We start from the raw sequence: 57,671 nt of genomic DNA, 5'->3' as shown, positions 1-57,671 counted from the left end.
ATTTTCGTTTCATCTATTGGTTCCTAGAATATATATTATGTAAACTAGAAAAAGAAATAAAATCGTTAGGGTCTCCCTTGCTCTTAGACCCTTGGAATGTCTATCACCTTTTGCTTTTTCTTTAAAGTGTATAGATTTGTTTTCAAGTGAGCTGGTTTTACTCTCGTGATTTTAATTTGGGGCTGTAAACAGAACTCTTAAAAATCGACTGAATGATGCTTTTAAAGTCAAATGTGAAATAGTACAAGCTATAGATTATATCTTACAAATGGTTAAAATGACCGCTCACTTAATCACAATCGCCTGAATACGCCAGTACGTATCATTTTATATGTAATCAAGTAACTCCTTATGGTTTATCCTAGAACTTTACAATTTTGTATCCCGAGTTTCAAGTGGCTATATTTGATGTAGAAGCGCAAAAAAAGGGAAAAAGAACAACTTCTTCCCCTCCATCCGCTTGTCATACAAACTTTCAAAATTACTAGTTGCAAGCTTTCACTCACTAAGGTATGTTTCCCAATCGTAGTCATGAATTCTATCAAATTCCCCAAACTCATTTCTTTCGTAAGCACATAGCGGTGATTCATTTATAAAAGCTAAAATTGAGTCATCAACATTTAAAGCAACTCCTAGAGCTACAATTTGAAAATTATTTGGATTACTAGTAAATTCATCTTCTTCGTATCCGCTAAAAATAACCCATCCTGAATCATTTGGTTCATTTGGTTTATCTTTTAACAGAAAATTAAACTCGTTTCTTTCTAAAACATCATTGCTAACTGTTACGAGGGTATTAAAGTAATAGTCCATCTTTGCAGCGTCATCGTCTTCATATTCAGTATCACAAATATGTTCAGTGCCAAAATGCAGGATTTGACCAAGTTTTAAGCCCTTTAAATGATAAGGTTCATTATCAAGCTTTCCAACAAAGTTCTCTTTGTTTCTATCCGTAATTTCCACCCACATTCTTTCTCCTTTGGAACCAGCTGTATCTGAATCACTAAAGAAAACTAACTTCACCAGGTCTCCCGCTTTTAATTTATCCGTCACCGCTTTTCTTGGCTTGTAAAATGTATAAGGAGATTCTTTGTTTCTTTCATAAACATTATCTAATTGCCAATATGTATTGCTATCCTCATGTTTTTTATTAGTAGAATGTTTTTTGAACCAACTTTTCATAAAATACATTACCTCTTTGATTTATATAATTTAAATTTCTTTAATTGGATACTGAGTTAAAATAGATTCTAACCCTTGAATAAACGCATCTGTGTAAGTCGAATTTTATGTTTTAATACTCTTTCGGGTTGATGATGGTGTAAACTTTTATGCTCTTTTCCTCAATCCCTATAAAATGAGCTTTTTGCCTTGTATCTAGTCCTCTAAGGGTTCCGCTTAACTTACCTATTTTTTTAGCACCACTGTCTTCTGCTTTCCAACTGTATAAAGTTCCTTCCTTGTTGTATGGGCTGTAAAAATAGCTATATTCTCCCTCTAATACTTATTGCTTGTGATCCATGTAACGTTTCAGGAGTTTGATGTGCAATAAAAGAATTCTTCTCGGGATTTACTTCAATTAACTCAAAATCTGTATATGGATATAACCAAAGTGTCGTATTTTTACCTCTGCAAATTGCATAACAATCTGCAATGGATGGAGCATCTGGTAAATGAGTGTGATATTGAAAAGTTGGGGAACCTGTATTATCAAATAATACTAACCCTTCTGTTGATATCCCTTCACCAAAAACGCCTTCGTCGAAATAGCTGCACCATATTCCTTCTTTACTAACCGCTACGTCTTGCACAGCATCTCCACAATAGAATGACCGTATGACTTCTCCATCGATATTCATAATAAACAAATTGTGCTTTTCTCCCTTAGTTCTAGGATTCATTATCAAAAAATGCTTATAATCAATCCATCTGACAAAAGGATAGTTTATTTTTAAACGTGGATAAAGAGTAGTACCGTTTACAGACAATTCGAATCTATTATGGCGTTTTTGAACTAAGACCAGTCCATATTCATCTTTGTAATCTGCATCAATGATATTTAAACAATTATCATCAGGTTCGATGGTAAAAATAGTCGTCTCTACAATTCTCAAAGCTAGTCACCCCTTATATTATAAGAAAGCGGAAAACAAACTTTAAAATTAGAAATGAATAAAACTTCCCGCTTGCTTTGATCTTATTTATTTTCACTTAGGTTTAGTGGGTATGTAAATCTACTTTTACTCAGCCCACTTTTCTTCACTATCTATCCACTTGTTCTTATGTAAATCAAAAGATTTTATATCATCATGGAAGTCTAAATAGACAGGCAATTCAAAGCTTTTACCACCCGCTTTATTCCAGCAGGAAACAAACCACCTTACAATAGTTTCTTCTTCAGCAGCAGCGATAGCTTCTTCATTTTGTTCATAAAACTCCCAAAAAGCGTCCGAGTTTTCAGCAGGAAGATCATAGTATTGAGTCTCGTCAAATAAAGGGTGACTACCTGCAAAGATCTTTCTATCACTTCCTTCATAAAAAACTTCATTCGCTTCATCATCCATAGAAAACATCATAATAGACAAATCAAACGGTTGCATAAAAATCTCAAAGTCCAGCAAATCAATTCCTTCATAATAATGAAAAGTCTGTATCTCTTTTATGTTTGCAATCAATACATGTTCATTTTTTTGAAGACTTTCTTTTAAGGAACTAATATAATCGTCAATTGTAAACATCGTATCCCCCTTGGTCGTTGTTTTTTTATGTTTCCAGCTATTAAAACGCTTATTAAGTTTCGGTTTTAACGTTTCATAATTTCCCCATGTGTCTTTCACTTCGTAAAGAGATTTCACATGAGGAAATACTTCTTCATAATCATCCAAATAAACACCGTCTTTAAAGTCAAAATAGGCTTTTGTAAAAGCATTACCCTCCTCATTTAACATATCACTTACAAATACACCATCCCAGTTCATGTATATTTCAGTTCCTGTCGTTTTCTTTTGTTTAAATTTGATGATTTCATTAGCAGCCGCTTCTTTAAATTCTTTGCTATATAAATGGTTCTCAATAATCCACCCCAGATACATTCCCGTATGTACAAAACCTTGTTCATCATCTAACCCTTCTGGAAAGTCTCCCTCATAATGCCATTTTGCTTTATCATACACCACTGTCATATTTTTCTTCTCTTTTTTTCCTTCTTTTATTACTTCAGGTTTAGCTGATTCACTTTGAATCATCGAATTCGATTTTTCTTCGCATCCTTGTAAAAATAAAAAAGTAAACATAAATAACGAAATACATTTTAATTTGTGCAAAAGTGCTCCTCCAAGTCTAATAAAATACTACTAATAGGAAAGTAGTAACAGCTTTCAATTTCATCTATATCGCTCCATTTTTCAGGAGATTCCTATATAATAAAATTATACCTTAAAAAAGAAGCCATTCCTTTTTAGGAACGCTTCTTTTAATAAACCTTTTTTCTTTCTATTAGTAACCATCTACCGTAACATCAGTAATGGACCCATCACTAGGACTTACTTGATACCACCCTTGTGTAGCTGTATGTTCCTCTCCTGTATCTTCATTATCCACAACATTTTCATAAACATGGATAATATAGTTTCCTGAGTCGTCAAGGTGATCATATGTTACAAAGAAAGGTGAATCTTCAGATATGCCTTGCTGATCACGAACTAGCTGGATAGCTTGCTCTTTGGAAACTGTTTGTTCCGCTGTTTCCTCTTCCTCAAGGGCTTCTGTATCTTCTTCTTGCTCTGGTTCTGATTCCGATTCTGTTTGCGCCTCATCTTCTAAAGAAGCTTCAGCATCAGCTTCTTCCTCATCTACTTTTGCCTGAGCCTCCTCTTCCTCCTGCTGTTTCTTCTCTTCTTCTGCTAAACGTTCTTCCTCCGCTTTACGATCTGCTTCTGCCTGAGCTTCAGCTTCTGCATCAGCTTTGGCCTGCGCCTCTTCTTCTTTTTGTCGGTCTTCTTCTAGCTGCGCATAGTAATCATCTAATTCCTTTTCCATTTGCTGCTGTTCAAGGTCTGATAATTGCTTTTGTTGTTCTTGTATTTGGTTTTGAAGCAAAGCAATTTGTTCTTCTGAAGCATTATCAACAAAATTGATGTTTTCTACATAATCACCACTGGCGTCAAAATTAACTTCCATCATACAAAAAACATTTTGCTCTTGATTAATGCCGTAGTAAATATACTGATTGTCACCTACTTGGATATACTGATAACCATTCATTACGTTTAATAAGTAATCGCGATCAGCTTCTTTAGAATTAACTGCTTTTTTAATTGTTGATGCTTTTGTTTGTAATGTATTCGGCGATGATTCTTTTACAGCCGTTTTATTGCCATTTTCTTTCGTATGAACCGCTGTTGATTTCTCTGTAGGCTCTTCTTTTTGCGATACAGTTTCACTGGACTCCTCGCTACAGGCTGCTAGCAATATAGCTAATAATGGAATACCAAAAGCAACTTTCAACATTTTCATAGACTATTATCCCCTTTTTTTCTCTTTTTTTAGGTTTTACATAATTCTAAAGAACTATAAAACCTTAGGGGTTATTATACCAAAATTAAGAAAATATAAGAATATTTTCTTTCGTTATTTATGGAATTTTTTGAAAAAATTATCTTTTTATACATAAAAAAACACAAAGCCATATACCTTTTTCAGAACACGGCTTTGTGTTTTCGTAACAAATGTTAATGATGAAATCCGTTGTCGTATTTCGTGTCTTTAAGAACAGGTCTATCCAACGAGTTAAGAAATTCAACGGCTTGTTTGAAATTAACCATAAATAAATGAGCAAGGTCTCTTGAAAATCCATTTCTAACAACAATGCGCATGATTGTTATTTCTTCCATATCTGCAGGCAGCGGATAAGCAGGCACTTGCCATCCATACGTACGCAGTTGTCTAGACAAATCATAAAGCGTCCAGTTTGGTGTATATCCTTCTTTCAGTTTCCAAGCAAGAACCGGGATATCTGAACCATCAGCAAGAATTTCGAATGCTTCCATTTCTCCAATTTCTTTGCTAAGAAACAGCGCGTTTTCTTGGGAGGTTTTTTGCACGGCATAATAGCCGTCTTTACCTAAACGCAAGAAATTGTAGTACTGCAAAAGAACTTGTGCTCCTGGTCTAGAGAAGTTGAGCGCAAAAGTTGGCATGTTGCCTCCTAAATAAGAAACGCGGAAAATAAGATCTTCAGGCAAGTCTTCTTTTTCTCTCCAAATCACCCATCCTAAGCCAGGGTAAACTAAACCATACTTGTGTCCTGAGACGTTAATGGACTTTACTCGCGGTAAACGGAAATCCCAAATAAGGTCTGGTTGAAGAAATGGAGCGATAAAACCTCCAGAAGCAGCATCTACATGGATAGGAATATCTAACCCTGTTTTTTCCTGTAACTCATCTAATGCTTTGGCGATAGCAGCAATTGGTTCGTAAACTCCTGTATACGTCACTCCAAGAATCGGTACGACACCAATTGTATTTTCGTCAACTGCATTAATGACGCCTTCTGGATCTAAATAGGGATGATCTGCATTAATGTTCACATAACGAGGCTCTACGTCCCAATAGTTTGCGAACTTCTCCCACACCACTTGAACGGATGAACTAAATACAATGTTCGGCCGTTCTGTTGATAGACCTTTGCTTTTACGCAGTTTTTGCCAGCGTCTTTTTAACGCTAGTCCACCAAGCATACAAGCTTCAGATGAACCTGTAGTAGAAACGCCCATCGTTGTATCAGGATTAGGTGAATTCCACAAATCCGCTAAAATACGTACACATCTCTCTTCAATAGCCGCTGTCTGCGGATACTCATCTTTATCGATCATATTCTTATCAAAAGACTCTCCGTACAAACGCTTTGCATCAGGCTCCATCCAAGTAGTAACAAACGTAGCTAAATTTAAACGGGCATTTCCGTCTAAAGCAATTTCATCATGAATGATTTGATAAGCTGTTTCTGGAAGCATACCTTGATCACCGATACGCAGCCTTGGAATCGTCACTTCTCCTTGTCGAGAAAAAAGCGGATTAACAGGAAATTCATCAGGTAAATTTTTTTGTTCACGATGCGGATGCCATTGAGGCATAAAGTATCATCTCCTTATGTATATCTAACAAATTGCTTTACGTTCACCTGGTGTTATAACAAGCAGGTCTCCTTTACACATTATGAGCTTTGAAGACTATTTTCATTCTTTCCATTATCCGTAGCACGTAAGGACGAACTTTATTTAATAATACCCATGAAAATGGTATTACCAAACTCAAAAGGTGTAAAATATGGTAATATATTGTAAAAAGGGGTTTTTAAATGGAGAAACAAGGGATTATCTTGCAAGACAAGTTTTTCGAGTTAGGTGAATCTCCTATTTATAATGAATCACAAGACGTTATTGGAAATGTCTCATATAAGTTATCTATTGCTAATAAATTTGAGATTTTAAAGGACGAAGAAATTATATTTACAGGTAAATCTAAAATGTTTGCCCTTATGCCGAAGCTGATTATTTCTGATCACCACGGAAATGAAGTTGGCATGATTCAGCGAAAATTTACTTTTTTAAAAAAGAAATATCTTTATATCAGAAACGATGGCGATACATATGAAATTACGGGGAATATAACAGATCGCAAATTCGACGTTTTGCGTTCCGGCGTTCCTATTATTCAAGTCCGCACACTCTCTTCTTTTCTGTCATTACGTCCCCACACGTTTGCTTTAGAATTTCTCGAACCTGATCTTGATAAGTGGGAAGGAATTGCGGTTGTACAAGGCGTAAGGATGATGGTGAAAGACGAAAACAGCAGTACAGCTACTGCTCCGGCTCAATAGTGGTTATGTGATATAAAAAAAACGAACAAACTTTATATTGAAGTTTGTTCGTTTTTTAATTAATGGTCGAATACTAATGTACCGATGACATGGTAGCCAATTGGTACAAGAAACAAGATGATATTTAAAATAATCGCCCATAGACAGAGCTTGTCTTTTTTTATAAAAAAACCAATAATTGCAGGAACAATCATGAGCGGAACTAAAAAAATAGGAGCTACAATAGGCAGACCTTGAAGTTTTTCAGCAAAAATTAGTCCTGTAAAAAAGTTAAGGATCAATAAAGTATTAATAATGACATATAAAAGTGAAATTCCTCCGAGAATCCCTCCTATTACCCCGCTTTTAGTTGTTTTAACAGTAGCATCCACGTTTCTGTCACCTCTTTTTTAGAAATATAAGTAAACTATACTATAATGTGGTTTTTATTGTAAAGATATGAAGAAAATAACTAATGAAAACCCATTACGAAAAAGCACTGTAGCAATCGCTACAGTGCTTTTATAAACAGTGCATTTTTTCTTCTGCTTCTTTCCAAGGAACCGTATAGCCCTGTCCTTTTGCGCAAAAGACGGACGATGAACTGTATTCGGGATCCGCCTCTTTATTGTAGCCGATTTGTTCAATCACTTCTGCTTCATTATGACAGCGTTCATACCCTCCGAATAATAGAGACATCGCTCCTTTTCCATGCGTAAAAGATGCTAGTGTCGAACCGTAGTTCATAAAAGTAGCAACAGGAACTTTTCCTGTAATAATCGCTTTGTTTTCGGTTGTTACAGGAGAATCAAAACGACCTTGTGCGCTTTGAACATCAGCTAATACCCTCCCCATTTGATCAATATCCACTTTAATTTTGAAATCATAATACGGTTCTAGCACAATATTTTCTGCTTTTTCTAACCCTTGTCGCAGTGCACGGTACGTTGCTTCTCTAAAATCTCCTCCGCTTGTATGCTTGTTGTGAGCTCGTCCGGTACATAATGTCACTTTTATATCAGTAATAGGTGAACCCGTTAACAAACCATGATGCGGCTTTTCAAATATATGCTGACGGACTAGATTTTGATACCCCGCGGATAAATCGTCGGCGTGACAAGCATTTTCAAAAGTAATTCCGCTGTTTCGTTCCGCTGCTTCTATTTTCAAATGAACTTCTGCATAGTGTTTTAACGGTTCAAAATGCCCGTAGCCCATCACTGTATTTTGAATAGATTCTTTGTACAAAATTTCTGGTTCTTCAAACTGTACGTTTATATTAAAACGTTCTTTTATCAGTTTTTCGAGGACTTCTAGCTGAATTGCTCCCATCACATGAATATGAAGCTCTTGAGTCCTTTCTTCCCACGTCACATGTAAAGAAGGGTCTTCAGCATCTAATAATTGAAAAAGTTTAATTCCTTCTTTTGGATGAACAGAAGACTCAAAAACAACTTTTGATTTTAACGTAGGCAAAAGTTCGTAGGAGCGGCTTTCTTTTAATGTTCCAAGACCATCTCCAATCGATGCTGAAGACAACCCTGTAACCGCAAAAAGTTCGCCAGCTGAACCTTCATTTACGTTTTTAAATGTACTTCCGTTATAAGCACGAATTTGAGTGATTTTTTCTTCGTATAGCTCTCCGTTTTTTTCATAAGCCACTTCATCACGCACCTGCATTGTCCCGCTTAGAGCTTTGATAAACGTGATGCGCATGCCGTTTTCATCGTGCCGAATTTTATATACACGACCTGAAAATGCTTCTTCCTTTGCGTAGCGAGTTTCTGTTAGCAAATCGAGCTTCTCTAAAAAACTTTCAATGCCGATATCTTGTAAAGCTGAACCACTCGCAGACGGGAAAAGCTGATTGGTTTGAATAAGCTTTTGCATAGCTGCTTTCCAATAAGCTTGATCATTCTTGCCTTCCATAAATGCATCTAAAAGCTCTTCATCTTTTTCAGCTATAAATTCAATAAGTTCCTCACTTAACGAGCTATCTATAAGCTCTGACGTTATGTCAAAAACATCGGGGGTTAAGTTATGTTTAATATCGTTTATAACACGTTCAGGATCTGCTCCTACACGATCGATTTTATTGATGAAAAAGAATACGGGCACACGATGTTTTTGAAGCAGCTGCCAAACGGTTTCTGTATGGCCTTCGACTCCTTCTACTGCACTTAAGATAACAATCGCATAGTCCATCACTTGAATAGAACGTTCCATTTCAGGTGAGAAATCGACGTGGCCCGGCGTATCAATTAAATAGTAAGTAGAACCGTTATATGAAAAAGTTCCTTGATCGGCAAATACCGTAATTCCTCGTTCTTTTTCAATCGTATGGGTATCAAGAAAGGAGTCTTTGTGGTCAACTCTTCCTCGCTGTTTAATACTTTTGGTATGATAAAGAAGCTGTTCGGAAAACGTTGTCTTTCCTGCATCGACATGCGCTGCAATACCGATCGTTTTGCTAGATTGTTTCATTGTTGAATACCACCTTACTGCTGTATGTATCGCTGTTACTTTCTATTTTATAATAATCGTAAGAAAAAGTGGACGACAAAGGCCTAGAACTGCTCACATCAAAAAAGAATGCGTGATCAAACATCGCATTCCCTTTTTGTACGGCGTTTAGTATCTTTTTTGCCTTTCACTATAAAAATAGCTGCTATAAGGCACCCAATTCCAGATAAATGCATGATGTTATTACCTGTCGCGCCTAGACTGTTACTGGTCAACCCAACTAAAATGCTGCCAAATATAATCAATAAAACAGCAAACATGAACTTCAATTTTTTCACTCTCCTTTAATACGCTATTAAATATGATTTGCATACGGATCATATAAACCAGTGATTAATAATAGACCTGCTGATAAAATCAATGTTCCTGCGATTAACAAACCGTTGCTACATACCTTTTTTCTCTTTTTGCGTAAAAACATTCCTGATATAAGAAATAGTAGTGCAACAGATAGCAGAATCAATCCTATACCAATATTCACTCTTTCTTTCTCTCCCTTGCGAATGTATTCATTGCCATCTAGTTAACCATAATATTATTATGAAAATAAAAAAAACGAACTTGAACATTTACCGAACCTTAATTGTTTTATATGTTATCATACATAAATTGTTAAAAGTATATTTTTTCACCTTTCATTATCAAAAAAGCAGCCTCTTTACTAAGAGGCTGCTTTTTTTTATGACAACTGATAAAACCGCTTAAGAAGCTTTTTTTAATTGTTCTTTTTGTTTCTGTTGATAAGAAGAAAAATAAATAAGACCTACAAATACAGCTCCTCCTATCATATTTCCGATAAAGGTAGGGACAATATTTGCAATAAAGTCAATCCATGTAAAATGACCTGCAAAAATAGCGGCGGGAATAATAAACATATTGGCTACAACGTGCTGAAAGCCAATCGCAACAAATGCCATAATCGGAAACCAAATCCCAAGAATTTTCCCCGTAACATCGTCAGCGCCGTATGAAAGCCAAATAGCTAAACATACAAGCCAGTTGCAGCCTACAGCAGAAATAAGCGTTTTAAAAAACGAATCATCAATTTTAGCTTGAGCAATTGCTACCGTTTTATCTAAAAAAGGCCCTGTTTCTGTTAAACCTACAATATGTCCAAAGAAATATGCAATAAATGCGGCACCTAAAAAGTTAGCAAGCGTGACCCAAAACCAGTTATGAAGTAAGTGACGAAGTGAAATTTTTCTTGCATACAGGGCAATGGAAACAGACATCATATTCCCTGTAATAAGTTCCGCTCCCCCAAGTACGACCAGCATAAGACCTACAGGAAAGACGGCCCCTCCTAAAAGATTCGATAAACTTCCCCATTCAGCTGGTAAATTACCAATCACACGCACATCTAGTAAAAAACCAAGCGCAATAAACGCGCCTCCTAAAAACCCAAGCATGAGAATGGAAGAAAGAGATAGCTTCGTTTTTGAAATCCCCGCTTCTAAAGCGATGTTTAACATTTTATCCGGCTTGTGAAATGCCATAAAACTCCTCCTTAACTAAAAAAGGCAGCACTCAAAAACACCTTTTACACAAGGTTTTTGAATGCTGCCTAATAATCCTGCACTTTCTTTACAGTATATCAGTCATCATTATCTATAATAAAATCAAATAAAAAACAAGCAGATCCTACTTCTCTTTCATTTAATTAAATTATGTATTTTACGTTGTTCTACTGAATATTGGTTTTAAACACAAACACAGAAACAGCGATATCTTCTTCTACTTTGATATCAGAAAATAAGTACTCCAGCTTAGCTCCTAACAAGTCTTCAAGTCCTTCTGGAGGAGATGAAGCATAAAGGTTTTGAATAAGCTTCGTTCTTGCCATATGTACTGTCTCTTTACCTTCGGTTGTTCTCGCGATAAATTGTTCAGCTGGCGTTAAGTTGCCGTACAAAGTTGAAATAGCCATATTTTGAACAAATACAGTATGAATTCGTTCTGGACCTTTTCCAAAAAGTTTTTTGCGCAGCTTTCGGATAATATCATTAAAATCATGTATTTTCTTAGACACTGGTGTATGCCTCCGCTTATCTCGAGTATGTTTATCCTGCTTATTCAAGTTTTCAACTAAGAATAAGTTACATTATACATGACGACGTTTACATTGTATACAATGTATCTGCTTTATCCTCATTAATCCAAGCAATCGCAAAACCATTACGAAATGATAAAAAAAATCCTTCACTTATTAAAGTGAAGGATTACCTTTATATCTCTACTTAAAGGTTACAAATGGATTCTCAGTTATCAAAGAAATAACTAAGAACTTTTGACAAAATAGCATGTCAAAATAGTCAAGTGGTATGTTTGTACCAGTAGTTAATGCTATCACGTTAAAGTCATGGAATCCAATTAGTTTACTTTCATAATACTTTATTTAATTTAAATATTCTTTTTTGATAGGAAACCCTTAATCTTCATCACGATCTGCTCTAAATTCATCATCAGATAATGAATTTAGTTGGTGGCTAAGCTTTTCGTAGTTATCTTGTTTCTGATTTTGTTGTACATCATTAGATATAGGAGCTTCACTAGAAACAGTAGATTTTTTTCTCGTCTCTTCGCCTCCGCTAACTCTAAACCCAACATTGTTATCTGTGTTATCTGTCATTGGATTCACCTCTTTAACTGTTATTATGGAGAAGTGCTCTGAAAAAATAACAGGAAACAAAAGGGATTCCCACTTAGCTAATAGCGGTCTAAGCTTCCTTACTTACACCAATCGTATTTAAATAAGGAAATGACCTGCTTTAACCCCATAGGCAATACCAACAAAAAAACTTGCTATACCTAGTGTTTGACTTTTACATACATACTTTATAGTTAAGCCTGGAATCAGACCCCATATAATGATGAAAATAGCGAACGATACTATAATAGAAGACCATGCATCTTGCCCTGATATACTTATACCTTGCATAAACGTTTCTCCTTTCAGTACTTATATCGGGAGAACATAAATTTTTTATAGTATCTTATAATACGAACTAAAAAATTCAAGTGACCTGTCCATATATGCTTTTACAGCGAATGGTGGCGTTCAACGTTCAAGCTCGACTGTTTTTGGTTTTTTCCATATTAATACCCCTGCCGCTACGTACATAAACGAAGTGATGTAAAAAAGGCTGCCGATTGTCAGAAAATCAATGATATACCCTGTTGCAATCACGGCTAAAGCTGCCCATATAGAGGTCCATAAATGATAGTGTCCTACTTGTTTTCCCGTATGAGCACGATCTGTCTGCCTAGATAAAGCTATTTTTTCTGCTGTTTTTTGAAGAGCTCCAAGTAGCCCCATTATAACTTGAATGATATACACCTGCGTAATAGTTGATAGAACGGGAATCACAAGCATAACAACCGCCATCCCAAACGTATATAAAATGAGCAAGCGCTTTTCTCCTACTCTGTCACTCCATGAACCGATTAAAGGGTGACTCAAAGCTGCGGTTAAAGCGAAAATTCCGTAAGCTAAGCCAAATTGTGAATAACTATCGCCAAGATTTCGAAGCAGTAACAGGTAAAAAGGAAAAACAATACTACTTGCGGTAATCATCAGGCTTTGTGAGTGTAAGAGTTGTTTGTACGTCATTTTCCATACTCCTTATAAAATAAATTAACGAACGTTTCCTTTGGATCATATTTTCTTTTTAAATTAAAAAAGGCGGTTGTATGAGGGTAAGCCTCTTCTAATTGCTTCTTGCTTGGGTAGCCGTAGTAAGGCAAGTAATAGCTTCCCTGATGCTGCAGCGTTACATCCACCATTTTTCTGACAACTCTTTGTGTATCAGCCATGCCTTGATGGTCTTTTTTCTGGTTAATAAGGAAAACGAGAGCAAACATATCGTCTTTTGCATAAGACATGACGGCTTTATTGTCTTTTTCTACATAGCGAACAGTAATGTTCAGTAAATTTAATTTCTCTGTTGCTAACACTTCGCGTAAATCATCGATGTAAGAAGCAAATTCATCCACCGGAACGAAGTATTCCTGTAAAACTTCCGTCCGGCTAACACTTTCGTATTCCATAAAATCACTTTCAGAACGCATAACATTATTTCTTGTTTCAAGCCGTCCATTTTGTTTTAAGAAATAAGCCTTTTGTGTTTCCCACAGCATATCTTTTCCCCAGTCACTGTACCGAGACAGTCCTAGCATAAATTTAGGAAGCGCCACTATTTTCTCTGTTTTGAGCGGTTCGTTTACAGTAGAAGTATTTTGAGAAGATAAACGGTAGTTTGTGACGTACATATCTGTTAGCAATTGATTAGGAGAAACAGAAATACGCGCCATATGCATACGAACGTCAGGGTTATGCTGTACGTAGTTTTTAAAATACGCTGTATACTGTCTATAATCTAAGCGGATAATTTCATCTTCGTACCATTCATCGTCCGTCAAACGAAGCGTCACATCTAAAATGACTCCAAATAACCCGTAGCCTCCGTTTACTAAAGAAAACAGCTCAGGGTGTTTTGTCCTGCTAATTTCGATAATAGACCCGTCGGCCTGCAGGAGACGCATAGACTTGACCGTATCCATTAAAGAACCGTATCGAATATCTCTGCCGTGTACGTTCACGCTAATAGAACCTCCAACGGTAAAAATATTTTGTGATTGCATAACCTGAAGAGCAAGACCGTCTTTATGTATATATTGCTGAATATCATTCCACGTTGTCCCGCTTTGAACCGTAATTTCCTTTTGACGTGGCTTGTAATCTACAATTTTATTGTACTGCTTCATATCAAGTAAAATAGCATTCGGATAATACGTCTGCCCTCCTTGACTGTGCTGCATGCCTGAAATCGCTATTTTTTCATGATGCTGTGAAGCGGTTTTCACCCAATCTTTTAGCTGTTTTTCAGTTGTTCCATGCTTTATTTCTTTGACTTTTGTAGGAAGAAGCCGAGCAACATCTTTCGTTACAGGACGGCTTTGCTGCTGTTTATAAATATGATAGGAGGCATATGAACCTACTAGATAAAAAGATAAAAAAGTTCCTAACAACACGTTTTTCTTCATCACAAACTGTAAGCTCCTTTCTTTATTTCTGTGAAATTACACCATATTAAAAGTGAAATAACACTACAAAAGTGTAATTTTACACTTCGTTATAGTTCATTTTGAGAAAGTATATGAAAAAAACTTGTAATTTAATGTATGTTAACCTTATTGAAACAAAAAAAGAAAAGACCTAATGTCTTTTCTTTTTTGTTTCTTTATTTTTCAGCTTCGTATGCAACTAAAGCTACTCTTTTTCCTAACGTTTGTTGAAACTGCTCTTCTAGCTGTTTCAGCTTCGCATGCATATCATCGTTAATTGAAGCTGGCTCAAAGGTCATTTTTGTTTGCTCCATCATACTGTCACCTCTTTCATATGTGTATGTTCTACTTTTTCCAATATAAAAGAGGTCTATGACGATTTGACGAAAGTTTACAAATTAAATTTGCTAATGAGCGCTGTTAATTGTTCTGCCATTTGAGACAGAGATTGTGCGGAAACGGCAATTTCCTCCATTGAAGCCAGCTGTTCTTCAGTTGATGCGGCCACTTCTTCAGATGTAGCTGCATTTCCTTTAGCAAGGATCGCCATTTCACCTGCTGTACGAGCCACTTCTTCAACCGCTGCTGAAATTTGCTGAGCAGTCGCAGCCACTTCTTCTACTTGCGGAGTCGTTTCATTCATGCTGCTTAGAATTTGTTCGAATTTTTGAATAGCCGTTTGTGATATTGTTCGTCCTTCTTCAACTTTGTTTGTAACTTGCTCCATTGTATGTACAGATTCCTGAGTATCTTGTTGAATAGCTTGAATAAGCTCAGAAATTTGAGACGCGGACACTTGTGATTGTTCTGCCAGCTTTCTCACTTCCGCTGCTACAACGGAAAATCCTTTTCCATGTTCTCCAGCTCGTGCCGCTTCGATTGCAGCATTTAAGGCTAGTAAATTTGTTTGAGCAGCAATGCCGCTGATTACTTCTAAAATGGTTCCAACTTCTTTTGAACGTTGAAACAAAGTACGAATTGTTGTATTAGACAGCTCGACGGATTGAGAAATGGATTCCATTTGTTCGACCGTTTCTCTCACGGCTTTTCCCCCTTCTACAGCTTCAGACGTTGTGTGATTTGATAGCTGAGAAACAATTTCTGTACGCTTGGCAATGGTAGAAACTCCTTGAACAATCTCATCTAAAGAAGCTGCATTTTGGTCAATAACAGCCGTTTGTTTTTCCGCGCTAGAAGCCACTTCTTGTATCGCAACTGATACTTGTTCAGTCGCAGCGCTCGTTTGCTGTGAGCTGGCCGTTAGCTCTTCTGATGAAGAAGCCACTTGTTCTGCACTCATTTCAACATTTTGAATTAATGTGCGAAGATTGTTTTGCATCTGACTAAAAGCATACCCTAACTCGCCGATTTCATCCTTTGAATTGACGGTAATCGCTGTTGTCAGATCTCCTTCACTAACGCTCAGAGCCTGATTCTTAAGCTGTTTGAGCGGTTTAATAATCGATTGCAACACAACAAAAATGGTAAGACTCCCGATTATCAGACAAGCTACAATAATAAATAGTGTTTTGTAAAAGATAGGCTGTGCAGCTTCACTAACTTCTGATGAATACATAGTGCCTGCAACTTTCCAGCTTGTTGTTTTATTTGTCGTAAAGACCATCTTTTTTTCATCCCCGTTAAAGGTATATTCAAAAGACCCAGAGCTCTTTGCATAAAGCTTGTCAAAAAGAGAATCTGTCGCTTTTGTACCTGCTTTTTCCGTAGGGTGAACAATATATTTTCTTTCTCCATCTAAAAGAAATGGATATCCTTTTTCTCCGATTTTTACTTTGCTGACAGCTTTATTGATGCGGCTAATATCTAAATTTAAAGCAATAACCCCTGTGCCATCCGCCGTTGTTTTCGCTACAGTAATAACGGTCTGACCTGTAGAGGCTGATGGATAAGGTTCAGTGACAACTGTTTTTCCTTTGTTTTGCATGGCTAGCTTGTACCAATCTCGTTTTCTGGGATCATAGCCTGCTTGTAGCACTTTTTTAGGCGATTGAATAAACTTCCCCTGCTGATTTCCTGTAAAAATGCTGACGGCTTCTGGATGAAGCGAAGCATATAAGTTAAAATCTTTGCTTAAAGTAGCCATATCTTTTTCATTGTAGCGCTCGTTGTTTACCACTGATGCAAAAAACTCTACATCATGAATTTTTGGTCCAATGGTATCGTCAATCACTGAATTAATGGACTGTACATTTTGCTGTGCTGTGTTAATAATTTGGTTTTCAATTTCATGTTTCGCTGTTATGTAAGCTGATACCCCTATCGTAACAGATGGCACTAATAAGATCGCTGCAAATGCTAGCCCCAGCTTTGTCTTAAAGTTATTAAGGGACCTTTTTTTTCTTACTCTCTCCATGCTATGTAGCCTCTCTCTCCGTAGTTAAAAGTGATCGTGCACTTTCTTTCTATCGGCAAGACTTCATATTCCTTTAGTCATCGAGTGTATACATAATTAACAATGGGTGTGAAAAGATAAGAGTACGATAAAAAAAGTAGGTGATTTTAATGGAAGAAAGTAAAAACAGCAAGTCTTTTTCAATGTTTGAAACAGAAAAGGTTCAGCGCGGGGAAGAAAAAGATATTTTTAATATCTATAAAGAAGGAGTAAAAATTGCGGAAGTACGAGGAACGGATCCTCAAACTCAGCAGGTTATTCCGATGCATGACTTAAATGATTACGAAGAAAATAAGCTTCACGAATATATTGCTCATTTAGACCATACAACGTAAAAATGCTAAAACAAGAGTCCTCTCTTGTTTTAGTCTTTAGAATCATAAAAAACATGTTCAAAACGCAGCGTATTTTTTTGTATGTACAGAAGTCCAAACGAAAATTGCTTTTCCCGCCGCTTGTCAGTAGCGGAACCTGGATTAAATAACGTAATATCACCAATTTGTTTATGAAGAGGAATGTGAGAATGACCAAAAATTACTGCGTCGACTTGTTCATGTTCAAATGCCAAAAGTGCACGTTTTTCAGTCGTTTTTCCTTTGCCATGACCGTGGGTTACGCCAATCGTAACGTCGTCAAACGGAAGAAGTAATGAAGATGGAAGTACTTGCTGAAGCTCTTCACTGTCTACATTTCCAATTACCCCATGTACAGGAGCAAACACACGCAGGTCATTGTAGACATCTATCGTTTGAAAATCCCCCGTATGAATAATAGCATCAGCTGTTTTCAGTTCGGCTAAGAGTCTTTTCGGAAAATGTTTCGCTCTTTTTGGAATATGAGTGTCACCTAAAATAACAATCTTCATTTATGATACGCTCCTTTTTCATTCAATATGGTGTAGTGTAGCGTATTGCGTTGGAATGAAGCAACTCTATACGGAGCGTCAGGCAAAAAATTTCTCTTTTTCGTTTAAGTTTGCGAAAATACGTTACATACCAAGTTACAGAATGGAGTTTTGAAAATGGAAGTAAAAATTAATCGAAACGCAGCAAAAGTGTTAAAAAATGCATTGGCTAGCCCAGAAGGTCAAGGAAAAATGATTCGTGTATATGTAACTATCGACCACGGTGATCACGCGCATTATGATTGGAAATTCGATAAGCCGACTGAACATGATGAAATCGTAAAAACAGATAAAGATATCGATATCGTTTTAGATAAACGCGAGAAATTTTTAGAAGGCGTATGGATTCAATATTTCCACGTTCCAGAGCCTGAATTTGTGATTAGCAGCCTTCACCACGCGCATCACCATCATTAATATAAAAAACACACCTTGTTTTATAGGTGTGTTTTTTCGTTTGTGTGACAAGCAAAAATTTTATTGATAAGAAGAAGAGATAAAATTTTGTTGAAGCAATAAAAATGAGCTATAGTGGAATTACGGATGAAAGAAAAGAGGTTAGCGTATGAAAGTAAGTGTGTTAGTAAGGTCTATTTTAGTTGTTATTTTATATAATTTATTCGTTTTGTACATCGGATGGAACGCTTGGATGTGGCTTCACACAATGTTTGAAGTGGAAAACAAATGGATTCTTACGGTAATCGTTGTCTTTTTTGCTTATTCCTTTATCATCAGTCGTGCGTTTCAACAAGTGAGCATATTTAAAATTGTGGGATCGTACTGGTTAGGATTTATTCAATATTCGGTGCTTTTGCTTCCTATAAGTAATCTAGCCGTATATATTCTTACTCTTCTAGGCGCTTCGCTTTCTACAGCTATCGATTCAATTGGATTTTTCATAATTGCCGCTTTTTTATTCATTTTTGCTTACGGTACGTATAATGCTTACAGTCCTGTGGTAAGAAAATATACGATTTCGCTTGCTAAAAAGACGAATCGGAAAAACCTTCGCATTGCTGTAGCATCTGATATGCACTTTGGCACATTGTCCGGCAAAAAACATTTGCAGCGGTTAATCACTCATGTACAAAAGATACAGCCGGATCTTATTTTACTTCCTGGAGATATTATTGACGATGATCCCCACGTATTCTTTAAGAAAGAAATGGATTCTATGATGAAGCAGCTCAAAGCGCCTTTAGGCACGTATGGAATTTTGGGAAACCATGAGTATTACGGCGGGAAGATCCCTCAGTTTGTGGAAAGAATGAAAGAAATGAACATCCCTATTTTAATGGATGAAGTGTTAAACATAGGTGATAGCTTGTATTTAATAGGCAGAAAAGACAAGACGGACAAAAACCGATACAGCTTTTTCGATTTAGCGAGTGAAACGGATCGTTCTCTTCCTGTCATTGCAATGGATCATCAGCCGCTTTCCTTAAAAGAAGCGGAACAAGCAGGAGTGGATTTACTTCTATGCGGCCATACTCACAGAGGACAAATGGCACCTAATCATTTGATCACAAAGCGGTTATTTGAAATTGATTGGGGCTACAAGCAAAATAACCAACTGCATACCATTGTCTCTTCAGGATTTGGCTTTTGGGGTCCTCCGCTTCGAATCGGAAGCCGATCGGAAATTATTCAAATTGATATTTCGTTTACAAAATAGAGAAAGCCCTAGGGCTTTCTCTATTTTAATGTACACAGCAGCTTCGGAAGCTCTGCATAAATGGCGACTACTTCATCTACTTTCATTCGAACGAGCCCGCTTGAAGACGGGGCAACAAAGTCCATTATTCCTGATACCATCGATTTCTCTTGTTTACCCCACTTTACTTGCTTTCGTCCGCTGTACTGCTGATAGACACCTTTTCCAACAAAACAAACGATTTTAGGCGTATATGTAGCTATTTTTTCCTTTAAGATTTCTCTGCCTTCTGCATATTCTTCTTTTGTAATCTCATCAGCTGCCTTTGTAGGACGCTCTACAATATTTGTTAAACCGTACCCCAGCTGGAGCAGCGAGTGATCTTCCTCCGGATGATATTTACGATCTGTCAAACCTGCTTTGTGAAGAATCGTCCAGAAGCGATTGGTTGGATTCGCAAAATGATGACCCGTTTCACCTGAACGGATGCTTGGATTAAAACCGACAAATAAAATATCTAAGTTGGGTTGTATATGATCAAAAATAGAATTCATAGTCATACGCTCCTTACAATATAAAAAGAAAACATCCAGATGGGATGTTTTCTTTTTACTATACCCTATTAAATACGAACTACGCGTCCGTTGAATTTTTGTTTCCAGTAGCCGCTGCTCATGTTTGCAATTGCAACACCTGTTGAGCTTTGAGCACCGATGAACTTGCCGCCTCCTACATAAATGCCAACGTGACCGTCTTTTTTATATGTATCGAAGAAAACAAGATCGCCAGGCTGCATTTGACTAGAAGACACTTGTGTTCCCGCATGCTTTAACGTCTCTGTACTTACAGATCCAAGAGGTCCAAGGTTAACGCCTACTTGAGAATATGCCCAGTGTACAAATGACGAGCAGTCAAATAAACCGCGGCTAATATCAGACTGGCTGCGTCCTCCGCCAAATACGTAAGCAGAGTTTCCAATCCAGCGGTTTCCTACTGTTACAACATTGCTAGCTTTTGGAGCCGGAGCGCTTGTAGGTGCCACATCATTGCTGCTTGCTTTTGGTGCTTCTGCCTTAGCAGAAGATGAATCGGCTTGTTCAGCTGGCGCAGCCGCTGCTTTTTGAGCTTGCTCAGCTGCTTTCTTAGCTGCCTCTTTAGCCGCTTGTTCAGCTGCTTTTCTTGCTGCTTCTTCTGCAGCTTTTTGATCTTTAATATTTTGTTCAAGCGTAGACTGTTCATTTGCAAGAGAGCTGTCTTTTGCTTGTAGAGAAGCCTTTAGTTCTTCATTTTTTGCTTCTTTGTCTTTTAGTTCTTTTGCCAGTGCATCTTTTTGTTTCTTTTGAGCTGCTAGCTGGACAGTCATTTCATCTAGTTCTGCCTTCATGTCTTCTAAGCTAGCTAGCTTAGATTTAACATCAGCTTGTTTTGTTTTTAATTCGTCTTGCATATTTTTAGTTTCTTTTAAAATACCACGGTCTGCATCTACAATAGTTGAAACAGCTAGCGCGCGGTCTACAAAATCACTGAAGCTTGAAGAACCAAGTAAAACTTGTAAATACTCTACGTTACCGCCGCTTTCTTGCAGAGAACGTGCACGATCTTTTAAAATATCGTTTCGCTTTTCAAGTTTTTCTTGAAGCAGCTTAATTTCTTTTTCAAGCTGCTCTACTTGTTTAGACGTTTCTTTAATATCGGCTTCTGTTTTTTGGGCTTTTTTATTGTTTTCTTCTTCTGCTATTGTTAATCGCTCAAGCTGTGCTTTCATTTGATCTTGTTCTGCTTGAAGGCTTGTTAATTCATCAGAAGCTGCTTTGATGTTAGATTGCACATCTTGACGCTGATTTTGAATCTGAGATTTTTGTGATTCCATATCCTGAATGGTAGAAGCATACGCTGGAGTTGATAAAACTCCTCCCAGGCCTAATAAAACCGTTGTGTTAAGTAAAAGCATTTTCTTTTTCAATATGAATTCCTCCGCTTTCTCGCTCTGTTAAACTAGTAATTTCTAATTATGTATCAATATGTATAAAAGTATGACAATTTATGTAAAGTTCACTGTATTTGTCGATAAATAGCTAAATATGCTAATGAAAATCTACGAAAATTATACCACGATAAACGTTGAAAAAAAGAATAACAATATTACAATTGTATTTCAGTAATGTAACATTTAAAGCTTGTGTATACATTCATCTTTCACCTGCAAAAATATACCTTTATATCCCTGTTAAAATAAATAATCTACCGGGCTTTACACAGCACTGTTTTTAACATGATAAAATAGGCGATCAAGATTTTTTAAGCTGGTTGGATATAAGTTGTTGCTAAAGAGAACGTAATGATTTTTTAACATCCACGTCTATTTTTTACCTTTTTCTGCTATTTTTACAGTATTTGAAAATGATTTTCTGAAATAGTAACAAATCTATGTTTATCTGTTGTTTCCACGTGTTTAAAAAAAGGGTGATAGGTAATTATCAAACAATATTCGACAATGCTCGGATGAAGTCATACAAAAGACCTTCTCACTGTGAAGCGAGAAGGTCTTTTGTTAATCACGCTGCTGATAATAATGTTCTAAAGCTACAATTGCACTTCCCATTCTTTCTTGATCAGGAATAACAATACGATCTACTCCTTCTTCTTTTAAAGCAGCAGCGGTTACTTTTCCTACAGATACAGCTACTACAGAGCTTTTAAAGAGTTCTCGAATGCGATCAGCTTGTCCGTGTTCTCTTGCAAATGAAAATAAAAAGCGAGCCTGCGGAGCGCTTGTGAAATTAACAGCATCAATTTTTCCGCTTATTAATTCGTTTATAAGCTGTTCCATCACTTCTGCTTTTGGCGGAATATGCTGATACGGTAAAATCTCTTTAAATTGGGCTTTTTGATTCGAAAGAAAGTCAATCAATTTTGGTACAGGATCTCCGTGAAGCTGAAGCGCTACATGCTTTCCTTCAAACGAAAACGAATGAAGCGCCCTGACTAGTCCCGCTGTACTTCCATCATCATCTCGAACAGTTGGAGTAATGCCTAGCTTTTTTAACATATTTACAGTTTTATACCCGCGTGCAGCAATATGAGCTGCTTGTAAAGAAGAAAGAAATTCGTCGGCCAGCCCTAGCTTTTCTGCCGTTTTGTAAAGAATTTCTGTACCGACCCCTGTCGTAAAAATAAACCATTCATAATTTCCTTTTACCAGTTCTTTAATATCTGCTTCTAAATGTGTGTCGTCTAAAAAGATTGTTCCTTGTGCAGGTCGTACAAGCGGGGTCCCGCCAAGGTTTTCAACAATTTTGCTGATTTCTTCTACTTTACGCTGACCTACGAGTGCGACTGTTTTACCTTCTAATCGTTTCAATGGTCTACCTCCATTTTTCTATGTATGCTACTTTAATGATCCTTGATAACCGAGTTTTTCAGAAATTAGGCTCGCCGCTTCTGTTACTTTTTGAATAATGAACGGCAGTCTGTCTCCTTGAAATCTCGCTTCAATTCCCGCTACGCTAATCCCTGCAACCACTTCATTTTGATGATTTACAATCGGCGCGCTCACGGATGTTGTAAAGTTTTCTAATTCAGAGGTGCTAATGGTATACCCTTTTTCTTTTGCTTCTTTTAATACATTTCTTAGCTTTTTTTGATCTGTAATGGTTCCAATTCCTATTGGAGCTAGCTCCGTTTGAGTAATATATTCCTCTTGTTCTTTTTCGGGTAAATGCGCCAAGATAATGCGTGAACAAGCTCCTGCATAAAGAGGTGAACGCCTTCCAATTGATGTATAAAGACGCACTGGATGAAGTGTATCTACTTTTTCAATATACATAGCTTCATTCCCATCTCGTACAATTAAATTAACCGCTTCTTCTACTTCGTCTCGGAGCGTTTCCATTACAGGCTTTGCGATATTTCTAATATCTAAGCGATTAGCCACTAGCTGACCAAATTGTAAGAATAAAAGTCCTAGCGAATAGTATCCTTGCTCGTCTTTTGTTAAAAATCCCATCTCTTCAAGCGAACCAACCATCCGGTGCAAAGAAGTTTTCGGAACGCCTGAATATTCCATCATTTCTGTGAAGGTCAGCTTAGGGTGCTTGATAAAAAGCGTGAGAATTTGCATGGATTTAACGACTGTTTTATTGTTAGCTTGCATAAAACCTTCTCCCTTATTTGTACGAATACATGTATTTGATAGACGTATAGCTTACTAGCTAATCATATGTTCTTTTTATTATACATGAAGAAAAAAAGGAAAGCACTCCCTTATAAGAGCACTTTCCTTTCTTAAACCGTTTCTAGTTCTTTAATTGAAATAGGGTTACTTTCTAGAAATTTGGTTGTAAAATCCCCTTCTTTAAAAGAAGGATGGTTCAGTAATTCTAAATGAAAAGGAATGGTTGTATGAATACCTATAATGATAAATTCTTCGAGCGCGCGTTTCATTCGTTGAATCGCTTCATTTCGATCTTTCCCCGTTACAATTAATTTCGCTACCATTGAATCATAAAATGGAGAAATTTCATAGCCTGGGTAAACGGCGCTGTCTACACGAACCCCGTAGCCACCAGGAGGTAAATACATCTCGACTTTTCCAGGAGAAGGCATAAAGTTTTTAGCCGGATTTTCTGCGTTGATCCGGCATTCAATTGCCCATCCCTTCAACTGAACGTCCTGCTGAGCAAATGATAGCGGGTAGCCTGCTGCTACTGAAATTTGTTCTTTAATTAAGTCAATGTTTGTTACAAGTTCTGTAACAGGGTGTTCAACTTGAATTCGTGTGTTCATTTCCATAAAGTAAAAATGCCCGTGCTTATCTAACAGAAACTCAACTGTTCCGACACCTGTATAATCAACTGCTTTAGCTGCCGAGACAGCCGCTTTGCCCATTTTAGCACGAAGGTTTTCATCTACCGCAGGAGACGGAGCTTCTTCTACCAATTTTTGATGACGGCGTTGAATCGAACAATCTCGCTCCCCTAAATGAACCACATTCCCTTCTTCATCAGCAATGATTTGAATTTCGATATGTTTTGGTTCTTCTAGGTACTTTTCAAGATATACGCCGCCGTTTCCAAAGGCTGTTTCTGCTTCATGCTGTGCTTGACGAATTGCTTTTTCTAGCTCTTCTTCGCTATGAGCTAGACGCATTCCTTTTCCGCCACCGCCAGCTGTGGCTTTTACGATGATTGGATAACCTATTTCTCTTGCTACTGGAATAGCTGAGCTGCTATCTTTAATCAACCCTTCTGTTCCAGGTACAATAGGCACGCCGGCTTGTTTCATTGTATCTCGTGCTACAGCTTTTGCTCCCATTTTACGGATGGCTTCTGCTTTTGGACCAATAAAGGTAACGTCATAGGATTCACACATCTCAGCAAAATCAGCATTTTCAGCTAAAAATCCGTATCCTGGATGAATAGCGTCTGCCTTGGTTACTTGCGCTACGGTAAGTAAATTACGAATATTTAAGTAGCTTTCTTTAGAAGACGTTTTACCAATACAAAATGACTCATCTGCTAGCTTCACGTGAAGTGCATCTTTGTCTGCTTCTGAATACACGGCCACGGTTGCAATCCCCATCTCTTTACAAGCCCGAATGATACGAACTGCAATCTCGCCGCGGTTTGCGATTAAGACCTTTTTGAACATAATGACTCCTCCTGACAGTATGTATACTTTAGTATGACTTTACGGTAAATAAAGGCTGTCCAAACTCAACAACATCCCCGTCTTTCACAAGAATTTCAAGCACTTCTCCTTCCATTCCCGCATCGACTTCGTTAAACAGCTTCATCGCTTCAATCACACATACAACATCTTTACGTTCAACTGTTTGTCCTACTTGAACAAAGGGATCGGCGTCTGCTTCTGGCTTGGCGTAAAAGGTTCCGACCATTGGTGATAAAATTTGCTTTTCATTGTTTTCTGCTGCGTTTACAGACATAGAATCTTGAGGAGCTTGCTCAGTGGCATCGGCTTTTACTTCATCTGTTTTCACTTCTTTAACAGCTGTGTCCTCTAAAGGAATTCCTGCTTTATCAATAACAACTTTTGTTCCTTCATGTTCAATATGAAGCTTTTGAATACCAGATTCATTCATTAATGAAACAACTTCTTGCAATTCACGTACGTTTATCATTTCTTGTCACTCCCGTTTTGTGTTATTTAGTTGACGCAAGGTTAATAGCAATCTTCAATTCTTGAAGCATCTGTTCTTTTTCTAAATAGATTCTTTCAGCTTCGTGAAGCGAAATGTGAGAAAAGTAAATGGATTCTCCAGGTTTTACTTGAGCTAAAAGCGGTAAATCCGCTGTGATGACTTGAGCAATTTTAGGGTATCCCCCCGTGGTTTGACGGTCTGCTAACAGAATGATGGGATTTCCATCCGGCGGGACTTGAACAGAACCTTGTGAAACAGCTTCAGACAATAACTCTTTTTTTTCTTGAAGCTGAAGAGAAGGTCCGTCCATTCGATAGCCCATTCGGTCTGATTGATTCGATACTTTAAAAGGCTCTTTCGTAAAATGACTTTTGCTTTCAGGTGTAAATAAATCGTATTGACTGCCGTTCATAACACGGACACCTGGTTTTTTTGTAAAGTGAACAAGTTCTTTATAATTTACGGACCATGAAGAAGTATATACCCCGTTTATCACTTCATTTGAAAGAAAAGCAGGCTTTGAAGCAGCAGGAACGGATAGAGGTAAAACATCGTCTGCTTGTAATGCTCTTCCTTTGTAGCCCCCGATTTCACCTCTTAAATACGTACTTTTACTATTTAACACTTCATCAATAGCAAATCCTCCTGCTACAGATAGATAGGAACGACACCCGGTTTTGCAAGGGCCAAATGATAAAGTGCTTCCTTTTGAAATAAATAAAGGTTTCCACATCGGGACTGGCTTTCCGTTGATCGAAGGAGTTAAATCTCCTCCGGTAATTGCTACTAAACAATCGCTTTCTATTTCAAGGGTAGGCCCCATTAGCGTAACTTCAAGTCCTGCTTCTTTTTCATCGTTACCAACTAGTAAATTAGCAATTCGAAGGGAATAAGAATCCATTGCTCCGCTTACAATCACACCGTGCTGCTGAAATCCTCTTCTTCCTAAATCTTGAATGCTCGTTAATAATCCGGCTTTACTGACTCGCATACTCATTTTTCACCCTCCTTTGCCTGCATTTCTTGATATTCTTCTTTAGAGATGGGTTTAAACTTCACAATATCTCCTGCTTGAAGCAAACTTGGCGGATTTTGCTCTGGCAAAAACAGTTTAATCGGCGTTTGCCCAATTAATTGCCATCCTCCGGGAGTGGAAATAGGATACACCCCTGTTTGCATCCCCGCAATACCAACCGAGCCAGCAGGAATAGAGGTGCGAGGAGATGGCCGGCGAGGCGTAGCAATTCTTTCAGATAACCCTCCGAGAAATGGAAATCCAGGAGCAAATCCAATCATATATGCTAAGTATTCGCCTTCAGAATGAATACTAATTACCTCTTCAGTTGTTAAGTTATGGTGACGAGCGACATATTCAAGGTCAGGTCCATACTCTCCTCCGTAGCAAACTGGAATAGAAACCGTACGATGGTTTAACTCTTTTTCTGTCTGTTCGTTTTCTAGTTTACATTGAATGATAGAAGACACTACTTCAAAGGGAGACACAAATTCTTTTTTCTCCTTCTTTTTTACAGCTGCTACCACTTCAAGAGGGTTATAGAAAATTGTAAGGTTTGTAAATGCCGGCACGCACTCAACAAATCCAGGGAAAGGTTTTAATTCTATCGAATCTTTACACGTTTTAATTTGTTTATGAATGTCGTACTGAATGCTATCTCCAAACGTTATTACAAGCGCTGAATCACCAAGCGGAGAAATAACAGCCGATGCTTTTGTTGCAGTTTGATTCATATCTACACCTCTTTCTTTTATAAAACACCTAGTTTTTCATCTCGAATATCTGTGATAAACATATGCCCCGGAGCATGCGTAATCATAATAGAAGGTTTTGTTTCCATTGCTACTGCTTGAGGAGTTACACCACAAGCCCAAAATACGGGCACTTCTCCTTCCTTAATTGAAACAGCATCGCCAAAATCCGGAGAGTGAAGGTCTTCAATGCCTATCGCAGCGGGATTTCCAATGTGAATAGGTCCTCCGTGCACAGCTGGAAACCGTGAAGTTACTTGGGCTGCCCGCACTACATCTTGCTGAGGAATTGGCCGCATACTAACCACCGTTGAGCCGTAAAATATTCCCGCTTCAGCGCATGAAATATTTGTTTTATACATAGGAACATTACAATTTTCTTCAATGTGACGAACGGGTATGTCGTTGTTTAAAAGCGCGTGCTCAAATGTAAAGCTGCAGCCGATAAGGAAAGCTACCATATCTTCTGTCCAGTAATCTGTGATATCGGTTACTTCTTTTACCAGTTCCCCATTTTCATAGATTCGATACTTTGGAATGTCTGTACGAATATCTCCCGACGGAGCTGCAAACTTCGGCACCGGAGATCCAGCGTCTGTGACATCTAAAAGAGGACACGATTTAGGGTTACGCTGACAGAACAATAGAAAGTCAAAAGCTTGTTGCTTTGGTAAAATAGCTAAATTAGCTTGAGCATAGCCGTTTGCCATGCCTGCTGTTGGTTGAATAAGCTGATTGTTACGGATTTGCTGACGAAGTTCAGCTGGAGTTAGTTGTGAAAGGGTTATCATGTTTCCATCTCCCATCATTGCCCGCACGCAACTTACGTGCGGGCACATTGTTTTATTTAAATAATTGAGGAAGTTGATCCATTAACGTATAGCCGCCCATTAAAGCCATTACAATAACGACAAGTACACCAGAAATGGTAAGCCATAAAGGATGTTTATACTCGCCAACGATGCTTTTTTTGTATGCAGCAACCAGTAATGTTCCAAGAGCGATCGGCAGAATTAATCCATTGATTGCTCCAACTAAAAGAAGAACTTTTACAGGTTTTCCAATTAAGACAAATGACAGAGTTGAAATAATAATAAATCCAATAATAATCCAGTTTGAGTTTTTATTAAGTTTTTCACTAAACGTTTGAATAAACGAAACGGATGTATAAGCAGCTCCTACCACAGACGTAATAGCGGCAGACCACATAACAATACCAAAGATTTTATACCCAACGTTTCCTGCTGCGAGCTGAAACACGGATGCTGGAGGATTGGCTGGGTCAATTTGTAAACCTTTAGACACAACGCCAAGTACAGCTAAAAACAAAGCGATTCGCATAACGGAAGTGATAAGAATTCCTGTTACAGAACTTTTTGTTACTTGAGGTAAAGAATCGATGCCTTTTACGCCGGCATCTAAAAGACGATGTCCGCCAGCAAAGGTGATATAACCACCGACTGTTCCTCCAACAAGCGTAACGATCGCAATGATGTCGATTTTGTCAGGTGTAAAAGATTTCACTACAGCTTCTCCAACAGGAGGTGAAGTGGTAGCGGCTACATATAGCATCAGCCCAATCATGACAAAACCTGCAATTTGCGTGAAGCGATCCATTGCTTTTCCAGCTTCTTTTACAACGAAGATTAATACAGCAATAACTGCACTAATTGCAGCTCCGGCCGTTGGAGAAATACCGGTAATCGCATTTAATCCAAGACCGGCACCGGCAATATTTCCAATATTGAAAGCAAGTCCTCCAATAACAATTAAAATAGCGAGCACGTATCCTAATCCAGGAAATACCATGTTGGCGATTTCTTGTCCTCGTTTTTCAGAAACGGCAATAATTCTCCATACGTTGGTTTGAGCAAAAATATCAAGAATAATTGAAATTAAAATAACGAATCCGAAGCTTGCAGCTAAATTTTGTGTAAATACGGTAGTTTGAGTTAAAAAGCCCGGTCCAATAGCCGATGTGGCCATTAAAAAAGCGGCTCCAAGCATTAACGTCCAGTTTACTTTAGGCGCAGCCGAAAGCTTTTGCTGAGGTGTTGATTTTTTAATTGGCTCCAATATCATCTTCCTCCTGATAGTATGTAGTTTTTATTTTGAAATAGCCTTAACTACCACTTCTGATGCTCGTAAAGAACGGTTGACATGACGGGCAAATTCAAGTGCGTGAGCTCCATCTCCATGGATGCAAATCGTATCTGCCTGCAATTCTACATCCTTACCTTGCTGAGACTTTACCTTCCCTTCTTTCACCATTGTAATAACTTGAGAAACAGCTTCATCGTCATTTTCAATTAAAGCATTTGGTTCTGTGCGAGCAGTGAGAGAACCGTCTAACTGATAGGTACGGTCTGCAAATACTTCGTTAGCCGTTTTTAAACCAATTCTGTTACCTGCTTGAATCAGCTCACTTCCAGATAACCCAAACAAAATCAGCTCAGGATTTACGTTGTAAACAGCTTTTGCTATTGCTTCAGACAACGCTTTGTTTTTAGCAGCCATGTTATATAGTGCACCGTGAGGTTTTACATGCTGCATCGATAACCCTTCTGCCTGCAAAAAACCGTTTAATGCCCCAATTTGATAGACCACGATATCGTAGGCTTCCTGAGGTGAAATCTTTATGTTTCTGCGTCCAAAACCAATAAGGTCCTGCAGACCAGGGTGAGCCCCAATTTGCACTTTTTTTTCAGCGGCTAATTTTACCGTTTTTCTCATGACGCTCGGATCCCCTGCGTGAAATCCACAGGCTACGTTCACAGACGTCACGTGCTCTAAAATGGCTTCATCATTGCCAATACGATAAGCACCAAAGCTTTCCCCTAAATCACAGTTTAAATCTACTTTACTCAATGCGTTTTTCCCCCTTAACACCTTTAATGTAAGCGTAATCATTTGCAGATAGTAAATGAAATTCAAGCTTTATTATCTGCATCAATACTTTGAGTTCCGTTTTCCGGAACCTCAGTACCGTTTTTCAGTTATATTTGGATTTTAGCACGAGATGATGAATTGAACAACAACATTGTCAGAATATTTGACATAGTCATTATTTTCACTTGGATAATAATCCCTTATTTTATTGCTATCTTCTATCTATAGCCTTAATATAACGCAGCCGCTTAATGCCATTAGACACAGTAAATAACTAGGTTGTCAGAAAAATTACTAGTTCAAAATAATCAAAATGAAATTTTCATTGTAATCGTTTTCAAATAGGTGCTATATTTCAATTGTAGTCAATTTATGCAAACGATTGCAAATAAAGGGGATGAAACGATGAAAGGGAAAAAATGGACAGCTTTAGCTCTAACACTGCCGCTGGCTGCTAGCTTATCAACAGGCGTTCACGCAGAAACTGTACATAAAGGTAAAGCTCCAACAGCAGATAAAAACGGTGTCTTTTATGAGGTGTATGTAAACTCTTTTTACGATGCAAATAAAGATGGACATGGTGATTTAAAAGGTCTTACACAAAAGCTGGACTATTTAAATGACGGAAATTCTCATACAAAGAATGATCTTCAAGTAAACGGGATTTGGATGATGCCAGTCAACCCTTCTCCTAGCTATCATAAATATGATGTAACGGACTATTATAACATTGATCCGCAGTACGGAAATCTGCAAGATTTTCGCAAGCTGATGAAAGAAGCAGACAAACGAGATGTAAAAGTCATTATGGACCTTGTTGTGAATCATACGAGCAGCGAACACCCTTGGTTTCAAGCTGCATTAAAAGATAAAGACAGCAAATACAGAGATTACTATATTTGGGCCGATAAAAATACCGATTTGAATGAAAAAGGATCTTGGGGACAGCAAGTATGGCATAAAGCTCCAAACGGAGAGTATTTTTACGGAACGTTCTGGGAAGGAATGCCTGACTTAAATTACGATAACCCTGAAGTAAGAAAAGAAATGATTAACGTCGGAAAGTTTTGGCTAAAGCAAGGCGTTGACGGCTTCCGCTTAGATGCTGCCCTTCATATCTTTAAAGGTCAAACTCCTGAAGGAGCTAAGAAAAATCTCCTATGGTGGAATGAGTTTAGGGATGCAATGAAAAAAGAAAACCCTAACGTATATCTAACGGGTGAAGTATGGGATCAGCCGGAAGTAGTAGCTCCTTATTATCAATCGCTTGATTCCCTATTTAACTTTGATTTGGCAGGAAAAATTGTCAGCTCTGTAAAAGCAGGAAATGATCAAGGAATCGCCACTGCAGCAGCGGCAACGGATGAGCTGTTCAAATCATACAATCCAAATAAAATTGACGGAATTTTCTTAACCAACCATGACCAAAATCGCGTCATGAGTGAGCTGAGCGGCGATGTGAACAAAGCAAAATCAGCTGCTTCTATCTTACTTACGCTTCCTGGCAACCCGTATATTTATTACGGTGAAGAAATCGGCATGACTGGTGAAAAGCCTGATGAGTTAATCCGTGAACCGTTCCGCTGGTACGAAGGAAACGGACTTGGACAAACTAGCTGGGAAACACCTGTATACAATAAAGGCCGCAACGGTGTGTCTGTAGAAGCACAAACCAAACAAAAGGACTCTTTGTTAAATCATTACCGTGAAATGATTCGCGTGCGTCAGCAGCATGAAGAGTTAGTAAAAGGAACGCTTCAGTCTATTTCAGTAGACAGTAAAGAAGTTGTTGCTTATAGCCGTACGTATAAAGGCAAATCCATTAGCGTGTATCATAATATTTCAAATCAACCGGTAAAAGTATCTGTAGCAGCGAAAGGTAAATTGATTTTTGCTAGTGAAAAAGGTGCTAAAAAAGTCAAGAATCAGCTTGTGATTCCGGCGAATACAACGGTTTTAGTAAAATAATTAAAAACACCTTCGAGTGATTACCAGGTAATCACTCGAAGGTGTTTTTTCATAAAAAGTTAGCATGAGAACATTATCAGAAATTGGTGTAAACATCATTTCTACTGCTAATCTAATTAGTTCATAAATCTTCATAAATAATTTCTTTCTCTTCTTTATCATGAGGAAAAGGCAACGCAACATACATCGTTATCTTTTCTTTCTCACTTTCTGCCCATATTTCTCCTTGATGAAGTTCGACAATTCGTTTGGCAATGGAAAGACCAATGCCCGATCCTGCCACTTCGCTAGAACGTGCTTTATCCATTCGATAAAACTTATCAAACAGATAACTTAATTCCTCTGAATTAATTTGATCTGTAGTATTAGAAATACGTGTAATAACTTGCTTGTCGTTAGTATAGAGGTCTATCTCAATATCTCCACTTTTGTGGCTGTATTTCTCAGCATTCGAGAGTAAATTATCGAAAACGCGAATCATTTTCTCAATATCTAGGGAGATAAAAACAGCCTCATCAGGAATCTCTACTTTTACGGAAAGCCCACGATTTTCAAACATGGGAGTATACTCTCCTGCAAGCTGATATAGGACTGCACCTAAGTCAACTTCTTGAAATTGCATGTCTACGTCAGGTAAAGACAACTTTGTATATTCGAATAGTTCATCCAATAAATTTTTCAATTTGAATGAAATGCCGTAGGTAGTTTGAATGTATTTTTCTAGCTCCTCACTATTTTTATACTGTTTATCTTTCACGAGTGTCAGATATCCAATAATAGAGGTCAGTGGAGTTCGTAAATCATGCGAGAGATTCGTGATTAATTCATTTTTTGCTTGTTCAACTTTACGTTCTTTTTCAAACCTTTTCCTCATTTGTTCGGTCATCCAATTGATGTTTTTAGCTAAGAATGACAGTTCATTTTTACCTTTCACGGGAATAGAATACGTCCAATCTTTGTTCACAATTCTGTTGATTCCCTCTTCAATCTGCTTAATATACCGTGTAATAGGCCTTGTCCATAATAGAAACAAGACAAAAAAGATGAGTACACTACCTCCAAGTCCCATATAGACTTGATAAATATATCTATTCGGACTAAAAATAGGATCAAAAGAAGGTCCTTCAATAATGAGGTATCCGATATCACCTTGAAGGGAAAGAAGCGATATAAAAGAAGAATAATGTGTATTAAATGATTCATTGCCCGTGGATTCATCTGCAAGCTTTTGTTTAAGTAAATATTGTATATTGGTATTTTTTATCTTTTGGTTATTTGAATGAAAAAGAACGTCTCCTTTGCCATTTGCTACTAAGAACCCTAAATTAGAATGGGCATCCGCTATAGGATTTAGCGTTGAAGCAATGTGATCTATATCATCTAAGTTCATGTGCTTCTCTTCCAAGGAATGAGTGAGTTGTGCAAGGAGCTTTCTAACGGTCTCTTCCTCTTTTTGTTGCTCTATTTGCCGGTTACGAATATCCCCAAATTGAGGATTGATAAAGATGAAAAGAAAAAAGCTAAAAATAGATATGACCAAGGAGAGAATAAAGATAAGGAATAACTTTGTGTTCAAATTGACTGATGGACGTCCAATCTTATCTGCATTATTTTTTGTTTTCATGCTTTATAGCCTACGCCCCATACTGTCTGAATATAGATTGGTTTTTTAGGATTCTCTTCTATCTTGTCTCTGATTTTTGTCATATGGACCATAATCGTATTATCCGACTTATAAAAGGGTTCTTTCCATACAGTTTCATAAATCTGTTGAATACTAAATACTTGTCCTTGATGCTGAAGTAATAAAGAGAGAATTTGAAATTCTTTAGGAGTTAGACGCACCTCTCGATCTCTTACAAACACTTCATTTGTTCTTCCGTCCACTTTTAAGTCTCCCTTTTCTAAGAAGTGGGAAGAAACCTCTCTTTCAGGGGGCATATAGTATCGACGAAGTTGAGATTTCACACGCGCCATCAGTTCTAATGGGTTAAAGGGCTTTGTAACATAGTCTTCTGCTCCACTGGCCAGGCCGTGAATTTTATCCATGTCTTCTGATTTAGCTGATAAAAAAATAATGGGCATGGTATATTCTTCTCTGATTTTTAAGCAAGTATCTATCCCATTCATCCCGGGCATCATCACATCTAGAATAATCAGGTCAATTTTTTGTTTTTTCAACATATCCATAGCTGTTTCAGCATCCGGTACATCTACTACTTGATATCCTTCATTTTTTAAATAAATGGACATAATATTTCTAATTTCAGCTTCATCGTCGACAATAAGGATGGTTCTTTCTGACATGTTTCTTCACTCTTTCTATTCTTAAATTCAATATAAACTAGAGAACAGGAGTAGGATTAGTTATTACATACGAATACATAAGCTGGTGGAACATTTCTATACACTTTTTCATACTGAATCGTAGTAAAAAAGGATTCAAAGAAAGAGCGTTTTACTTTCGAATACTGGAATGTAATGAACTTGCCTTCTGGTCCCAGCAAAGATCCTGTCTCATTTAAAATCTGTGTAGAAATAGTTCCTGGTAAGCTTGTAAAAGGCAATCCAGACACGATATAGTCTACTTTTTCAATGCCATATTGTTTTAAATAGTCACTTATATTCTCAGCAGAGTCATGAATAATGTACACATTCTCGATATGTCCATATTTCTTCTTTAATATGTTATAGAATGTTTCATTGGCTTCTATCGCTAAGAAAATGGTGTCTTTCCGTTTATTTTGAACAACTTCTTCTGTAAATACGCCTGTTCCTGGACCATATTCAATGATACACGTTATTTCCTCAAATGGTATAGGCTTCATCATTTTCTTAGCTAATGATTTAGAGCTCGGCATAATAGCTCCAACTGCACGCGGGTGTCTCATAAATTCTTGAATGAAATGCATGGCATTCATTTATTTCTCCTCGTTTCTTCAGGTGATAAGTTATAAGCAGTAGTTTAATGCTAAAATCTTAATACGATACGAGGAAAAACCTTAACAATTCTTAAGAAATACTTATGAAAAGATAACTTTTATAAAGAATCCAAAAATAAACGTTACATGCTGGTCTTAAAAAAGGGGTGCCGTTAGTTCTTTTCCTTTAAGAACTAACGGCACCCCTTTTTGATTTTATAACTGTTAACATAAAACGGATTATCGGTACAAAGAACAACCTGACAATTAAAATATATTTTAATTGTCAGGTTGTTCTTTAGGATTTATTTTATCAATGTCATATAAAAACATAGTGAAATATATTCCAATAAAAAGAATTAAAAAAATAACAGTCCTGTAACCATTGGTTATAAAATTTAAAAAATGAATCTTTCCTATGAGAAGGTCAATGAGCATAGGAATAAACATACATAACCATATGAAATCTCTATTTTTAACAATCTGGAAGATAATAATTATTGAAAAAATGATTGTGCAAACTAAATAAATCAAGTATATCCCCCCTAACATCATTAAATTTAACACATTTATCCAATATAATGTTAATTAACATTATGTAATTTATAGGAATAAAAGTATTTTAATGTTTATCTATAAGTGTTTTAATAGAAAAGTAAATATTTCAAAACAAGAAAGTGAGAACAAATGGACTTTATTTTTAATTTTATAGTTGAATTTATTGAAACAATAATTATGATGTGGCTTGTTTCATTTGCATTAGAAAAACTGAATGTATATCAGTTAGAAAAGAAAACTAAATGGAAGTTAATACTTACTCTTTCACTTATATTAAGTATTATCTTTGCATTAATTGACCTATTATAATATGCATATCGTATACAGATTAAGTTTACATAATGTAATTTCTAAGCATCAAAAAGAGCATCTAATAATACTGTTAGATGCTCTTTTTACTTTCCTGCTTTTTCTTTTTTATTAATAAACTTGCTATGATCATAAACAAGCCTAGAATTCCCAGTGTTAAATGAAAAGTATAAAAAATATCTTCTCTCATGTACCCTAAAATAAATTGACCTCCAAATATCATGAGGAATGATATCCCAGGAGCCAATGGGGGGGTTTTTATAATATAATTCTTGAGTTTAATCATTTAAAAGCCCTCACTTTCCTTATAATTAAATTTCAACAAAATTCAAGTGTTAGGTTAGGCTTTATAATCTATATACACTAAAAAAAATTACTTAACATAATCACAGTTATAGGAACAAAAAGTGCTTGGATAATTGTTATCCAAGCACTTCTAAATTCAATTATGTATTGCTTTTCTTTTTTATATTTTTACCTGTATAAATAGAATTAACTATCAATATTAGAGTTCCTAAAAGCCACCCTACAACAGGAGAGTACTCAAATACATTTTTTAGGGCCATCCCTAAAGAAATAGATGCCATTCCTAACATTAGTAAAAGTACAGTAATACCTTGTTGTCTTTGCATATAAATCACCTCAAATGCTTTTTCTTCTAATCAATTATTTTTCGCGTTGCTGCTCTCTTCGTCCTACAATCCAAGCCAAAGATAAAGTTGGAATAGTTAAAACTACTGCAGTTAACATATTTATATACACCTATTTTTCCTTATAATTACATTGTAACATACAATCAAAATAGAATTTAAGGATGTATATCATATACATTTCTAGTTTACATAATACATCTTCTCGAACATACCACAAAAAAGAACCCTTTTGGGAGTAAGGGTTCTTAGGCAGATATGAAGCTTTTTATACAACCTTGATATGAAAGGTTTTCTCAGAGAAATAGATGAAGAGAGAATGCATAAAAAAGCAGTTTTTTATACATCTGCTAAACAGTTCAAATAGTTAATTTTATATTAAAAACAGCTTCTTTTCTTCTGCTAAAATTGAGTACAATTGCAGATCCTTCAAGTCGCGTCGAATAGAAGGCTTACGTTGTCTTCAATAGGAGCATAAGGCTCTGATAATAATAAAGTCGTTACTATATTTTCTTTCTTTTGACCATTTAATGTACAATAAAAAATCCGTGGATATAATCCACGGATTTTCTTACAGCTCTTTTTCCAAACAGTTCACTTGATTATGATGCAGCGGCTTAGTGGCATACTGTGTAAAACCAAGGCGCTCCCAAAACAGCTTGGCTCTAGGGTTTTGGGACAGAACGCCAAGGCGAAGAAAGGAAACTCCTTCTTCTTTTAGCTTGTCTTCAAACGCTAGATACGCCTGCGTTCCGAAACTGAAATTGTGGTAGGCACTATGAATAATAAAAGCCCCAATCCATGGATAGTCATCATTTGGGTTTTGTTTCATGTAATCGATAACCCCTACGTATGTATCGTCGGCTTTTATAAAGTAACTGTCCGTTTTTTTATTCATATACTCTTTAAAAAGCTCTTCTTCACTCCGCTCTTTTTTACCGTTTTCTAACACGTTATAAGCTTCGTTTGAATTGATAATCTCTGACACAATATACATCGTGTCAGCTGTAATAGGTTCAAATGAGATCATATGTCTTCCCTTCTTTCTCTGTAAAGTAGCTGTATATCGTTGCTTTATCAATTTTACCATTTTTCATTCGGGGAAAGGACGTTAAAACTCTCCATACGCGCGGGATTTTATAAGCAGATACTCGTTGTGTCAGCGTTTGTCTCACATCAGAAAGAGAAATGTTCTCTAAAACAATTGCTGCACCTACTACTTCTGAACGTTCAGCATCTGCTACGCTAAAAACGGCTGCTTCGCTAACGCCCGGTATTTGTAAAAGCAGCTCTTCAATTTCTTCGGCATACACTAAGCTTCCGCTGCTTTTAATTACATTTTTGTCTCTTCCTACGATGGTAATGCTCCCGTCTGGAAGCTGAACCGCAATATCATGCGACGTAACATATCCGTTAAAAAATGAGCGGTTCGTTTCTTCGCTGTCATTAGCAAATCCTTCAAATGCTTGATTTGTTTTTACAAATAGTGTCCCTTTGTCTCCTTTTTCTACTTCTTTTCCACGTTTATTCAGGATTAAAACGTCTACACTGTTAACAGGATAGCCTACCGTATGAGGCATCGTTTCAGCTGTATGTGGTGAAAGCACCGTAACAAATCCCATTTCGGAAGATCCGTAATATTCATACAGATAGGCATTAGGAAATGCTTGTGAAAATTTCTTTCGAACGGAAGGAGATAATTTATTGCCTACTGAAATCACGGTTTTTGGCAGAAGTCGTTTTTCTTTTGGTCTGCTTTGTACATAACGAAGCAATGGAGAAATTAATGCAGGTGTAATAGACATACAGCTAGCTTCCTTGTTAAAAACAGCCGAAGGTGTAAACGCTTCTAGCATGATAGCGTGCATACCGCTGCAAAGCGCATGCAAAACTGGGTAAAGCTGGGCAGAATACGAGATATGTAAAGGAACAAGCACTTTGTCGTGTTGCTCTAAAGAAAATATATCCGACCACTCTTGAAATGATGAAGACCAAGAATAATGCGATTTTACAAACCCTTTTGGTCTCCCTGTTGATCCAGAGGTAAATCCAAATAAAAATAAATCGGACAGTGCATTCACTTGCCGTACGGGCAGGATTGGTTTTTCTTTTGTTATGTTAGTTAAAGAAGATGTTTTCCATAGCCAATTCGGGGATTGAATAGAAAAATAGGTATCCACTTCAGCCTCTGTTAGCTCATTATGTAAAAGCATCACAATTCCGCCCGCTTTTAAAATCGCTAAAAATGACACAACAGCATCTGCATTGTTTGGCATACTTAACGCAACGAGCTCTCCTTTTTCCATCCCTTTTTCTTTCAGCTGATTTTCGGCTTTGCATACATGATCCCACATTTGACCGTAGCTTAGCTTATTAATAGAATCCGATAGTGCCAGTTTGCCAGGCGTTTGTTGACACTGATAAAAAATTAGTTCTTCAATTCGTTTCATTACTGATTAAACTCCCTTTTTCTTTTACTTTTAGTGTACCGTAAATACGGGTTTGAGAAAATAAAAATGTAAACTTATATAAAAATTAAGTTGACTAATTTTAGTTTTATAAGATACGATAGTCATGTTTTATCATACATAGCGGAGGTTTACGATGAAAACAAAAGATATGACGTACGTTGCATTATTCACGGCTATAATGGGAGCTCTAGGACTCGTCCCTCCTATTTTTTTATCTTTTACACCCGTTCCAATTACTCTTCAGCCTATGGGTGTCATGCTATCGGGGGGAATTCTTGGAGCTAGGTTAGGAGCTTTAAGTCAATTTATTTTTTTATGTTTGCTAGCAGCTGGCGTTCCTTTACTTGCTGGAGGACGCGGAGGAATCGGGGTATTTTTGAGTCCGAGTGCTGGGTATATCATTGGCTATGTGTTTGCAGCTTTCTTTATTGGATGGACGTTGTCACGATTAAAAAATGTAACGGTTGCAAAAGCATTTGCCGTAAATGTGTTATTTGGGATTGGGTTGGTATATGCATGCGGCATTCCTGTACAGGCACTACAGCTTCACATTCCATTTCTAAAATCTCTTCAGCTAAGCTTCGTTTACCTTCCAGGTGACTGTATAAAAGCAGTGGTCGCGGCTTATCTAATTACAAAAGTTCGAAAAGCAGTAGCGGTACCTGGTCGTTCTAACACGACTTCTATGTAAGGAAGTGATGACTTATCTATCAAGCAGCAATTGTAAAAGCGAAGCGTACGGTCATTGGAAAAGAAAACGGTCTACTGAAAGATTTTTATGTTCAAGAGCTAACGGCTCCTTTATTAAAACATCTTAGCGCTGGAATTGAATATGAAATCGATGACGTTATTTTAGGGAATGTTGTAGGTCCAGGAGGAAACGTAGCTAGGCTGTCCGCTTTAGAAGCAGACCTCCTTTTTTCTATCCCGGGAATGACCATTGACCGTCAGTGCGGAGCTGGCTTAGAGGCCATTCGAATGGCCAGCTATTTGATAAAAGCAGGCGCTGGAACGTGTTATTTAGCTGGAGGCGTTGAAAGTACAAGTACTTCTCCTTTTGAAAAAAGAGCACGTTTTTCTCCTGATAAAATTGGTGACCCTGACATGGGGATCGCAGCAGAAAACGTAGCTCAGCGATACAATATATCTAAAGATCAACAGGACAGATATGCTCTTTTAAGTCATGAAAGAAGCTGGGAGGCTTTTGAAAAAAGGTTGTTTGAAGAAGAAACGCTTCCTCTTCCAAACGTGATGCACGATGAAGCATTTATGAAAAAACGAAACCTAACAAAGCTGCTGCAAAAAGCCAGCCCCGTCTTTTTAAAAAAAGAAGGCACCGTCACTGCAGCCAACAGCTGTGGAATTAACGACGGAGCCTGCATTGCGCTTGTGATGGAAGAGCAAAAAGCACGCGCTTTAGGCTTTCAGCCCGTTTTACGTTTTATTGACGCTGATATTTCAGGAGTGTCACCTCTTTACCCTGCTATTGCGCCCGTTTCTGCGATTAGAAATATCTTGAAGCGAAATTCTCTTAAGGTAGATGATATTGACTTATTTGAAATAAATGAAGCATTTGCTGTTAAAGTTGTTGCTTGCATGCAAGAACTGGGAATATCGGAAGAGAAAGTGAATATTCGCGGTGGAGCATTGACGATAGGACACCCATACGGAGCATCGGGAGCTATTTTAGCTACGCGTCTTTTTTATGAAAGCAAGCGCCGTGACGTGCGATATGTAATAGCAGCTTTAGGAAGTGGAGGCGGAATAGGAACAGCGGTATTATTTGAAGTAATCAAATAATACCGCTGTTTTTATCTTTTTCTTATCACTTTGTGTTGTATTAAATATTGCTCAATATCTTCAAATGTTTCAACCGGAACAAATGAAACGTTTTGTTCGCGCAGTAAATCTTGCAAAGAATCTTTTGCAAATGTGACGTCTGCATATTTTGCCGGATGCGAATCCGGCTCGCTGTCTCCAGCAAAATAAATCGTTTCATATGTCTCTTTTAGTTCTTTAATAACAGCAGATTTATCTATGCCGTAGCGTTCTGAATGCCATCTGTGAGCAGGGTCTAGACGCAAGTGAACGTTGTTTTGATGGAAATATCCTTCATTTGAATAAACTTCCACTTTTTCAACACCGTATTTATCTAAAATCGGTTTAATATAGTACGTTGTTCCAGCGCTTAAAATATAAAAATCTCCGCCGTTTTTCTGAACAGCTTTAATAAAAGCGGGCACGTATTCATCGATTGGAATATTCGCTACTTCTTCTAAAATTTTTGGTTCTTCTTGGTGAATGGATTGAAAAACAGTAGATAAAAAATCAATATCTTTCATTTCTCCTGCTTTCCACCGGTGGAAAAGTTTTTCACCTTCTGGAAAATATTTTTCAATCACAATCCAGTAAAAATCTTTTTTTGAAATCGTTCCATCAAAATCTGATACAAACGCCCATTTTTTCATTCTTTACACGTCCTTTGCTACATACTAAGCAGTTCTCGAAGCTCTTCTTCTGTCAAGCTAGAAAGCATTGTTTCTCCCGGCTGAATAACCTGTTCGATGAGTTCTTTTTTCTTTTGCTGCAAGCCGTAAATTTTTTCTTCGATGGTTCCTTGAGAAATAAGCTTGATGACCTGCACAACATTTTTTTGTCCAATGCGGTGTGCACGGCCTGCCGCTTGTTCTTCAATCGCTGGGTTCCACCATAAGTCATATAAAATAACCGTATCGGCTCCCGTTAAATTTAAACCCGTGCCTCCGGCTTTTAATGAAATTAAGAAAATGTCTTGTTCTCCATTATTAAACCGATCCGCCATTTCCACTCGTTCTTTTGATGGCGTTTGACCGTCTAAATAAAAGTATGAGAGATTTTCTTTTTGAAGCTCTTCTCGAATAATGTGAAGCATGCTTGTAAACTGAGAAAAGATTAACAAACGTTTTCCATTGGCAACCGCATTTCTTGTAATCTCAAGCAGCTGCTCTAATTTGCTTGAATCCCCTTCGTAATTTTCAACGAATAAAGACGGATGACAGCAAATCTGGCGAAGTCTTGTTAATCCCGCCAAGATCTTCATTCGGTTTTTATTAAAATCTTCACCGGCTAAAGATGATTTTAACTGTTCTAAATACCCTACATATAATTCTTTTTGTTCTTTAGTCAGCTCAGATAAATGAGTTGTTTCAATTTTATCAGGCAGTTCTTTTAACACATCCTTTTTTACTCGTCGCAGTAAAAATGGTCTTACAATTCGACTGACCTGCTCCGATGACATGTTTTTAAACTGGCGAAGCCCTGGAAATAAGCCAGGAAGAATGGTCTGAAAAATTGACCAAAGCTCATCAAGTGAGTTTTCAATAGGTGTACCGCTCAGCGCAAAACGTTTTTTAGCTGAAATAGTCCTAACAGCTACTGCTGTTTTCGTTGTATGATTTTTAATACTTTGAGCCTCATCTAGAATTAAAGCATGAAAATGAAGATGCTGATACAAATCGATATCTTGACGCAGCGTTGGGTAAGATGTAATCCATACGTCAGCTGTGCGTTTTAGCTTCTCCTCACGCTCGCTCGGCGTTCCTGTAATGGTTTGAACCGTTAAATTCGGTGCAAATTTCTCCAATTCGTTGCGCCAGTTATAAATCAAGGAAGCCGGCACAACAATTAAAAAAGCACTGCTATCTTCATCAAGCTCTTTTTCAGATAGGATATAGGCAATGCTTTGAAGCGTTTTTCCAAGCCCCATATCATCAGCCAGCACGCCTCCTAAAGAGTAGTGAGCCAGAGATTTAAACCACTTAAACCCATTGTACTGATAATCACGCAGTGATGCCTGCAAGGATTCCGGTACTTCCCAATCCATTTCCTCTGGAGATTTAAGCTGTGTAAGTAATCTTTTAAATGCTGAGCCGAACTTAGCCGCTGATTTATTACCCGCACTCATAATCTCTTCTACTTGCATTCCTCTGTATAAAGGTACTTGCAATGAGTTATCCTTTAAGTCTTTCTCGGTTACGTTTAGCTCACGAAACAGATTTTGAATATGCTCAAAGCCTTCGTTTTCAAGAGGAATAAACGCACCGTTATCTAGACGATGATAGCTTTTCTTTTCTAAAACAGATTTTAAAACATCTTGAACGGTCTGATGATTAATGTCTCCTAAATCAAAATTAATTTCTAATAATCCATTGCTGTTTTTGATATCAACCGTTGTTACTGGTGCAGAAAAATCCGTATAAGCATATTCTTTCATCTCATCCGTAATATACACATCCGCTATTTCATCAAGTTTTGGAACAATATGAAACAAAAATTCATATAAAGATGATTCATCTTGATTTAAATACAGCTGGTTTTTATAAATGTTTAAAGGAGCTGTTTCAATTAAATCCATCACGCGGTCTTCTTTTTCTAAATCGCGTATTAAGATTTTATCGTACTTTTCAGGTTGAGATAAAAATGGATTAATTGAAATCTCTCCGTAGTGGTACCGAAGCGTCACAAACAGCTGTTCATCTTCCCCGTCAATAAATACTTTTGCTTTTAGTTCAGGCGCAATAATCTGGTGGGATACTTCTTTTGCGATATCTACTTTCCCCACTTTTTTTAGTCCTGGAACGACGTGTGATAAAAAATTGCCCATCTGCTCTTCTGCTATAGGTACGACTGGCTTCAAAGGCGCCGTTTTTCGAAGCCCTTCAAGAAGCATACGCTGATCTTGAGATAGCTCATAAAACGTCCCGTTTAAAAATAGCCACCCGTATCGATCAAAAAACGAAGCTTGATGAAGCTCCGTAAAGTCTAGTTCAAATCCAGCTGCCGGGTGCTTATTTAACTGAAACGAAAAAGGAGCTGAGCTTTCAGCAAAGATAATATTTTCATATGAGTGCCCGTCATGAATAAATGTAAAGTTCCGATCTTTGAGCAATTGAAATAACTCTTTGGCTATGATGGAGGGAATGATTAGTTCTCTGTTATTTGCAGACGAACGATACATGGAATAAGAATTTTTATAAAATGATTCATTTGTCATAATATCCATCAGCAGCTCAATGATTTTTCTATCTTCTTCTATAAAAAAATGTTCCGCTGGGTCATATTCGAAGCGCTTGGTAAATTCGTGAGTTTGGAATTCTTTAACGTCTGTTAAAAATTCTTGAATGTTTTTTACTACATACGTCCGGTCGACGCCCACTTTCATTTCAAGCGCTACGTACATTCCTTCTGAACGTAAAAATTCTTCTGAGTAAGACTTGCAAATAAATTCTACTTTCAACGGATCTTTATCGGCATATTTTCTGTGGTCGCTTATGGTTTGCTGATAGCTTGAAAATAAGTCGATAAAGTGATTTACATTCTCGTATTCTTTGCTTTGGCGAAAAGGCTTCGTTTTAATTGGCTGCGGCTTTGCTCGCTCATCGCAAATGGTTAATAAAACAGCTACTTCGTGTTTGCATTCTGAAAACTCGTGATAAGCAGGACAATCGCAGAATGAATAAAAAGAATTTCCTTTTTGTTCAACCATTACCGTATACATTTCCGCACCTCGAACGGATGCTGTCCACGTAGTGGTCTGTTCATTGTATTCCAAATCAAGCACACGTCCCTGCTTGTAATACGTGTGCCCTCTATAGTACGTTCTGCTTGAGTACGAATCTTTTAATTGTTCTCTGTTTAATGTTTTATTTATCATCGCTTCACAATCTTCCAATCGCATAACAGTCAATGCTGTTTCTGTTTAATTTCTATTCAGAACAAATAATGTTCAACGTCATAAACGTTGAACATTATTTGTCAATTCCTCTATTATAACATGCAACAGACATTATAAAACACTCTTAAGCAATGCAGACTGTTTTCGATGTTTTCTTTTGTAAAGTATCCAGCCCGCTCCAGCCGATGATAATAAAAGCAGGCTAAGTCCTAAAAAAGCCAGTCCTATCCGATCGTTAGTCGTAACGTACGTAAAGAAGAAAATCAGTAAAATTCGAATACCTAACGTGATAAAGCGAAAAAAGCTGTCGACTCTTCCCACGATGATATTCGGTATTTTCTGCATCATAAACGTATTTCGAGCTACTCTTGTACCTGCATTTGCAAAAGCAAGAAGAAACACAATAGAAAAATAAACCGGCAGAAGCTTCATAAAGAAGATGATAGATATTCCGAATGTAAAAAGGCTTATATTAAGCATAATCGCTAGCTCTGTGCCTGTTCTTTTCATAATAGATACGATAAATATCCCTGCTGTTAACGCCCCGAAACCATATACAGCACTTTCAATCCCATATGCTGCTGGACTTGCGTTTAATTCTTGAGTCAGATAAATAGGGAATAAATAGTTCGTCATCATCACAGCGATGAAAGGCGTAAAAGAAAGCAGTAAAAAAATAGAGACCGAGCGATTTTCTTTTATAAATGTTAAACCTTCTTTCATAGCAGTGTGTTTCTTGTCGCTTCGTTCACTGCTTTGTTTATATGGAATACTCAACAGACAAAGGAATGCAGCTATATACGTAGCTGCATCTATTGTTAAAATCCATTGAAGCGACCAACGAGTAATGACTAAACTGGCCACAGCGCCTGCAAGCATACTCGATAGCTGCCCTTGTATTTCCATGATACTGTTTAATGATTGAAACGCATCTTTTGAAAAAACTTCTTGATTTAAAGCGAAAATCGTTGGATAAAAAAACGTGTAGTAAAGGTTTCCGGTTCCGTACAAAATGACGTAGTGAATCGTTGAATAGTCTGTAACAAAACCGACGATTACAAATAACATGACCGTGATAAAACCTATCAATTCTACGGTTAACAGCAGTTTCTTTCGTGACATTCGATCAATAAGAACGCCGATATACGGGGTAGCAACAAAGCTAATCACCGTCATAATCAGCATAATCGCGCCAAATAGTCTATTTCCATTTGGAGATGCAACTAACAGTAAAGGAATGGCAAGCATCGTAATACCGGAGCCGATAGAGGATAAAACATTAGCAGCTACTACGGCTTGAAAGCGCCCATCTTTATAGAGCGCCTTCATCAAACATTTTGCTTAGCTTCTAAAATTTGCTTAGACACTTGTGTATACAGAGTCAGCTCATTAACTAATTCATGAATTCCGTCAGCTGCATTTTTTCGTAAAGTCCCTTTTTCCACGATGTCTGCAGGGTCTAATACCAGCTGCTTAGATAGAACATTCGCGTACAAAGCGCGTGTAACGGTTCTAAGGTTATTTAAAGCGTTAATGCCTCCTTTTCCTCCTCCTGATACTGCTAAAAGTGCTACGGGCTTATGCGCAAAATACGCACTGTTTAAGAAGTCCAACGCGTTTTTTAATGCTCCGCTCATAGCTCCATGGTACTCGGGTGTCGCAAGTAAAATACCATCTGCTTTTTCTATTTTTTCAATCAGCTCTTGTACTTCTTCTGTTTCATACTGATGAGGTTCACCTGTGAATATAGGAAGTGATAATTGGCTTAAATCTAAAAAAGAACTTTGATAACTGTTGTGAAGCTCTCTCGTCACTTGTGTTGTTCGACCTGTTTCTCTAGGACTTCCATTGATAATAAGTATGTTCATGCTTATCTACTCCTCTGTCGTTTGGTTATATGTATAGTATAGGAATGATTGAACTTTTTTTCGTCATGCTATTGATAGAAAGAAAGCTACCAATATAGACGGAGAAGCACAGAGAAAAACCTACAACTAAAGTCGTAGGTTAGGAAAAGCCGTGCTGCACAGCATATAGAGCAGCTTGCGTGCGGTCTTGAACACCGAGCTTCGATAAAATATTAGATACATGTGTTTTTACTGTTTTTTCTGTAATATGTAAGGAAGCACCAATTTCTTTGTTGCTTTTACCTTTTGCAATTTCTTTTAATACGTCTTTTTCTCGTTTCGTTAAGTGGTCAATAAAATTGACTTTCTTTTCGCTGCTTTTGGTTAACCGTGTTAGCAAGTGTGTGGTGACTTTTGGATGAAGCTGATTTTCTCCGTTCATTAGCTTTCGAATAGCGGCTACAAGTTCATCTGGGTCACTTTCTTTTAGCTGATAGCCTGAAGCTCCAGCTTCTAGTGCCGGTATCACATGGTCTTGATCCGAAAAGCTTGTTAAAATCATAACTTGTATATGCGGTGCTTGTTTTTTTAATTCTTTTGTTGCTTCGATTCCGTCCAGAACCGGCATCGATAAATCCATTAAAACAATATGGGGATCTAGGGATGTCGCTAACTTTAAAGCTTCCTCTCCGTTAGAAGCTTCTCCTACAATTTCTAAGTCTGGCTGTGTCTGTAAGAAAAAGACAAGTCCTTTTCGGACAACGTGGTGATCATCTGCGATTAGAATCTTTATTTTCATATGCGCTCCTTTCTGTTATGAAAGAGGAATAGATACTTCCACAACCGTTCCGTTTCCTATGCTGCTTGTAACAGATAGATTGCCATTTAATCTGTTTATTCGCTCCTGCATGGTTTTTAACCCAAGCGTCGGCAATTCTGCTGAAGCGCTATATATAAATCCATTGCCGCTATCTTGAATTTTCATAATTACTTGTTCTTTGCTTATATTTACGTTTAAATGTACCTCTGCCGTACCCGCATGCTTTCGGCAATTATTAAAAGCTTCTTGCCCGACTCTCCACAGTGTTTCTTCAATCACAGCAGGCAAAACAGACACTCCTTTAATTTGTTCTTTTACGTTAAGCCCTAGCATTTGACCATAGCTTTTTAACGCACTGACAATGCCGTTTTCTAATCCTTGAGGACGAAGCTGCCAAATTAATGCTTTCATTTCTACTTGAGCATGCTGAGCGGTTTCTTGGATTAAGGAAAAAGTCTCTTTTAACTGCACATCTGTCGCTAAGCTGCTTCCGGCTTTGGCTGTGACATTAATTGAAAATAACAGCTGATTAACAGAATCGTGAAGATCTTTGGCCAGTCTGTTTCTTTCTTCAATAAGTTTTACTTCCTGCTGAGATTGAGTCAGCTTAATCCGCTTGATAGCCGTGCCAATTTGAAGAGCGACAGATCCTAATAAATCAAGCTCTCGCTGTTCAAAATGAATTTTATGAGGGGCAGCTACATTTAATAATCCAAAGCGCTCATCCCCTGCTTGTAAAGGAACCGTTGCGTGATGAGTAATGTCGTGTGTATCTCCCCACTCATGAATGACGGAATCTTCAAGTCTCTTGCACTCCATAATATTAGACGCTTTTTGAAGCCGGCCATCCATATACCGATCAACACACCAGCAGCTTCCGTTACACATAGGCTGAGCGGTTTTATTTAATAAAGCCGGCGGCAAATGCTGAGCGGCAATCATCTCATGTTTTCCATTTTCGTCAATAAAAAAGATCCATCCTGTTTGTAAATCTGTTATTTGCAGCAGTTTTAAAAGAGCATCGTGAAGCATTGTATGTAAGTTAGTGCCTTCATTTAAAATCTCGGCAATGTCTTTTAAAATCTTAAGCTCTGAAATATGATCTTTTTCCATAGCCTCTCTCCTATATGATGTATTTTCCATTTTTTATTTTATCACAATTAAAGACGATTCCGGCTCATAGGACTTTATTTTTAAGGTGTTTCCTCTTAGGTATGTAAGAGTTTTTGACATCTATAATAAAAATTACAAAAAGTATGTCAGGTAGTTTAACAATTAGCTAGAGTCTTTACGTAAAACGAACTATACTACAGATAATTCACGTAAGAAAAGAAAAAACGAAAGGAAATGAGAAGAAAAAATATTAAAATTAATACATTGAAAACGCTTCCAAATATGAAGGCATAGTGCTATTATATAATTATTAACAGAATAGGGATGTGAGAAAGATGAATAAATTATTTTTAGAAGAGTTACGATACATTATCTTGTGTGAAGTGCCTATGACAAAGTACCGAGTAGAGCAGCTTCAAGACAAATTTGATCAAAGCCCATACTTAATTAATGAACTTTATCAACTCCTATTCGAAAAGCGTCACATTTTAGCTTTTGTTGATGATATTGAATCATCCCTGTATGACTATATTGTGAATAAAGAAATGATGGATGCTAAAACGTATTATGGAGCTATTACACATGTAGCAAATCTTTTCGGCGAAACGCCTACATATATAAAATGCAAAATAAAAAAATATAGAGAGTCTTCGATTTCAAGTATCAGTGCCTAAAAGTTGCGCACAGCTGATTCAAATAAAAAGCAAAAAAGAAATCCTAGCACAAGGGTTTCTTTTTTGTACCACTAACATATAGGGAGGAAAATAAGATGAAGACATTTTTTATCACGAATCGCTATTCGTTTCTTGAAACGCAAGTAAATGAATACATGCAATCTTTACTGGTGAAAACGCCTGAACAAGTTATTTTATATTTCGAAAGACAAATTCGAAAGTATAAAGTATATTTACAGAAAAAACATCATTATCCAGAGTGTATGGTTCAATCTATCCACCGTTTAATTGAAGAATATTCATTAAGTATCATTAAAGTAAAAAAATATATTAGCTACCAAAACAAGCTGATGAATAAACAGCTATTAGAGCCGCAGTAAAACGAATCATTTTTTATGGTTCGTTTTACTGCGGCTCTGCCGTTTTATTCCTCATATTTTAGCAGTAAATGCAGAACAGCGGGACGATCTTCAAGATTTTTGTATGAGTGTACATGACTTCCTTCAAATTTTATAGAGTCAAATTGTTTTAGTTCGTATAGCTCTTCTTCTATTTTCATTTCAATTCTGCCTTCCATTACCGTTGCTACTTCAATTAATCCTTTATGATGAGGTTCAGGACAGTATGTAGCAAGAGGTGAAAGAAATGCTCGGTACATTTCAATCGTCGAATCCATTTGATTTTGAAACATAAACTCAATTTTCCAAGCTTCATCTGGTCCTTTGAGAGAAAACCCCTCTCCGCACTTAGATAGAGATACTGAGGGTTCTACTGACACTAATTTGGTTAAAGGAATATTTAAACCTGTGGTTATTTTCCACATCACCCCTAAAGTAGGATTGGTCTCTCCTCTTTCAATTTTTCCTAATGTGAGTTTGCTGACTCCTGTCTTTTCAGCCAGTTCATCCAGCGTCAAATGATTTTGCACCCTGATTTTTCGTAATTCACTGCCTACTTTTTTAATCATCTCTTCTGTATGCATTTCTTCCTTCCTTTCTTATGTATATTATGATAAACTTTTTTAGGTGATTAACATATTATAATATATTTAATAAGGAGGGTAAACAATGAAAGCAATAATATGGGGACTATTATCTTCCATGTTCTTTTCCGCTACGTTTATTGTCAACCGAGCAATGAATGTATCTGGAACGAGTTGGGCATGGACTGCATCCCTCCGCTTTTTATTCGCTATTCCTATTTTACTCATTTTAGTGCTGATGCAAAAGAAATTCACGCCTCTGTGGAAGGAAATGAAAAAACATCCGTGGGCTTGGCTTGGCTGGGGTACACTTGCAGGAGTAGGCTTTTATTCTCTCTTAAGTTTTTCCTCACTTTTCGGACCATCATGGCTAGTGGCGGGAACGTGGCAAGTGACCATTCTAGCAGGAGCTCTTCTTTCTCCGTTGTTTTTTATAAAAGTTCAAACTGCAGAAGGATATAAAAAAGTAAGAGGGAAAATTCCGCTAAAAACGCTTAGTGTTTCAGCGTTTATTTTAGTAGGCGTGATTCTTATGCAGGTAAAAGAATCAGAAAATATTACGGCTATGCAGTTTATTCTAGGGTTTCTACCTGTTGTTGTCGCTGCATTTTTATATCCGCTTGGAAACCGAAAAATGATGGAAATATGCAGCGGAAAGCTCGATACGTTCCAACGTGTATTGGGAATGGCGTTAGGAAGCATTCCGCTAAGCATTATTTATGCAATATACGGCTTCTTTGCTACAGGTATTCCGAGTGCTCCTCAATTTTCTCAAGCCTTCATCTTGGCAATGAGTTCAGGTGTAATTGCTACGATGACGTTCTTTTACGCAACAGACTTGGCAAAAGAAAATTTAGGTTTGCTTGGAGCGGTCGAAGCAACTCAATCGGGCAGCATGATTTTTACCGTTCTTGGCGAAGTGTTTTTATTAAATGGCCGTATGCCAACAGGGATCGCGTTAGCTGGTATGACGATAATTGTAATCGGAATGATCATAAATAGTATGTTAAACAAAAAAACAAAACTATCTCAGACCGCGTCGTCACCCACTCTATCAAAATAAGAAAAGAAGAGATGAAAGTCTGTAAACAGATTTTCATCTCTTCTTTTTAGTATTCGAGGTGATTGTTCCAATAGCGACTCCAAAGCATAGGGAATCGCATCTGTAAACCGTCCTCATCATCTTCATCCCAATCAAGATCCAAATCTTGCTCATCGTACCACATTGGGTCAAACTGGTCATATTTATCATAATAATAGTCGTTATCTAAACCTGTCTTTTCTTCGTAAGCTTCGCACGCTACAGCAAGTAATTCTTCTAATTGAGGAGCATAGCCTTCTGCTTCTAGTGGTTGAAGAACAGAAATCATCGTCTCAGGAGATTCAATTGCTTTATAATATATGTCTTTTCCTTGATATAAAAGCCAGGCTCTAAAATAATCAAAACAATCATCTGAACAACCGCCCATTACAATATAAGCTGCTGCCCACAAGGAAGAATTATAGGATTGATCAAAATGCTGATTTAATAGCTGATCAAAGCGGAAAATGTCTTTTTCAGAACGCTTTGCTAGCGTTGAGCGGAGCCATTCCATTTGCTCGTCGACATCTAATTTTGTCTTCGCCTTTTTTATCAGTTCCCAAAAGAGAGCCTCTGACATCGTACTGTTTTTCATTACTTGCATTGAACAAGTTAAAGGCTTATATCCTTTCTTCAATTTTGCACGAATCAGCTTTTCAGCTTCCGCTTCACAAGCTTCTGCGGAAGCAAACTCTTTCACTTGCATGCGACCGGCTGTATCAACTTTTCCAAAGTGAATGATTAACTTGCTGTCTCTTCTTTCAACTTTCCAAAATTTATTCGATTGCTCATCTTTATACACTAAGGTTATTTGCATGATACATTCCCCTTTTTCATCCTACTACTATTGTGAATATTTCTCTTTTTACAAGTTATGTAGAGCCATGGCGCTTCATAATCCCTTTTCTTTGCTTTTTTAACATGTTTCAGTTGATTTTACTATTGCTGAGGTTGTTTAAACAGTGAGCAATGACTACAAATTTGTGTAATATGTTCATTAGTTGTTTTTTTTGTTGCATTTACAACATTTTGTTTTTCCTTTATACTCTTTTATATCAGATATCTTTATTATACAAAAAAGAATCATAAATTCGCAGCAAAGGAAGGATTTTCGATGAAAATTAAGCAAGTTACAACAAAAGAGCAGCTTGAAGAAGTATTTCATATACGTAAAACAGTCTTTGTTGAAGAACAAGGCGTACCATTAAAAGATGAATTTGATGAACATGAGCAAACGGCAAAACATATGTTGATTTACTATAACAATGAACCGGCAGCTTCTGGTAGATTCCGCATAGTAGACGATTACGCCAAAATAGAGCGGATATGCGTATTAAAGGAATTTAGAAAATACGGGCTCGGAAAAGAAGTGGTGGCCAGCTTAGAAGAAGCAGCGAAAAAAGAAGGATTAACTCAAGCTAAGCTTCACGGTCAAGTTCAGGCTGAACCTTTTTACCATAAATTAGGCTATAAGACTGTTTCAGATGTCTTTATGGAAGACGGTATCCCACACGTTATCATGAAAAAAGAATTTTCGTGTTAAAAATGCTTCTTTGCACAGTTACTTTAGTAAAGAAAAAGGCTCTCTGCTGAGAGCCTTTTTTTGCTATTAGATTTTCATAATTCCGCCCGTGCTTGCAGAAGTTACAAGTTTAGAATATCTTGCAAGATAGCCTTTTTTCACTTTTGGCTCAAAGCCTTTCCAGTTTGCTTTTCGTTCTGCCCAAACATCTGGAGAAACTTGAACATTCATCGAACGATCTTCAATGTCAATCACGATGTGATCGCCATCTTCGACAAATGCTAGCGGTCCGCCTTCAGCAGCTTCTGGAGACGCGTGGCCGATTGATAATCCACGTGAAGCGCCAGAGAAGCGTCCGTCTGTTAATAGTGCTACTTTTGCACCTAGTCCCATTCCCATAATTTGAGAAGTTGGAGCTAGCATTTCAGGCATTCCCGGTCCGCCTTTTGGTCCTTCATAACGAATGACTACGACATGTCCTTCTTTTACTTTTCCGTTAGCAATACCGTGCAGCGCCTCATCTTGAGACTCAAATACAATTGCTGGTCCTTCGTGGCGAGTAATGCCGTCTTGAACACCGCCTGTTTTAATGATTGCGCCGTCTGGAGCTAAGTTACCAAACAATACAGCAAGTCCGCCTTTTTCAGTGAACGGCTTATCGATTGGATGGATAACGTTATAGTCTTTTACATCGCATCCGGCAATGTTTTCACCTAGCGTTTTTCCAGTAACTGTCATCGTATCTAAATGAAGAGCCCCTTCTTTTTTAGATAGCTCGTTTAAAGCGGCTGATACGCCTCCTGCTTCGTGTAAGTCTTCAATAAATACATCAGAAGCCGGAGCCAGTTTTGCCAAGTGAGGCACGCGTTCTGCTACTTCATTAATACGCTCTAATGGGTACTCAATTTCAGCTTCATTCGCAAGAGCTAGCGTATGAAGAACTGTATTTGTAGAACCGCCTAACGCCATGTCCAAAGCAAACGCGTTGTCGATTGCTTTTTCTGTTACGATATCACGTGGTTTTAAATCTAATTTAATTAATTCCATAAGCTGTTTAGCTGATTTCTTAACGAATTCTCTACGTTCAGGAGCAACTGCTAAGATTGTACCATTTCCAGGTAAAGCAAGTCCTAACGCTTCAGCTAAGCAGTTCATTGAGTTCGCTGTAAACATCCCTGAACAAGATCCGCATGTCGGACAGCCGAATTGTTCTAATTCAAGTAATCCTTTATCATCAAGTTTACCAGCTTGATGAGCTCCTACGCCTTCAAATACTGAAGAAAGAGAAATCTTACGACCGTCGCTCGTTACGCCAGCCTTCATTGGTCCGCCGCTAACAAAAACTGTCGGAATATTCAGACGTAATGAAGCCATTAACATCCCAGGCGTGATTTTATCACAGTTTGGAATACATACCATTCCATCAAACCAGTGAGCAGATACTACCGTTTCAACTGAGTCAGCAATGATTTCACGACTTGGTAATGAATAGCGCATACCGATATGTCCCATCGCAATACCGTCATCTACCCCGATAGTGTTCATTTCAAAAGGTACGCCACCAGCTTCGCGAATCGCATCTTTTACGATTTTACCAAACTCTTGTAAGTGAACATGACCTGGTACAATATCAATATATGAATTGACAACCGCAATAAACGGTTTGCCGAAATCCTCTTCTTTTACACCAGCTGCACGCAGTAGGCTGCGGTGCGGTGCTCTGTCGAATCCTTTTTTGATCATGTTACTTCTTAATTCTGCCACAATAATTCCCTCCGTATTCATCTAACCTATTAAAAATTGAATCTTTTTAAATTGTTTAATAATTTTTAATATAAATACTAATTTAACAAATCACACAAAGGTTTGTAAAGGTTTATGACAAAATAATCATTTTTTATTTCAAAATAGTAAAATCACCTGTATAAATTAGTATAATATATACATATATCCCTTATTTTACAGGAAAGCAGAAGGTGGATGCTGAGCATGAAACAATCCTTTTACTACAGAGGTCATCAGGAAAAAGAAATATTTGCACAAAAATGGGATCTTGAAAACAATTCTGCAAAAGGCGTTGTCCAAATAGCCCATGGGATGGCCGAACATATTGGGCGCTACGAATACTTTGCTAATGTATTAACTCAACATGGCTACATCGTATATGGAAATGACCACCGCGGTCACGGTCAAACAGCTTTAAAAGATGAAGAAAAGCGTTTTTTTGCTGAAGAAAATGGTTTTGACACCGTAGTTTACGACATGATTGCTCTGACTAAGCACATTTCAACGGAACACTCCGGCTTACCAATCTTTCTTTTCGGTCACAGCATGGGTTCTTTTCTAACGAGAAGATATATTCAATTGAATACAGAGCACATTCATGGTGTGATGCTCTCAGGTACTGGCAGCATTCCTTCCCTTTCACTGAAGGGCGGCATATTAGCTGCGATAATAGAGAAAAAAAGAAAAGGATTACGATCTGCTAGTCCATTGCTTGATAAACTTTCTTTTGGACAGTATAACAAATCCTTTCATCCTGCTCGAACACCTTTTGATTGGTTAAGTCAAGATAATGAGGCTGTAGATTTATATGTAAATGACCCTTACTGCGGAGGAGTTTTCACAGCGGGATTTTTCTATGACTTATTAACAGGAATCAAACAAATCTCTAACTTAGCTAATATAAAGCTAGTACCATCAAACCTGCCTGTTTATTTAATATCTGGAGAACATGATCCAGTAGGCAGCTATACAAAAGGGGTACTCAAAGTATATAACGACTTTAAAAAAGCCGGATTGCAGGACGTAAGCTATCGCTTTTTTACACAGTGCCGTCATGAGTTGCTTAATGAATTAAATAAAGATGAAGTGATAGACGACATACTAAATTGGCTTGACGTGCAAATGGACAAAAAAACGGTTCGTGTTTAGACACGAACCGTTTTTTTATTAAGCAAATACAGATGTTAATACAGGAACTACTTGCTTTTTACGTGATACAACGCCTTCTAAGACAGCTGTATTGTTTTCAAGCGTTACGTTGTATGCTTCTTCTACTTTTGAAGCAGCAGAACCTAGTGCTAATGCAGTAGAGTTGCTGTTTAAAATATCTGTAACAACTAAAAGGAATAATTGTAATCCTTTTTCTTCGATTGTTTTAGTAATAGCTTCTTCCAATTCCACTTTGCGCACTAAAACATCGTTTACATCAATTGCATTCACTTGTGCAATTTCTACTTTACTTGTACCCATGCTGAATTCTTTAGCATCTAATGAAATTAATTGTGAAGCTGTTTTATCGCCTAAGTCAGCTCCAGCTTTCAGCATTGCTAATCCGTACTCTTCTGCATCTACACCTGCAATTTCCGCTAATTCTTTAGCAGCTGCAACGTCTTGGTCTGTGCAAGTTGGTGATTTGAATAATAAAGAATCAGAAATGATAGCTGATAGCATAAGACCTGCGATGTTAGGTTCAATTTCTACGCCGTTTTCTTTATACATCTTGTTTAAGATCGTTGCCGTACATCCCACTGGCTCTGCACGATAGTATAAAGGATCTGCTGTTTCAAAGTTAGCAATACGGTGATGATCAATTACTTCAAGCACACGAACTTGATCAATATCGTTTGCACTTTGCTGACGTTCGTTGTGGTCCACCAAAATAACTTCATTTGTTTCTTTAGATACTTCATCAACGAAACGTGGTAGTTCAGCGTTGAACTTTTCAAGAGCAAATTGCGTTTCACCGTTAATATCGCCTAATCGAATTGGTTCAGCGTCTACACCTAATTTATTCTTTAAATCAGCGTATGCAATTGCAGAACAGATTGTATCTGTGTCAGGATTTTTATGCCCAAAAATTAACGTCTTTGCCATCTTAAATCTCTCTCCTTCTTACGTATGTAAATAGCATTCTTGCGTAAAGTTAGTTAATTCGTTCACGCAACATTGCCATTTTAACATAAACTTTTACATTATTTTAATTTTTTTGCGAAAAATGATGTTCATCCGCAGATATTTTGCCATTTTGTATCTTTTTCATAGTAAAAACACCTCTATTTCCGATATAAATAGAGGGTTTTATACGCTCATTATATAAAAGTTAGCGATAAAACACAACCCGTCTCTTCATCACTTGATAGCTAACTTAAACGCAGTATCTTGCCACTTTTGATAAAGAAAAAGTAAGGAAGCAGTGACTATTATTAAAGAGAAAATGTATTATTTTGTCCTTGTTTATATAAGATAACCAAAAAAGCCCCCTTGTTAAAGGGCGCTTTTTTAGGTTATCGTCGCAGTGTAAAGTTGAAATGTTCATTTACTTTAGCTCCTAGCTCTTCAAGAAACTGCTGAGCAGTCATTTCCTCTACGCTTTGAGTATACCAAGCAAGCTGAGATTTTTTATGAACATTGTTGTAATATACATCTCTTGACCAATATGTTTTTGATCGGTATGTATAATTAAAGTGAATGAATAGTTCACTCCCGTCTGGACACTGCAACAATACGCGGTAATGTGGATTACGACGATTTTTATCTAAACTCATTTCTTTGATCTGCGCTAACATTATTCACCTCTAAAGCCATTACTTAATCATTTAAAGGTAAATGCCACACCACGCTATGTCCTAGCTCTGCCATCAACTAGAAAATCATATATTTTCTAAAATTCTACACGATATAGGACAAAAGAGGAAGAGATAATTTATTGGTGGACGTGTAAAGTTTCATATAAATCTTTTAGCTGCTCAGGGTATTGAGACCTTACGTAATAACCCGTAGGACGGTGCTCGATTAAATGAGAAG

The 57,671-nt window shown here is 37.4% G+C and carries 57 protein-coding genes and 1 pseudogene (1 of these 58 running past the window's edge); 12 read left to right on the top strand and 46 right to left on the bottom strand.

The features are described 5' to 3' along the window. Positions 1-498 precede the first annotated feature (498 nt). From ACFX40_RS13900 to gad, 5 genes and pseudogenes are all read right to left on the bottom strand, one after another. The gene (locus ACFX40_RS13900; RefSeq protein WP_098792221.1) at positions 499-1,182 is read right to left on the bottom strand and encodes an immunity protein Imm33 domain-containing protein; all 684 of its coding nucleotides are present in this window, start codon (positions 1,180-1,182) and stop codon (positions 499-501) included. 302 nt (positions 1,183-1,484) lie between these two features. Next, positions 1,485-2,114, bottom strand: coding sequence for a TetR family transcriptional regulator (locus ACFX40_RS13895; RefSeq protein WP_377255282.1), 630 nt, complete (start codon positions 2,112-2,114; stop codon positions 1,485-1,487). A gap of 645 nt (positions 2,115-2,759) precedes the next feature. Then, positions 2,760-3,182 (bottom strand): annotated as a pseudogene (locus ACFX40_RS13890) (DUF7832 domain-containing protein); the annotation flags it as partial. A 313-nt stretch (positions 3,183-3,495) separates the two neighbouring features. Beyond that, a complete protein-coding gene (locus ACFX40_RS13885) occupies positions 3,496-4,515 on the bottom strand; it encodes a hypothetical protein (protein ID WP_377255279.1) in 1,020 nt (339 codons plus the stop codon). A gap of 215 nt (positions 4,516-4,730) precedes the next feature. Next, positions 4,731-6,134 (bottom strand): glutamate decarboxylase, encoded by a 1,404-nt coding sequence (gad, locus tag ACFX40_RS13880; protein ID WP_328249440.1) that lies wholly within the window; start codon positions 6,132-6,134, stop codon positions 4,731-4,733. Between the two features lie 224 nt (positions 6,135-6,358). On the opposite strand from gad, the gene ACFX40_RS13875 reads away from it, so the two are divergent. Beyond that, positions 6,359-6,880, top strand: coding sequence for an LURP-one-related family protein (locus ACFX40_RS13875; RefSeq protein WP_377255276.1), 522 nt, complete (start codon positions 6,359-6,361; stop codon positions 6,878-6,880). Positions 6,881-6,939: 59 nt separating this feature from the next. On the opposite strand, the gene ACFX40_RS13870 is transcribed toward ACFX40_RS13875, so the two are convergent. The 11 genes from ACFX40_RS13870 to ACFX40_RS13820 form a co-directional block, all read right to left on the bottom strand. Then, positions 6,940-7,251 (bottom strand): hypothetical protein, encoded by a 312-nt coding sequence (locus ACFX40_RS13870; RefSeq protein WP_377255273.1) that lies wholly within the window; start codon positions 7,249-7,251, stop codon positions 6,940-6,942. Between the two features lie 130 nt (positions 7,252-7,381). Next, positions 7,382-9,343, bottom strand: a complete 1,962-nt coding sequence (locus tag ACFX40_RS13865; protein WP_377255270.1) for a GTP-binding protein — start codon at positions 9,341-9,343, stop codon at positions 7,382-7,384. A 334-nt stretch (positions 9,344-9,677) separates the two neighbouring features. Beyond that, on the bottom strand, positions 9,678-9,863 hold the full coding sequence (locus ACFX40_RS13860; RefSeq protein WP_098249654.1) for a hypothetical protein: 186 nt from the start codon (positions 9,861-9,863) through the stop codon (positions 9,678-9,680). Between the two features lie 220 nt (positions 9,864-10,083). Further along, positions 10,084-10,878 carry a formate/nitrite transporter family protein gene (locus ACFX40_RS13855; protein ID WP_280159720.1) on the bottom strand — a complete coding sequence of 265 codons (795 nt, stop codon included), beginning with the start codon at positions 10,876-10,878 and terminating at the stop codon, positions 10,084-10,086. 188 nt (positions 10,879-11,066) lie between these two features. Continuing rightward, positions 11,067-11,411, bottom strand: coding sequence for a Na-translocating system protein MpsC family protein (locus ACFX40_RS13850; RefSeq protein WP_028408437.1), 345 nt, complete (start codon positions 11,409-11,411; stop codon positions 11,067-11,069). Positions 11,412-11,810: 399 nt separating this feature from the next. Beyond that, the gene (locus tag ACFX40_RS13845) at positions 11,811-12,011 is read right to left on the bottom strand and encodes a hypothetical protein (RefSeq protein WP_377238772.1); all 201 of its coding nucleotides are present in this window, start codon (positions 12,009-12,011) and stop codon (positions 11,811-11,813) included. Between the two features lie 117 nt (positions 12,012-12,128). Next, entirely contained in the window at positions 12,129-12,320 is a 192-nt protein-coding gene (locus tag ACFX40_RS13840; RefSeq protein ID WP_025751820.1) for a hypothetical protein, read from the bottom strand. Between the two features lie 120 nt (positions 12,321-12,440). Further along, positions 12,441-12,992 carry an MFS transporter gene (locus ACFX40_RS13835; RefSeq protein WP_377255267.1) on the bottom strand — a complete coding sequence of 184 codons (552 nt, stop codon included), beginning with the start codon at positions 12,990-12,992 and terminating at the stop codon, positions 12,441-12,443. Beyond that, complete coding sequence (locus tag ACFX40_RS13830) at positions 12,989-14,425, bottom strand: FAD-binding protein (RefSeq protein ID WP_377255711.1); 1,437 nt, start codon at positions 14,423-14,425, stop codon at positions 12,989-12,991. The genes ACFX40_RS13835 and ACFX40_RS13830 overlap by 4 nt, the downstream gene beginning before the upstream one ends. 197 nt (positions 14,426-14,622) lie before the next feature. Next, the gene (locus tag ACFX40_RS13825; protein ID WP_016764236.1) at positions 14,623-14,763 is read right to left on the bottom strand and encodes a hypothetical protein; all 141 of its coding nucleotides are present in this window, start codon (positions 14,761-14,763) and stop codon (positions 14,623-14,625) included. Positions 14,764-14,837: 74 nt separating this feature from the next. Next, positions 14,838-16,820, bottom strand: coding sequence for a methyl-accepting chemotaxis protein (locus tag ACFX40_RS13820; RefSeq protein WP_377255264.1), 1,983 nt, complete (start codon positions 16,818-16,820; stop codon positions 14,838-14,840). Positions 16,821-16,969: 149 nt separating this feature from the next. Between ACFX40_RS13820 and ACFX40_RS13815 the strand changes: the two genes are divergently transcribed. After that, entirely contained in the window at positions 16,970-17,194 is a 225-nt protein-coding gene (locus ACFX40_RS13815; protein ID WP_014459961.1) for a hypothetical protein, read from the top strand. 29 nt (positions 17,195-17,223) lie between these two features. On the opposite strand, the gene ACFX40_RS13810 is transcribed toward ACFX40_RS13815, so the two are convergent. Beyond that, positions 17,224-17,724: a metallophosphoesterase family protein gene (locus tag ACFX40_RS13810; RefSeq protein WP_043982592.1), complete on the bottom strand. Its 501-nt coding sequence runs from the start codon at positions 17,722-17,724 to the stop codon at positions 17,224-17,226. A 156-nt stretch (positions 17,725-17,880) separates the two neighbouring features. On the opposite strand from ACFX40_RS13810, the gene ACFX40_RS13805 reads away from it, so the two are divergent. Further along, positions 17,881-18,180 carry a hypothetical protein gene (locus ACFX40_RS13805; protein WP_060745557.1) on the top strand — a complete coding sequence of 100 codons (300 nt, stop codon included), beginning with the start codon at positions 17,881-17,883 and terminating at the stop codon, positions 18,178-18,180. 148 nt (positions 18,181-18,328) lie between these two features. Next, complete coding sequence (locus tag ACFX40_RS13800; RefSeq protein ID WP_098249647.1) at positions 18,329-19,438, top strand: metallophosphoesterase; 1,110 nt, start codon at positions 18,329-18,331, stop codon at positions 19,436-19,438. A gap of 20 nt (positions 19,439-19,458) precedes the next feature. Here the strand turns inward: ACFX40_RS13800 and mug are convergent, their stop codons facing one another. The 11 genes from mug to pxpA all read right to left on the bottom strand — a co-directional run bounded on the left by mug (position 19,459) and on the right by pxpA (position 30,212). Beyond that, positions 19,459-19,971 (bottom strand): G/U mismatch-specific DNA glycosylase, encoded by a 513-nt coding sequence (mug, locus tag ACFX40_RS13795; protein WP_028408428.1) that lies wholly within the window; start codon positions 19,969-19,971, stop codon positions 19,459-19,461. A gap of 68 nt (positions 19,972-20,039) precedes the next feature. Continuing rightward, a complete protein-coding gene (locus ACFX40_RS13790) occupies positions 20,040-21,380 on the bottom strand; it encodes a coiled-coil domain-containing protein (protein ID WP_060745554.1) in 1,341 nt (446 codons plus the stop codon). A 588-nt stretch (positions 21,381-21,968) separates the two neighbouring features. After that, positions 21,969-22,778, bottom strand: a complete 810-nt coding sequence (locus ACFX40_RS13785; protein WP_377255261.1) for a uroporphyrinogen-III synthase — start codon at positions 22,776-22,778, stop codon at positions 21,969-21,971. A 27-nt stretch (positions 22,779-22,805) separates the two neighbouring features. Then, a complete protein-coding gene (locus tag ACFX40_RS13780; protein ID WP_274156715.1) occupies positions 22,806-23,570 on the bottom strand; it encodes an IclR family transcriptional regulator in 765 nt (254 codons plus the stop codon). A gap of 131 nt (positions 23,571-23,701) precedes the next feature. Next, positions 23,702-25,066, bottom strand: coding sequence for an acetyl-CoA carboxylase biotin carboxylase subunit (accC, locus tag ACFX40_RS13775; RefSeq protein WP_098525010.1), 1,365 nt, complete (start codon positions 25,064-25,066; stop codon positions 23,702-23,704). 28 nt (positions 25,067-25,094) lie between these two features. Continuing rightward, positions 25,095-25,556, bottom strand: a complete 462-nt coding sequence (accB, locus tag ACFX40_RS13770) for an acetyl-CoA carboxylase biotin carboxyl carrier protein (protein ID WP_098525009.1) — start codon at positions 25,554-25,556, stop codon at positions 25,095-25,097. A 22-nt stretch (positions 25,557-25,578) separates the two neighbouring features. Continuing rightward, complete coding sequence (locus ACFX40_RS13765; protein ID WP_028408422.1) at positions 25,579-26,574, bottom strand: 5-oxoprolinase subunit C family protein; 996 nt, start codon at positions 26,572-26,574, stop codon at positions 25,579-25,581. Then, positions 26,571-27,326, bottom strand: a complete 756-nt coding sequence (pxpB, locus tag ACFX40_RS13760; RefSeq protein WP_028408421.1) for a 5-oxoprolinase subunit PxpB — start codon at positions 27,324-27,326, stop codon at positions 26,571-26,573. The genes ACFX40_RS13765 and pxpB overlap by 4 nt, the downstream gene beginning before the upstream one ends. Positions 27,327-27,343: 17 nt before the next feature. Further along, entirely contained in the window at positions 27,344-28,135 is a 792-nt protein-coding gene (locus tag ACFX40_RS13755) for a putative hydro-lyase (RefSeq protein WP_377255257.1), read from the bottom strand. Positions 28,136-28,187: 52 nt separating this feature from the next. After that, positions 28,188-29,426 carry an NRAMP family divalent metal transporter gene (locus ACFX40_RS13750; protein WP_035335539.1) on the bottom strand — a complete coding sequence of 413 codons (1,239 nt, stop codon included), beginning with the start codon at positions 29,424-29,426 and terminating at the stop codon, positions 28,188-28,190. Positions 29,427-29,450: 24 nt separating this feature from the next. Next, on the bottom strand, positions 29,451-30,212 hold the full coding sequence (gene pxpA / locus ACFX40_RS13745; protein ID WP_098333122.1) for a 5-oxoprolinase subunit PxpA: 762 nt from the start codon (positions 30,210-30,212) through the stop codon (positions 29,451-29,453). 393 nt (positions 30,213-30,605) lie between these two features. On the opposite strand from pxpA, the gene ACFX40_RS13740 reads away from it, so the two are divergent. Further along, entirely contained in the window at positions 30,606-32,201 is a 1,596-nt protein-coding gene (locus ACFX40_RS13740) for an alpha-amylase family glycosyl hydrolase (RefSeq protein ID WP_377255254.1), read from the top strand. A gap of 121 nt (positions 32,202-32,322) precedes the next feature. On the opposite strand, the gene ACFX40_RS13735 is transcribed toward ACFX40_RS13740, so the two are convergent. The 6 genes from ACFX40_RS13735 to ACFX40_RS13710 form a co-directional block, all read right to left on the bottom strand. After that, positions 32,323-33,825: a sensor histidine kinase gene (locus ACFX40_RS13735; RefSeq protein WP_377255251.1), complete on the bottom strand. Its 1,503-nt coding sequence runs from the start codon at positions 33,823-33,825 to the stop codon at positions 32,323-32,325. Then, positions 33,822-34,508, bottom strand: coding sequence for a response regulator transcription factor (locus ACFX40_RS13730; RefSeq protein ID WP_098249639.1), 687 nt, complete (start codon positions 34,506-34,508; stop codon positions 33,822-33,824). Before ACFX40_RS13730 ends, ACFX40_RS13735 begins: the two co-directional genes overlap by 4 nt. A 56-nt stretch (positions 34,509-34,564) precedes the next feature. Then, a complete protein-coding gene (locus ACFX40_RS13725) occupies positions 34,565-35,122 on the bottom strand; it encodes a class I SAM-dependent methyltransferase (protein ID WP_377255249.1) in 558 nt (185 codons plus the stop codon). Positions 35,123-36,435: 1,313 nt separating this feature from the next. Then, the gene (locus ACFX40_RS13720; RefSeq protein WP_136789227.1) at positions 36,436-36,621 is read right to left on the bottom strand and encodes a hypothetical protein; all 186 of its coding nucleotides are present in this window, start codon (positions 36,619-36,621) and stop codon (positions 36,436-36,438) included. 589 nt (positions 36,622-37,210) lie between these two features. Further along, positions 37,211-37,669 (bottom strand): GNAT family N-acetyltransferase, encoded by a 459-nt coding sequence (locus tag ACFX40_RS13715; protein WP_336116726.1) that lies wholly within the window; start codon positions 37,667-37,669, stop codon positions 37,211-37,213. Beyond that, positions 37,656-39,089: a class I adenylate-forming enzyme family protein gene (locus ACFX40_RS13710; RefSeq protein ID WP_377255246.1), complete on the bottom strand. Its 1,434-nt coding sequence runs from the start codon at positions 39,087-39,089 to the stop codon at positions 37,656-37,658. The genes ACFX40_RS13715 and ACFX40_RS13710 overlap by 14 nt, the downstream gene beginning before the upstream one ends. Positions 39,090-39,243: 154 nt before the next feature. Between ACFX40_RS13710 and ACFX40_RS13705 the strand changes: the two genes are divergently transcribed. Both ACFX40_RS13705 and ACFX40_RS13700 read left to right on the top strand, forming a co-directional pair. Beyond that, positions 39,244-39,801: a biotin transporter BioY gene (locus ACFX40_RS13705; protein WP_098333107.1), complete on the top strand. Its 558-nt coding sequence runs from the start codon at positions 39,244-39,246 to the stop codon at positions 39,799-39,801. Between the two features lie 14 nt (positions 39,802-39,815). After that, positions 39,816-40,910 (top strand): acetyl-CoA C-acyltransferase, encoded by a 1,095-nt coding sequence (locus ACFX40_RS13700; RefSeq protein ID WP_377255708.1) that lies wholly within the window; start codon positions 39,816-39,818, stop codon positions 40,908-40,910. Between the two features lie 11 nt (positions 40,911-40,921). Here the strand turns inward: ACFX40_RS13700 and ACFX40_RS13695 are convergent, their stop codons facing one another. The 6 genes from ACFX40_RS13695 to ACFX40_RS13670 form a co-directional block, all read right to left on the bottom strand. Beyond that, complete coding sequence (locus tag ACFX40_RS13695; protein WP_028408397.1) at positions 40,922-41,578, bottom strand: MtnX-like HAD-IB family phosphatase; 657 nt, start codon at positions 41,576-41,578, stop codon at positions 40,922-40,924. A 17-nt stretch (positions 41,579-41,595) separates the two neighbouring features. Beyond that, entirely contained in the window at positions 41,596-44,802 is a 3,207-nt protein-coding gene (locus ACFX40_RS13690; protein WP_377255243.1) for an SNF2 helicase associated domain-containing protein, read from the bottom strand. A 132-nt stretch (positions 44,803-44,934) separates the two neighbouring features. After that, the gene (locus tag ACFX40_RS13685; RefSeq protein WP_377255240.1) at positions 44,935-46,152 is read right to left on the bottom strand and encodes an MFS transporter; all 1,218 of its coding nucleotides are present in this window, start codon (positions 46,150-46,152) and stop codon (positions 44,935-44,937) included. Next, positions 46,152-46,691, bottom strand: coding sequence for an NADPH-dependent FMN reductase (locus ACFX40_RS13680; protein WP_336127878.1), 540 nt, complete (start codon positions 46,689-46,691; stop codon positions 46,152-46,154). The genes ACFX40_RS13685 and ACFX40_RS13680 overlap by 1 nt, the downstream gene beginning before the upstream one ends. Positions 46,692-46,830: 139 nt before the next feature. Then, positions 46,831-47,469 carry a response regulator gene (locus ACFX40_RS13675; protein ID WP_377255237.1) on the bottom strand — a complete coding sequence of 213 codons (639 nt, stop codon included), beginning with the start codon at positions 47,467-47,469 and terminating at the stop codon, positions 46,831-46,833. 15 nt (positions 47,470-47,484) lie between these two features. Then, positions 47,485-48,603, bottom strand: a complete 1,119-nt coding sequence (locus ACFX40_RS13670; protein WP_028408392.1) for a GAF domain-containing sensor histidine kinase — start codon at positions 48,601-48,603, stop codon at positions 47,485-47,487. Between the two features lie 335 nt (positions 48,604-48,938). Here ACFX40_RS13670 and ACFX40_RS13665 point away from each other — a divergent pair, with 335 nt between their 5' ends. Together ACFX40_RS13665 and ACFX40_RS13660 are read left to right on the top strand one after the other, a co-directional pair. Further along, the gene (locus ACFX40_RS13665) at positions 48,939-49,277 is read left to right on the top strand and encodes a hypothetical protein (protein ID WP_050691151.1); all 339 of its coding nucleotides are present in this window, start codon (positions 48,939-48,941) and stop codon (positions 49,275-49,277) included. A 95-nt stretch (positions 49,278-49,372) separates the two neighbouring features. Beyond that, positions 49,373-49,657, top strand: a complete 285-nt coding sequence (locus tag ACFX40_RS13660) for a hypothetical protein (RefSeq protein ID WP_028408390.1) — start codon at positions 49,373-49,375, stop codon at positions 49,655-49,657. Positions 49,658-49,701: 44 nt separating this feature from the next. Here ACFX40_RS13660 and ACFX40_RS13655 read toward each other — a convergent pair whose 3' ends face one another. Next, on the bottom strand, positions 49,702-50,259 hold the full coding sequence (locus tag ACFX40_RS13655) for a helix-turn-helix domain-containing protein (RefSeq protein WP_098578729.1): 558 nt from the start codon (positions 50,257-50,259) through the stop codon (positions 49,702-49,704). 85 nt (positions 50,260-50,344) lie between these two features. Between ACFX40_RS13655 and ACFX40_RS13650 the strand changes: the two genes are divergently transcribed. Beyond that, the gene (locus ACFX40_RS13650) at positions 50,345-51,322 is read left to right on the top strand and encodes a DMT family transporter (protein ID WP_263034150.1); all 978 of its coding nucleotides are present in this window, start codon (positions 50,345-50,347) and stop codon (positions 51,320-51,322) included. Positions 51,323-51,368: 46 nt separating this feature from the next. Here ACFX40_RS13650 and ACFX40_RS13645 read toward each other — a convergent pair whose 3' ends face one another. Continuing rightward, positions 51,369-52,157, bottom strand: coding sequence for a DUF4240 domain-containing protein (locus tag ACFX40_RS13645; RefSeq protein WP_028408387.1), 789 nt, complete (start codon positions 52,155-52,157; stop codon positions 51,369-51,371). Between the two features lie 297 nt (positions 52,158-52,454). Here ACFX40_RS13645 and ACFX40_RS13640 point away from each other — a divergent pair, with 297 nt between their 5' ends. Next, a complete protein-coding gene (locus ACFX40_RS13640) occupies positions 52,455-52,883 on the top strand; it encodes a GNAT family N-acetyltransferase (RefSeq protein WP_028408386.1) in 429 nt (142 codons plus the stop codon). A gap of 66 nt (positions 52,884-52,949) precedes the next feature. On the opposite strand, the gene ilvD is transcribed toward ACFX40_RS13640, so the two are convergent. Then, positions 52,950-54,626: a dihydroxy-acid dehydratase gene (ilvD, locus tag ACFX40_RS13635; RefSeq protein ID WP_028408385.1), complete on the bottom strand. Its 1,677-nt coding sequence runs from the start codon at positions 54,624-54,626 to the stop codon at positions 52,950-52,952. A gap of 225 nt (positions 54,627-54,851) precedes the next feature. Between ilvD and ACFX40_RS13630 the strand changes: the two genes are divergently transcribed. Continuing rightward, complete coding sequence (locus ACFX40_RS13630) at positions 54,852-55,796, top strand: alpha/beta hydrolase (RefSeq protein ID WP_098333099.1); 945 nt, start codon at positions 54,852-54,854, stop codon at positions 55,794-55,796. Between the two features lie 18 nt (positions 55,797-55,814). On the opposite strand, the gene ACFX40_RS13625 is transcribed toward ACFX40_RS13630, so the two are convergent. From ACFX40_RS13625 to ACFX40_RS13615, 3 genes are all read right to left on the bottom strand, one after another. Then, positions 55,815-56,741 carry a manganese-dependent inorganic pyrophosphatase gene (locus tag ACFX40_RS13625; protein WP_014459925.1) on the bottom strand — a complete coding sequence of 309 codons (927 nt, stop codon included), beginning with the start codon at positions 56,739-56,741 and terminating at the stop codon, positions 55,815-55,817. Positions 56,742-57,151: 410 nt separating this feature from the next. After that, a complete protein-coding gene (locus ACFX40_RS13620; protein ID WP_028408383.1) occupies positions 57,152-57,433 on the bottom strand; it encodes a hypothetical protein in 282 nt (93 codons plus the stop codon). A 137-nt stretch (positions 57,434-57,570) separates the two neighbouring features. Further along, on the bottom strand, positions 57,571-57,671 hold the 3' portion of the coding sequence (locus ACFX40_RS13615; protein ID WP_014459922.1) for a hypothetical protein. It continues 127 nt past the right edge of the window; 101 of the gene's 228 nt are visible here — the last part of the coding sequence; its start codon lies beyond the right edge, outside the window; its stop codon occupies positions 57,571-57,573.

The organism is Priestia sp. YIM B13552, from assembly GCF_042787775.1.
In the GTDB taxonomy this organism is placed as follows: domain Bacteria; phylum Bacillota; class Bacilli; order Bacillales; family Bacillaceae_H; genus Priestia; species Priestia megaterium_E.
Note: the sequence above shows the minus strand (reverse complement) of the source record. Positions and strands in the feature narration are given on the sequence as shown.

Bases quoted from the DNA above. Each gene is read 5' to 3' on its own strand.
- ACFX40_RS13690 (WP_377255243.1), bottom strand. From the start codon at position 44,802: ATGATAAATAAAACATTAAACAGAGAACAATTAAAAGATTCGTACTCA.
- ACFX40_RS13815 (WP_014459961.1), top strand. From the start codon at position 16,970: ATGGAAGAAAGTAAAAACAGCAAGTCTTTTTCAATGTTTGAAACAGAA.
- ACFX40_RS13810 (WP_043982592.1), bottom strand. From the start codon at position 17,724: ATGAAGATTGTTATTTTAGGTGACACTCATATTCCAAAAAGAGCGAAA.
- ACFX40_RS13675 (WP_377255237.1), bottom strand. From the start codon at position 47,469: ATGAAAATAAAGATTCTAATCGCAGATGATCACCACGTTGTCCGAAAA.
- ACFX40_RS13640 (WP_028408386.1), top strand. From the start codon at position 52,455: ATGAAAATTAAGCAAGTTACAACAAAAGAGCAGCTTGAAGAAGTATTT.
- ACFX40_RS13725 (WP_377255249.1), bottom strand. From the start codon at position 35,122: ATGAATGCCATGCATTTCATTCAAGAATTTATGAGACACCCGCGTGCA.
- ACFX40_RS13645 (WP_028408387.1), bottom strand. From the start codon at position 52,157: ATGCAAATAACCTTAGTGTATAAAGATGAGCAATCGAATAAATTTTGG.
- mug (WP_028408428.1), bottom strand. From the start codon at position 19,971: ATGAATTCTATTTTTGATCATATACAACCCAACTTAGATATTTTATTT.
- ACFX40_RS13900 (WP_098792221.1), bottom strand. From the start codon at position 1,182: ATGAAAAGTTGGTTCAAAAAACATTCTACTAATAAAAAACATGAGGAT.
- pxpB (WP_028408421.1), bottom strand. From the start codon at position 27,326: ATGAATCAAACTGCAACAAAAGCATCGGCTGTTATTTCTCCGCTTGGT.
- ACFX40_RS13800 (WP_098249647.1), top strand. From the start codon at position 18,329: ATGAAAGTAAGTGTGTTAGTAAGGTCTATTTTAGTTGTTATTTTATAT.
- ACFX40_RS13825 (WP_016764236.1), bottom strand. From the start codon at position 14,763: ATGATGGAGCAAACAAAAATGACCTTTGAGCCAGCTTCAATTAACGAT.
- ACFX40_RS13865 (WP_377255270.1), bottom strand. From the start codon at position 9,343: ATGAAACAATCTAGCAAAACGATCGGTATTGCAGCGCATGTCGATGCA.
- ACFX40_RS13730 (WP_098249639.1), bottom strand. From the start codon at position 34,508: ATGTCAGAAAGAACCATCCTTATTGTCGACGATGAAGCTGAAATTAGA.
- ACFX40_RS13820 (WP_377255264.1), bottom strand. From the start codon at position 16,820: ATGGAGAGAGTAAGAAAAAAAAGGTCCCTTAATAACTTTAAGACAAAG.
- ACFX40_RS13750 (WP_035335539.1), bottom strand. From the start codon at position 29,426: ATGATATTGGAGCCAATTAAAAAATCAACACCTCAGCAAAAGCTTTCG.
- ACFX40_RS13710 (WP_377255246.1), bottom strand. From the start codon at position 39,089: ATGAAACGAATTGAAGAACTAATTTTTTATCAGTGTCAACAAACGCCT.
- ACFX40_RS13735 (WP_377255251.1), bottom strand. From the start codon at position 33,825: ATGAAAACAAAAAATAATGCAGATAAGATTGGACGTCCATCAGTCAAT.
- ACFX40_RS13720 (WP_136789227.1), bottom strand. From the start codon at position 36,621: ATGCAAAGACAACAAGGTATTACTGTACTTTTACTAATGTTAGGAATG.
- ACFX40_RS13875 (WP_377255276.1), top strand. From the start codon at position 6,359: ATGGAGAAACAAGGGATTATCTTGCAAGACAAGTTTTTCGAGTTAGGT.
- ACFX40_RS13655 (WP_098578729.1), bottom strand. From the start codon at position 50,259: ATGCATACAGAAGAGATGATTAAAAAAGTAGGCAGTGAATTACGAAAA.
- ACFX40_RS13620 (WP_028408383.1), bottom strand. From the start codon at position 57,433: ATGTTAGCGCAGATCAAAGAAATGAGTTTAGATAAAAATCGTCGTAAT.
- ACFX40_RS13670 (WP_028408392.1), bottom strand. From the start codon at position 48,603: ATGGAAAAAGATCATATTTCAGAGCTTAAGATTTTAAAAGACATTGCC.
- ACFX40_RS13855 (WP_280159720.1), bottom strand. From the start codon at position 10,878: ATGGCATTTCACAAGCCGGATAAAATGTTAAACATCGCTTTAGAAGCG.
- ACFX40_RS13695 (WP_028408397.1), bottom strand. From the start codon at position 41,578: ATGAAAAAATGGGCGTTTGTATCAGATTTTGATGGAACGATTTCAAAA.
- gad (WP_328249440.1), bottom strand. From the start codon at position 6,134: ATGCCTCAATGGCATCCGCATCGTGAACAAAAAAATTTACCTGATGAA.
- ACFX40_RS13840 (WP_025751820.1), bottom strand. From the start codon at position 12,320: ATGCAAGGTATAAGTATATCAGGGCAAGATGCATGGTCTTCTATTATA.
- ACFX40_RS13715 (WP_336116726.1), bottom strand. From the start codon at position 37,669: ATGATCTCATTTGAACCTATTACAGCTGACACGATGTATATTGTGTCA.
- ACFX40_RS13835 (WP_377255267.1), bottom strand. From the start codon at position 12,992: ATGACGTACAAACAACTCTTACACTCACAAAGCCTGATGATTACCGCA.
- ACFX40_RS13805 (WP_060745557.1), top strand. From the start codon at position 17,881: ATGGAAGTAAAAATTAATCGAAACGCAGCAAAAGTGTTAAAAAATGCA.
- accB (WP_098525009.1), bottom strand. From the start codon at position 25,556: ATGATAAACGTACGTGAATTGCAAGAAGTTGTTTCATTAATGAATGAA.
- ACFX40_RS13680 (WP_336127878.1), bottom strand. From the start codon at position 46,691: ATGAACATACTTATTATCAATGGAAGTCCTAGAGAAACAGGTCGAACA.
- ACFX40_RS13625 (WP_014459925.1), bottom strand. From the start codon at position 56,741: ATGGCAAAGACGTTAATTTTTGGGCATAAAAATCCTGACACAGATACA.
- ACFX40_RS13740 (WP_377255254.1), top strand. From the start codon at position 30,606: ATGCAAACGATTGCAAATAAAGGGGATGAAACGATGAAAGGGAAAAAA.
- ACFX40_RS13885 (WP_377255279.1), bottom strand. From the start codon at position 4,515: ATGAAAATGTTGAAAGTTGCTTTTGGTATTCCATTATTAGCTATATTG.
- ACFX40_RS13660 (WP_028408390.1), top strand. From the start codon at position 49,373: ATGAAGACATTTTTTATCACGAATCGCTATTCGTTTCTTGAAACGCAA.
- ACFX40_RS13755 (WP_377255257.1), bottom strand. From the start codon at position 28,135: ATGATAACCCTTTCACAACTAACTCCAGCTGAACTTCGTCAGCAAATC.
- ACFX40_RS13685 (WP_377255240.1), bottom strand. From the start codon at position 46,152: ATGAAGGCGCTCTATAAAGATGGGCGCTTTCAAGCCGTAGTAGCTGCT.
- ACFX40_RS13665 (WP_050691151.1), top strand. From the start codon at position 48,939: ATGAATAAATTATTTTTAGAAGAGTTACGATACATTATCTTGTGTGAA.
- ACFX40_RS13830 (WP_377255711.1), bottom strand. From the start codon at position 14,425: ATGAAGAAAAACGTGTTGTTAGGAACTTTTTTATCTTTTTATCTAGTA.
- accC (WP_098525010.1), bottom strand. From the start codon at position 25,066: ATGTTCAAAAAGGTCTTAATCGCAAACCGCGGCGAGATTGCAGTTCGT.
- ACFX40_RS13705 (WP_098333107.1), top strand. From the start codon at position 39,244: ATGAAAACAAAAGATATGACGTACGTTGCATTATTCACGGCTATAATG.
- ACFX40_RS13630 (WP_098333099.1), top strand. From the start codon at position 54,852: ATGAAACAATCCTTTTACTACAGAGGTCATCAGGAAAAAGAAATATTT.
- ACFX40_RS13845 (WP_377238772.1), bottom strand. From the start codon at position 12,011: ATGACAGATAACACAGATAACAATGTTGGGTTTAGAGTTAGCGGAGGC.
- ACFX40_RS13650 (WP_263034150.1), top strand. From the start codon at position 50,345: ATGAAAGCAATAATATGGGGACTATTATCTTCCATGTTCTTTTCCGCT.
- ACFX40_RS13780 (WP_274156715.1), bottom strand. From the start codon at position 23,570: ATGCAAGCTAACAATAAAACAGTCGTTAAATCCATGCAAATTCTCACG.
- ACFX40_RS13765 (WP_028408422.1), bottom strand. From the start codon at position 26,574: ATGAGTATGCGAGTCAGTAAAGCCGGATTATTAACGAGCATTCAAGAT.